This is a genomic window from Allosphingosinicella sp., assembly GCF_036403745.1.
GTDB lineage: Bacteria > Pseudomonadota > Alphaproteobacteria > Sphingomonadales > Sphingomonadaceae > Allosphingosinicella.
In genome coordinates this window covers 1-52231 of the sequence record NZ_DASWQI010000059.1, presented here as the reverse complement: position 1 = coordinate 52231, position 52231 = coordinate 1, and the positions used below count along the sequence as shown (strand labels likewise).

The following is a 52231-nucleotide window of genomic DNA, read 5'->3' as shown; positions in this document are numbered from 1 at the left end:
AAGGTCGGTGAGGCGCTGCACGAGGCGCTCAAGGCGCGTCCGAAGATCCTCGCCGACAGCGGCTTCGCGATCGAGCTGGGCCGCTGGCTGGTGGGGGAGGCGGGCGTCTACCTCACCCGCATCGTCGACCGGAAGGTCAGCCACGGCAAGACCTTCCTCGTCACCGACGGTGGGATGCACCACCAGCTCGCCGCCTCGGGCAATTTCGGCCAGGTCGTCCGCCGCAACTACCCGGTCGCCATCGCGTCGCGCTTCGCCGCGCCGGCCGAGGAGGAAGCGAGCATCGTCGGCTGCCTGTGCACCCCGCTCGACCGCCTCGCCGACGACGTCATGCTGCCCCGCGCCGAAGTCGGCGACCTCGTCGCGGTGTTCCTCGCCGGCGCCTATGGCCTCTCGGCGAGCCCGCAGGCCTTTCTCGGGCACGAGCCGGCGCGCGAAATCGCCGTCGGCGAAGGGGCTTAACGCCCCGCCCGAGGGGCGTCCCGCAGCGGGACGCGCCGCCAAAGCGCGTTGTTCCTAACGGTAATTTTACCTCTTGGGCCCAAGAGCAGACCCAAAGCTGTGCCCGGTTTCTCCGGCATGGCCCGCAAGGTTCGAGCCCAAGAGGATATTTTCCGATGCGTGCACTGAGGCAAACCCGGATCACCCTTCTCCTCGGCGCCGGCGCCGTCGCGCTCAGCGGCTGCGCCTCCGGCGGCCGCTCCGGCAACCTGCTCCCCGCCGCGACCTTCGTCGGCAGCGACGACGTCAAGGCGGAGAAGTACATCATCGGCCCGCTCGACCAGCTGTCGATCTTCGTGTGGCGCAACCCGGAGCTCGGCGCGAAGGTGCAGGTCCGCCCCGACGGCATGATCACCACGCCGCTGATCACGGACTTGAATGCCGCCGGCAAGACGCCGGCCCAGCTCGCTGACGATATCCGCGTCTCGCTCGCTAAATATGTCGAGGACCCGCGGGTCTCGGTGATGGTGGACAGCTTCCAGGGCACCTACGCCCAGCAGATCCGCATCGTCGGCGCGACCGAGAAGCCGGCCGCGCTTCCCTACCGCGCCAACATGACCTTGCTGGACGCGATGATCCAGGTCGGCGGCCTCAGCCAGTACGCCGCCGGCAACCGCGCGCGCCTCATCCGCCACGACAAGGCGACGGGCGAGCAGAAGGAATATGACCTCCACATCGCGCGGCTGCTGAAGCGCGGCGACACCAGCGCCAACGTCCGGCTCGAGCCGGGCGACGTCATCATCATCCCCGAGAGCATGTTCTGACCGCCTGGCCGGATCGCCGCGACGAACCCTTTTAGCAGGACACGAGCCACCGCATGGACGGACTTTACGAACAGGCCCGGATCGCGCTCCACCAGGTGTGGCGCCGGCGCTGGCTCGCGCTCGGCGTCGCTTGGGGCCTGTGCCTCGTCGGCTGGCTGGTGGTCGCCCTCATCCCCAGCAAATATGAAAGCTCGGCGCGGGTCTTCGTGCAGATGCAGTCGGTGCTGCCCAACCAGGTCGGCATCACCGCGCAGGAGCGGGCGAGCGACCTCACCCGGCTGCGCCAGACCCTCACTTCGACCGGCAACCTCGAGAAGGTGGTGCGGCGGACCGAATTGAACGGCCTCGTCTCCACGGACCGCGATCTCGCCGCCCAGGTCGAGAAGCTGCGCGAGCAGATCAACGTCACCGCCCAGCAGGACAATCTGTTCGAGATCAGCGCCACCGGCAACGTCCGCGGCTTCTCCAACGCGCAGAATGCCCGCCTCGCCAACGCGATCGTCAAGAACCTCCTCGACCTATTCGTCGCCCCGCCGGGCGGCAACGGCACCGAATCGAACGAGGGCATCGCCTTCCTCGACCAGGAGCTGAAGCGCCGCGAGGGCCAGCTCCAGGCCGCCGAGCAGGCGCGGGTCCAGTTCGAGCAGCGCTATCTCGGGCTGCTGCCCGGCGAAGGCTCGGTCGAATCGCGGCTGGCCGGCGCCCGTGCCGAGCTCTCCAGCGTCGACAGCCAGCTCGTCCAGGCCCAGTCCTCGCTCGCAGCGCTGCGGGGTCAGCTCGGCAGCACGCCGCAGACCATTCCTGGCCTCGGCGGCTCGACCGGCGGGCCGGTTACCGCCCAGATCGAGGCTCTGCAGGCCCAGCTCTCGCAGGCTTCGGCACGCGGCTGGACCGATTCGCACCCGGACGTCATTGCTCTTCGCGCCCAGATCGCCCGCCTGAAGCCGCTTGCGGCGCGCGAGAGCCCCAATGCCGGCGGCATGACCAACCCGTCCTACGTGTCGCTGCGCACCACGATCGCGGAGAAAGAAGGGCAGGTCCAGGCAGCGAGCCAGCGCAAGGCGCAGCTCCAGGCCGACATGGCCCAGCTCGCCTCCAAGCAGGCGTCGGAGCCCGGCGTCGCCGCCGAGCAGGCCAAGCTCAACCGCGACTATGACGTCCTAAAGCGCCAATATGACAAGCTCGTCGAGGACCGCGAGCAGCTCCGCCTCCGCAGCGACGTGCAGTCCAAGACGGCGTCGATGACCTTCCGCGTCATCGATCCGCCGAGCCTGCCGACCGTACCGGTGTCGCCCAAGCGGCCGCTGCTCCTCACCCTCATCCTGTTGGCGGCGCTTGCCGCGGGCATCGGCGCGGCCTTCGTCAAGGGCCAGCTCCAGGCGACCTTCCCGACCCAGAACAAGCTAGCAGCCGCCACCGGACTGCCGGTGCTCGGCACCGTCACCGAAGTGTGGACCGAGGCGCGGCGCGCGCAGGCGCGGCAGCGGCTGGTCTGGCTGGTCGGCGGGGCAGGGGCGCTGGGCGCCGCTTATGCGGTGCTGATGGTCGTCGAATTCTGGCAGCGCAGCACGGTCGCGTGAGGGGCAAGAGATGAACCAGCATAGCCCTCTCGCGCGCCGCGGCTCCCTCCTCGAACGGGCCGCCGAGCTGTACGGCTTCGGCCTCGCCCCGCCGCCGCCGGTGGCGCAGGCTGAGCCTGCACCCTTCCGGCAGGCTGAGCCTGCACCCGTCCGGCAGGCTGAGCCTGCACCCGTCTATGAGCCGGCGCCTGCGCCCGTTGCCGAGGCGCCAAAGCCTGCGCCGAAGCGCGCGGCGCTGCCGGTGCCGGTCGGCCCCGTCCACCCGATCGACCGCCGCCGCTTGAAGCAGGGCGCGCTGATCGAGCCGGAGGCGCCGGTCGGCGCGCTCGCCGAGGAGTTCCGCATCGTCAAGCGCCAGCTGCTCCTCAATGCCCGAGCCATGACCGGCGTCGCCGAGGAGAAGAAGCGCACCATTCTCCTCTGCTCGGCCCAGCCAGGGGAGGGGAAGACCTTCTGCGCCCTCAATCTCGCCCTCTCCATCTCCGGCGAACCCGACACCGAAGTTCTGCTGGTCGACGGCGATTTCCCCAACCCGCAGGTCATGAAGACCCTGGGTCTCGAGGCGGACACCGGCCTCGTCGACGCCATTGCCGACCCGCGGCTCGATCCGGAGAGCCTGGTGCTGCGCACGGACCTTCCCGGCCTCTCGATCCTGCCGGGCGGGCGCCAGGTCGCCAACGTCACCGAATTGCTCGCCTCGGAGCGGGCGAAGGACGTTTTCGCCCGGTTGGCGGAGCGGCCCAACCGCATCATTTTGTTCGATTCCCCGCCCGCCCTCATGGCATCCCCCGCCACCGTGCTTGCCGGCTATGCCGGGCAGCTGGTGATGGTGGTCGGCGCCGACCGGACGAGCGAGGCGGACCTCCGGGAGGCGATCGAGCTCCTCTCGGCCTGTGAGCGTGTCAGCCTGCTGCTGAACGGTGCCGGCTTCGCCGCCGGCGGACGCCGCTTCGGCGCCTATTATGGATATGGCCAATGAACCGCGCCTCCTCCTTCAAGCGGGGAGCCCTCGCGCTCGCCGCGCTTGCCGCCTCGGGGCTGCTCGCCACCGCGCCCGGCGACAGCCAGACGCATTCGAGCATCCATCCGTACCTGGAGATCCAGCAGGTGCTGACCGCCGATTTCAACGGCGGCGACGTCCTCACCTATACCGGTGTCGGCGGCGGCATCGACGCGACCATCCAGAGCCGGCGCGTCACCGCGACGATCAGCTACGATTACCAGCGCCGCATCGCCTGGAACCGCGACATCAAGGACCATGACGTCCACACCGGCCTCGCCGCCGCGCATATCGAGCTGGTGCCCGGCACCCTGTCGTTCGACGCCGGTGCCATCGCGACCCGCGGCCAGAGCGACATCTCGGCCCCCGTCGCGGCGCTCCGCACCAGCACCGACGCCCATCTCGCCAACGTCTATTCGGCTTATGCCGGCCCGACCTTCAACTCCCATGTCGGCCCGGTGAAGGTCGGCGCCGCCTATCGGCTGGGCTACGTCTATGTCGACGACAACGACGTCACCGGCGGCACACTTCCGGCGGGCGCCACCCGTGTCGAGCGCTACAAGGGCAGCCTCGTCCAGAACGCCACGGTCTCGGCGGGCATGGCCCCTGGCGTCCTCCCCTTCGGCTGGACCGTCGGCGCCGGCTACGTCCGCGAGGACCAGCAGCGCTTCAAGTCCAAGTTCGAAGGCAAGTACGTCCGCGGCGACGTCGTCGTCCCCTTGGGCCCGACCTTCGCCGTCACCGGCGGCATCGGCTACGAGAAGGACAATTCGAGCCAGCAGGACATATTGCGCGATGCCGCCGGCCTGCCGGTGGTGGGCCCCAACGGCCAGGTCTATGCCGATCCGACCAAGCCCCGCCTCCTGACCTATGACGAGAGCGGTCTCATCTGGGACGCCGGCGTGATCTGGCGCCCGAATCCGCGCACCGAGCTGCAGGCGCGGTTCGGACATCGTTATGGTGGAACGACTTACACGGGGTCGCTCCAGCACCGTATCAACGACAGCTACGTCATCACCGCCGCCGTCTTCGACGATGTCAGCAGCTTCGGCCGCCTGATGATCGCCGACCTGTCCGGCGTGCCGAGCACCTTCCAGGTGCCGCGCACCGGCCTCGGCGGCATCGGCGGCTTGGGCGGCTGCGTGTTCGGCGACAAGGGCAAGGGCCAGTGCTTCGACGACGCGCTGCAGTCCGTCGCCAATTTCAACTTCCGCAACCGCGGCGCGACCCTCCGCTTCACCGGCGATCGCGGCGTGTGGAATTTCGGCCTCGGCGCCACCTACGCCAACCGCCGTTATTACGCCCCGCCGGGCGCCGACTTCCTGCTCTACGGCGTCACCGACCAGAGCTTCACCGTCGACGGCCGCATCGGCCGCCGCCTGACCCGCCGCTCGGGCATCGATTTCGACGCCTTCGCCGGCTGGTACGACAGCGGCCGCCCCGGCATCGGCTCGGGCAACAGCGAGGGCGTGACGGCGAGCTACTACCGCACCGTGTTCGGAGACCGCGTCCAGGCCAACATCCAGGCGGGCGTCTATTCGAGCCACGGCAGTGATTACGACCGCACCTACGGCACGATCCTGTTCGGCCTCCGCTACGGCTTCTGAGCGGAGAGGGAGACAAGAATGTACACCGACGAATACGGCCTCTCCGCCCCGCCGTTCCAGCTGACGCCGGACGCGCGCTTCTGGTTCGACAGCCGCACCCATAAAAAGGCGATGGCCTATCTGGGCTACGGCCTCGCCCAGGGCGAAGGCTTCATCGTCGTCACCGGCGAGATCGGCGCGGGCAAGTCGACCCTCGTCGCCCACCTCCTCGCCACCATCGACCGGGAGCGGCTGAACGCCGTCAGCCTCGTCTCCACCCAGGTCGAGGGCGACGACATGCTCCGCCTTGTCGCCCAGGGCCTCGGCCTCGCCGGCGAGGGCCCGAAGGCGCGGGTTCTTGACGAGGTCGAGCGCAGGCTCTCCGACGAAGCCCGCCGCGGCCGCCGCACGCTCCTTGTGGTCGACGAGGTACAGAGCCTGTCGGTCTCGGCGCTCGAAGAGCTTCGCATGCTTTCGAACTTCACCAGCCAGGGCCGTGCCCTGGTCCAGATCTTCCTGCTCGGCCAGCCCGAGTTCCGCGCCAAGCTCGGCGAGGGCGGGCTCGAGCAATTGCGCCAGCGCGTCATCGCCACCCACCATCTCGAGCCGATGGAGGCGAACGAGGTCGAGCCCTACCTCATCCACCGCCTGACCGTCGCCGGCTGGGCGGGCCGCCCCGGCTTCACCGCCGACGCTTATGCGGCGCTCTACCGCCATTCGGGCGGCATCCCGCGCCGCCTCAACCAGTTCGCCAGCCGCCTCCTCCTTCACGCCGGCATGGAGCGGCTGGAGACGGTCGGCGGCGACGCGGTCGAAGCGGTGGTCGCGGACCTCGCCGAGGACACGCCCCAGCGCGCGGCGGCCCCCGCGCCGATCCGCTCCGGGCCGACCGCGGTCCCCACCTCCGAGCCGCAGCGCGATTTCGCCCTCGAGCGCCGCCTCGCGACGCTGGAGGCGCGGGTCGACGAGCAGGAGAAAGCCGTCCGCCGCGTGTTGACCCTGCTCGTCGAATGGGTCGAGAACGGCCAGCAGGCGCCGGGCTACACGAACGCGGCCTGAGGCCGTGCACCGCATGCCGGCAACAGGGATTCAGGGGGCGCAATCGCAATGCTGAACGCCCTTTCCTGCGACGTCGAGGACTGGTTCCAGGTCGGCGCCTTCGAGAAGGTCATCGCCAAGAGCGACTGGGACAGCCTGCCCCAGCGCGTCGAGCGCAACGCCGACGCCGTCCTCGCTCTCTTCGAGGAGGCGGGGGTGAAGGGCACCTTCTTCACCCTCGGCTGGGTGGCGGAGCGCTATCCCGCCCTCATCCGCCGCATCGCCGCGGCGGGGCACGAGGTCGCCAGCCACGGCTGGGACCATGACCGGGTCTTCACCCTCGCGCCGGAAGCCTTCCGCGCCGACCTGCGCCGCGCCCACGCCGCCATCGCCGAAGCCGCAGGAGCCGAGCCCAAGGGCTACCGCGCCCCGAGCTTCTCCATCGACGCCCGCACCCCCTGGGCCCACCAGATCCTCGCCGAGGAGGGCTATGCCTATTCCTCCAGCGTCGCGCCGCTCGCCCACGACCATTATGGCTGGCCCGAGGCCCCGAGGTTCGCCTTCCGCCCGCTCGCGAACTCGACGCTGATCGAGCTCCCGGTCACCACCGTGAACGTCGCCGGCCGCCGCCTGGCCGCGGGGGGCGGTGGCTTTTTCCGCCTGCTCCCCTACGCCTTTTCGAGCTGGGCGATCCGCCGCGTCAATCGCGACGAGGGCCGGCCCGCCATCTTCTATTTCCACCCCTGGGAGATCGACCCCGGCCAGCCGCGGGTCGCGCAGGCGCCGCTCAAATCCCGCCTGCGCCACTACAGTCGCCTGTCAGCGATGCGCGGGAAGCTCCTGAAATTGCTCGGCAGCTACGAATGGACGCGCACAGACGCCGTGGCGGCATCGGAAGCGGCGAGGCTGTCATGAACGCCTTCGCGCCCGTCGAGGCGCTCACCGTCCGCGTCGCTGGACCGGGGGACCGGGCGGCGATCCGCGCCTTCGTCGAAGCGCAGCCCGACGCCACGCCCTTCCACCTCCCGGAATGGAGCGAGGCGATAGGGCGCGGCTGCGGCCAGCACAGCCTCACCCTCGTCGCCGAGCGGGGAGGGCGGATCGCCGGCCTCCTGCCGCTGACCCACGTTCGCTCGCCGTTGTTCGGCTCCGCCCTCGTCTCGACCGGCTTCGGCGTCGAAGGCGGCGTGCTGGGCCAGGAGGCGGACGCGCTCGCTGAAGCCGCCTGGCGCCTCGCTGAGGACCGCGCCTGCTCCTCGGTCGAATTGCGCGGCGGCCCCATCCCCACCGGCTGGGCACGCAAGGAGGGCCTCTACCATGGCTTCGCCCGCGATCTGCCGCAGGACGACGAGGCGATCCTCAAGACCATCCCCCGCAAGCAGCGCGCCGAAGTCCGCCGCGCCCTGAGCTTCGGCCTCGACGTGACCGTCAACCGCGACACGGCCGCCCATTACCGCGTCTATTCGGAGAGCGTCCGCAACCTCGGCACCCCCGTTTTCCCGCGCGCGCTGTTCGAGGCGGTGCTCGACGGCCTCGACACCGACGTCCTCACCGTGAGCCGCGACGGCACCCCGCTCGCCTCGGTGCTGACCCTCTATTTCCGCGGCACCGTATATCCTTATTGGGGCGGGGGCACGCGTGACGCCCGTTCCGCACGGGCCAACGAGCTCATGTATTTCGAACTGATGCGCCACGCCGCCCGCCGCGGCTGCACCCGCTTCGACTTCGGCCGCTCAAAGGCCGGCACCGGCGCGTTCGCCTACAAGAAGAATTGGGGCTTCGAGCCTCGGCCGCTCGTCTACGCGATCAAGGGCGAGGCGCGCGAGACCAACCCGCTGTCGCCCAAATACCGCCTCCAGGTCGCCGCCTGGAAGAAGCTCCCTTTGTGGCTTGCCAACCGCCTCGGCCCGCCGATCGCAAGGGGCCTCGGCTGATGGAGACGTTGTTCCTCGCCCACCGTATCCCGTTCCCGCCCGACCGCGGCGACAAGATCCGCTCGTGGCACATCCTCAAGCACCTCGCGATGCTCGGCCGCGTCCACCTCGCCTGCTTCGCCGACGATGAAGCCGACGCCGCCCACTTGCCCGCCCTCCGCGATGCGCTGGGCGGCGCGCTGGGCGAGGCCCATGTCCAAATCCGCCGCACCGGCAAGGCCACCGCCGCCGGGCGGGCGCTGCTCGAGGGCAAGCCGGTGTCGCTCACGATGTTCGACAGCGCCGAGCTGCGCAGGTTTGTCACAAGTATGCTCGGCGGAGCAGTCGACACCGTCTTCGCTTTCTCCGGACAGATGGCGCAGTTCGTGCCGGAGCGGCTCCGTCAGCGCTTCGTGATGGACTTCGTCGACATGGATTCAGCCAAGTTCGCCGCTTATGCCGACGCCGGCGGCCCGCTCGCCGTCATCCACCGCCGCGAGGCGAAGCGGCTGTTCGCCTTCGAGCGCGCCGTCGCCGTCCGCGCCGACGCCAGCCTGTTCGTCAGCGAGGCGGAAGCGGCGCTGTTCCGCGCCCGCGCCGGGCTGCCGCATGCCGACATCCGCGCGCTGGCCAACGGCGTAGACCTCGATTTCTACCGGCCCGGTATCGTCCCAGCGGCCGAGGCGCCGCGCCCGCTCGTCGTCTTCACCGGGCAGATGGACTACGCCCCCAACATCGACGCCGTCACTTGGTTCGCCGCCGAGGTGATGCCGAGGCTCTCCGCCACCTTCGCCATCGTTGGGCGCAACCCGACCGACGCGGTGCGCCGGCTGGCCTCCGACCGCGTGACCGTCACCGGCGCGGTGCCGGACGTGCGCTGCTGGCTCGAAGCCGCTGACGTCGTCGTCGCGCCGCTGCGCATCGCCCGCGGCATCCAGAACAAGGTGCTGGAGGCAATGGCGATGGGCCGCCCCGTCGTCGCCACCCCCGCCGCGTTCGAGGGGATCGAGGCGGAACCCAGGCGCGACGTCCTCGTCGCCGAGGGTGCCGACGCGCAGGCGGAGGCAGTCGCTGCCCTCCTCGCCGACCCCGCCCGCGCCGCCGCCTTGGGCGCTGCCGGGCGCAGGCGGATGGAGGAAGGCTATCGCTGGGACGTCCGCCTCGCGCCCCTCGCCGCCTTGTGCCTCCCTGCCCGCGAAGCGGGTGGGGAGGGGGACCACCCGAAGGGTGGTGGAGGGGTATTCGCAACGCGCCTCGGCAAAGACCCCTCCACCAGCGTCGCTGGTCCCCCTCCCCATCTGGCGATGGGGAGGCACGGACAGGCAGCATGACGGCAGTCCTTCCCATCGTCCGGGCCGAGCCCACCACCGCTTCGGGCTGGCGTCTCCACACCGCCGTGCTCGCGGCCCTGTGGGCGGCTTTGCTCCTGCTGTTCCGGCAGGACGCCGCCGATATCGCAAACCTCTGGTACAACAGCTCGACCTTCAACCATTGCCTGCTGATCGTGCCGCTGATCGGCTGGCTGGTCTGGCAGCGCTGGCCCGAGCTCCGCCGCCTTGCGCCCGCCGCCTGGACGCCCGGCCTCGCCCTCGTCGCCGCCGGCGCTGTGGCCTGGCTGCTTGGCGAGGCGGGGGGCCTCTCGCTCGCCCGCCACATCGGCCTCGTTCTGATGCTGCAGGGCGCCGTAATCGCCTGCCTCGGCAAGGCGGTGGCGCGAGGGCTCGCCTTTCCGCTCTTCTACGCCTTGTTCCTGATCCCGGCCGGCGAGGAACTGGTCCCACCGATGCAGACGCTGACGGCGAAGATGAGCATGGCGCTGCTCGCCTTGACCCACGTTCCCGCCCGCATCGAAGGCATCTTCATCACCACCCCCACCGGCCTGTTCCAGGTCGCCGAGGCCTGCTCGGGCGTGAAGTTCCTCGTTGCCATGGCCGCCTACGGGGCGCTCGCCGCGAACCTGTGCTTCCGCTCCTGGCGGCGCCGCGTGGCGTTCGTCGCCGCGGCGCTCATCGTCCCGATCCTCGCCAACGGCGTCCGCGCCTGGGGGACGATCTACGTCGCCTACCGCGCCCACAGCATGGATTTCGCGGCGAGCTTCGACCATGTCTTTTATGGCTGGATCTTCTTCGCGATCGTCATCGCCATCGTGATGGGCGCCGCCTGGCCCTTCTTCGACCGCAAGGCGAGCGACCCGTGGTTCGATCCGGCCGACCTGCAGCCCGTGGGCACGCCGGCCGGGGCGCGCAACCGCCTCGTGCTCGCCGCCGCCGCCGCGTTCGGGCTCGCCGCGGCCGCGCCTTTGTGGTCCGCCGCAATTGCCGCGACCGGAGCGGCGCCGGTTCCCGCCGGCATTCGCATGCCTCCCGTCGCGGGTTGGACGCAGGTCCCGGACCGGGGCGGGCGCGCCTGGGCCCCGCATTTCGCCGGTGCCGATCGGATCGCCTCCGGCCGCTACCGGGACCGCTCCGGACGGGAAGTCGACCTCTGGCTCGTCGTCTACGCCCGGCAGGAGCCGGCGCGGAAACTGGTCGGCTTCGGCCAGGGCGCGGCGGAGCCGGGCGGCGACTGGGCCTGGACCACCGATGCCCCACCCCCTTCCGGCGGCAAGTCCGAACGGATCTTCTCCAACGGCAGCGTCCGCGAGGTCGCAAGCTTCTACCGCGTCGGCTCGATCCTCACCGGCAGCCCGGCGCAGGTGAAGCTCGCGACGATGAAGGCGCACTTGCTTGGCGGGCCGCAGCGGGCCGTCGCCGTCCTCGTCTCGGCGGTGGAGCCGGCGGGGCAGGGGAGCGCCCGCCCTGCGATAGATGCATTCCTCAATGCGGCGGGCCCCGTCGCGGCGCTTGCCGACGCCGCCGCCGGCCTGCCAGGGACGCACTGACATGTGCGGCATTGCAGGCCTATTCCACCCCGACGTTCCCAAGCCGGTCGAACCCGCGCGGATCCGCGCCATGGCCGACACCCTCGCCCATCGCGGCCCCGACGGCAGCGGCGTCTGGACCGCGCCGGGCGTCGGCTTCGGCCACCGCCGCCTCTCGATCATCGATCTGGAGGGCGGCCTCCAGCCGATGGTGTCGGCCGACCGCGAGCTTGCCATCACCTACAATGGCGAAATCTACAATTTCCGTGAGATCAGGGGCGAACTGGAGAGGCTCGGCCACATCTTCGCTACCCAATCGGACACCGAGGTGATCCTGGCGTCATGGCGGCAATGGGGCCCGTCCTGCCTCGGCCGCTTCAACGGCATGTTCGCCTTCGCCCTCTACGACGCCGCCGAGGACGCGCTGTTCCTCGCCCGCGACCGGCTCGGCGTGAAGCCGCTCTTCCTCGCCACGCTGCCCGACGGGGCGCTCATCTTCGGCTCGGAACTGAAGGCCCTCCTCGCCCACCCGCGCCTGCGCCGCGAGCCGAACCCGCAGGCTGTCGAGGACTTCCTCGCCTTGGGCTATGTCCCCGACGACGCGTCGATCGTCGCCGGCGTCTCGAAGCTCCCCGCCGGCCATTATCTCCTCGTAAGGCGGGGGAGGGCTGTGCCGGCGCCGGTCAAATGGTGGGACGTCGATTTCTCCAGCCCCTCCACCGCCCCGGCCTCCGCGCTCGAAGAGGAGCTGGTCGAGCGCCTGCGCGAGGCGGTCACCTCGCGCATGGTCGCCGACGTGCCGCTGGGCGCGTTCCTGTCCGGCGGGGTCGACAGCTCGGCGGTCGTCGCCTTCATGGCCGAGGCGAGCCGCAGGGCGGTCGAGACCTGCGCCATCGGTTTCGACGTCGCCGACCATGACGAAACGCGCTTCGCCGCAATGGTCGCCGAGCGGTTCGCCACCGCGCACCGCACCCGCACCGTCGCCAGCGACGATTTCACCCTGATCGACACCCTGGCCGACTCTTTCGACGAACCCTTCGCCGACGCTTCCGCCATCGGCACCTACCGCGTGTCGGAACTGGCGCGGGAACGGGTCAAGGTCGCCCTCTCCGGCGACGGGGCCGACGAGGCTTTCGCCGGCTACCGCCGCTACCGGCTGTTCAGCGCCGAGGAGCGCGTCCGCCGCCTGCTGCCGCAAGGCGCGCGCGGGGCGATCGGCGCGGCCGGGGCGGTTTATCCGAAGCTCGACTGGGCGCCCCAGTTCCTGCGGGCCAAGACCACCCTCGTCGCCCTCGGCCGCTCCGCCGAGGAGGCCTATGCCGACGCGGTGACGGCCACTTCTCGGCCTGTCCGAACAATGCTTTACAGCTCGCACTTCAGGCAGCTTCTCCAGGGCCACCGCGCCGAACAGCGGTACGTCCAGACGATGCGCCAGGCGCCGGCAAACGACGCCCTCTCCCGCGCCCAATATGCCGACCTCAAAATCTGGCTCCCCGGCGACATCCTCACCAAGGTCGACCGCGCCTCGATGGCCGTCAGCCTCGAAGCGCGCGAGCCGCTCCTCGACCACCGCCTCGTCGAGTTCGCCGCCCGCCTGCCCGCCAAACTCCGCCTCCGCGGCGGCTCGGGCAAATGGCTGCTGAAGAAAGCGCTCGGCGGCCGTCTCCCGCCCGAAATCCTCCACCGGCGCAAGATGGGCTTCGTCACCCCCGTCTCCGCCTGGTTCCGCGGGCCCCTCGCCGCCGAAGCCGCGGCCATCGCCCACAGCCCCGCCTTCGCCGAACTGGGGTGGCTCGAGCCCGCCGCCATCGCCAGGATCGCCGCCGACCACCGTGCCGGCCGGGGCGAGCATGGCCGCCTGCTCTGGCAGCTGCTGATGCTCGACAAGTCCCTCCAGCGCCTGTTCGGCTACGGGACCTCGGCCTCGTCCCGATATTTCGCCGCGACGAAATAGAGGCCGTCCGGCGGCGCGTTCAGCCCCAGAGCGGCGCGGTCCGTCGCCTCCAGCGCCGCCCGCAAATCACCCGCCGACCACTTTCCCCGCCCGACCAGCTGCAGGCAGCCGACCATCGAGCGCACCTGGTGGTGGAGGAACGAGCGTGCGGCCGCGTGGACGGAGAGGGCGTCGCCGTCGCGCGCCACGTCTAGGCGGTCGAGCGTCTTGACCGGGCTCTCCGCCTGGCAATGGGCCGAGCGAAAGGTGGTGAAATCGTGCCGCCCGACCAGTGCCTGTGCCGCCGCGTGCATCGCATCTTCATCAAGCGGCACGGCCACCTGCCACGCCCGCCCCGCCTCCAGCGCCAGCGGCGCGCGCCGGTTGACGATCCGGTAGACGTAGCGGCGCCCGACGCAGCTGAACCGCGCGTGCCAGTCGTCGGCCACGGCTTCGGCCTTCAGCACTGCCACCGGCAGCGGCCTCAGCCGCGCGTTCAGCGCCTCGGAAAGGCGGAAGGCGGTGATCGGCTTTTCGACATCGACATGCGCCGCCATTGCGTAAGCATGCACACCGGCATCGGTGCGGCCGGCGGCGTGGAGCACCGCCGCCTCGCCGGTGACCGCCGCGACCGCCTCCTCGATCGCTTGCTGAACGGACGGCCCGTGCGCCTGCCGCTGCCAGCCCATGAACGGCCGGCCGTCATATTCGACCGTCAGCCGGAAGCGCGTCAAAGCATTGTGCCGGTCGGGATGGGGAATCCGCGCAGCAACTCCGCGGGGGCCATTGCTCCTCGCCCTGCCCGCTGCACCAGGGTCGGCCGCAGCGCTCCCTCTCCGCAGGCGATCGTGAGCGCATCGTCGAGCACAGTCCCGGGCGCACCCGCTCCCGCGACGGCCTCGGCGGAATGCATCTTTATGCGTTCGCCTGCATATTCGAAGAAGGCGCCCGGTACGGGATTGAACGCCCGCACCTGACGCTCCGCCTCCGCGGCGCTGCCCGAAAAGTCGAGCCGCGCCTCATGCTTCTCGATCTTCGAAGCGTAAGTGACGCCATGCTCGGGCTGTGGCCTCGCGCCGAGTTTGGGTAGGCGGGCCAGTACGGAGACGATCAGCTCGGCACCGATCCCCGCCAGTTCCGCCGTCAACTCCCCTGCCGTCTTCCCGTCCACCTCCGCCGGCCAGTTCGCCAGCATGGGGCCCGTATCGAGCCCCCGCTCCATCTGCATGATGGTGACGCCGGTGCGGGTGTCGCCGGCGAGGATCGCGCGCTGGATCGGCGCGGCGCCACGCCACCGCGGCAGCAGCGAGGCGTGCACGTTGAGGCAGCCGAGCCGCGGCGCATCGAGGATCGGCTGCGGGAGGATGAGGCCGTAGGCGGCCACCAATGCGACATCGAGCGCGAGGGCGCGAAACGCCGCCTGCTCGTCCTCGGACCGGAGCGAGATCGGCGTCCGCACCTCGATCCCCGCCGCCTCCGCCCGCGCCTGCACCGGCGACGGCCTCAGCGCCTTGCCGCGCCCCGCCGGCCGCGGCGGCTGCGCGTAGACGGCGGCGACGTCGTGTCCGGCGCCGATGAGCGCGTCGAGCGTCGGCACCGCAAAGTCCGGCGTTCCCATGAAAGCGATCCGCATGGCGTTGCTCTTAGCCAATCCTCCCCAGGACGGGGAGGGGGACCGTGCGAAGCATGGTGGAGGGGGTCTTGAGCCCAGGCAGTGCCGGCGACGAACCCCCTCCACCACGCGCTGGCGCGCGCGGTTCCCCTCCCCGTACCGGGGAGGAGCTTTACCGCCGCCCATCTCCCCCCTACCTCTGCGCCATGGCCTCCCCCGAGATCGATGCGCTGACGCAGGCGCTGGCGCGCCTTCCGGGGCTTGGCCCGCGCTCGGCGCGGCGCGCGGTGCTTCATCTCCTCAAGAAGCGCGAGACGGCGCTGACGCCCTTGCTCCGGGCGCTAGAGCGGGTCAGCGAGGCGCTGGCGATCTGCTCGACCTGCGGCAATGTCGACACCGTCGATCCGTGCAGCGTCTGCGCCGACCCGCGCCGCGACCCGCGCCTGCTCTGCGTCGTCGAGGAGGTGTCGGACCTGTGGGCGCTCGACCGCTCGCGCCTCTTCCCCGGCCGCTTCCACGTCCTCGGCGGCCGCCTCTCGGCCCTGGAAGGCGTACGCCCCGAGGACCTTACCATCGACCGGCTGGTTGCCCGCGTCGCCGCCGGGGGGATCGACGAGGTCGTCCTGGCCATGAACGCGACGCTGGAGGGCCAGACCACCGCCCATTATCTTGCCGAGCGGCTGGAGACCTACCCCGTCCGCCTCACACAGCTCGCCCACGGCCTGCCGGTCGGCGGCGAGCTCGACTATCTCGACGAGGGGACGCTGGCCCAGGCGCTGAGGGCGCGGAGGCCGGTGGCCTAGCGTTTGCCTCCCCATCGGAAACCGATGGGGAGGGGGACCACCCGCAGGGTGGTGGAGGGGTGTTTCCACGCACCGCGTCCTTGAAACACCCCTCCACCAGCTTCGCTGATCCCCCTCCCCAAGCGTGCCGCTCGGGAGGCACAATTCTTGATTTTCGGCCTGCACAATCCTAACTCCAGCCCATGGCGATCCTTCCCATCCTCGAGACTCCGGACCCGCTCCTGCGGCGCGTCTCCACGCCCGTCGAGACGATCACGCCCGAGCTCCAGACGCTCATCGACGACATGTTCGAGACGATGTACGCGGCGCCGGGCATCGGCCTAGCCGCGATCCAGGTCGGCGTGCCGAAGCGAATCCTCGTCATCGATCTGCAGGAGCCGGAGGAGGAAGGCGGCGAGCCGGTGCGCAACCCGCTGGTATTCATCAATCCCGAGATCCTTGCGGAATCGGACACGCTACAGACCTACAATGAGGGCTGCCTGTCCGTCCCGGAGCTTTACGCCGAGGTCGAGCGGCCGGACCATATCCGCGCGCGCTGGCTCAACCGCGACGGCAAGGTTCATGAGGAGGAGCTGGACGGCCTGCTCGGCATCTGCCTGCAGCACGAGATGGACCATCTGGAAGGCGTGCTGTTCATCGACCACCTCTCGCGTTTGAAGCGCGACATGATCCTGAGGAAGCTCGCCAAGGCCCGCAAGGAGCGGCTGGCGGCGTAGGAGCGCGAGGAGCGGCTGGCGGCCCCGTTGCCGTCATCCCGGCGAAAGCCCGGATCTCTCTCCGGAGACGCTCTGGAACCACCGCCGCGCCTTCTCCTCGTTGAGATCCCGGCTTTCGCCGGGATGACGGCTGTGCTGGACGGGCCGCACGCACCACACACCCAGCACCCTTTTCCTCCCCCGCACCCGCCCCTAAGAGGGGGCGATGCTTTCCATCACGCCCACTGCCGCCGCGCTGATCGCGCTCGTCTGCGGCGGATGGCTGGCGGTCGCCGTGTGGGCGACGTTGCGGGGCCTGCGCCGCAGCCGCGAGGCGGTGGGGCAGGTGGCGGAGGTGGCCGGCTCCGGCGCGCTCCTGGCCGCTGCGCCGGCGATACCGCTCATCATTCGCCGCGATGGCCGCCTCGAAGGACCCGAGCGCGGCGCCTTCGCCTTGGGACTCTCCCGCCTTCCTTCGGACCTGCCGGCTGATCTTGGCCTCACCGACGCCGACGCCGAAGCCATGCGTGCCGCGGTTGCCGACGCGCAGGCTACCGGCGCCGGCTTCGCGCTCACCGTGCGCCCCGAGGGGGGCGCCCGCGTCCTGGAGCTGCGCGGCGGGCCTGCGCCCCCGTCACTGGGCGAGGGCGTCTTAGTCTGGATCCTCGACGTCACCGCCATCGCCGAGGAGCGCAGTGCCGCGGAAGCCCGCGCCGGACGCCTCGCCGCCGCGCTCGACGCACTCTCGGGCCTGATCGAGGCGGCGCCCTTCCCGATGTGGCACCGCGGGCCGGACCTGAAGCTCGCCCTGGTCAACAGCGCCTATGTCGACGCAGTCGAAGCCGACGATGCCGCCTCGGTCGTCGCGGGCGGAGTCGAGCTGATCGACGAGCCCGGCGACGGCGCCTCCGCCCACGCCGCCTCGGCGCGCGAGAGCGGCGCCCCCCATGTCCGCACCGTCCCCGCCACCATTGCCGGCGAGCGGCGCACCATGCAGGTGGTCGAAGTGCCCATCGGCGAGGCGGGGGTGGCAGGCTACGCGCTCGACGTCGAGGATCGGGAGCAGGCGCGAGCCGAGCTCGCCCGCTTCGTCCGCGCCCAGAGGGACATGCTCGACCGGCTCTCGGCGGGCGTGGCGCAGTTCGGCCGGGACCGCAGCCTCATCTTCTTCAACCAGCCGTTCGCGCGGCTGTTCGGCCTCAAGGGCGATTTCCTCGCTGACCGGCCCGAGTTCAATCGCCTGCTCGACGCGATGCGCGACGCCGGCTGCATTCCCGAGGTCCGCGACTATCCCGACTGGAAGAAGGAGCATGGCCGCTGGTTCACCGGCGGGCTCGCCGCCGAGGAGGAGGAATGGAACCTCCCCAAGGGGCAGCATCTGCGCGTCGTCGCCCAGCCGCTCCCCGACGGCGGCTTGCTCCTGATCTTCGAGGATCGGACCGAGCAGCTCCGCCTCGCCTCGGCGCGCGACACCTTGCTGCGCGTGCGCACCGCCACCTTCGACAATCTGTTCGAGGCGATCGGCGTCTTCGCCTCGGACGGCCGGCTTCACCTCTGGAACAACCGCTTCCGCATCTTGTGGGGCTTCGACGAGGAGCAGCTCGCCGCCCATCCGCGCATCGACACGCTGGCGCCGCTCATCGCCCGGAGCCTCAAGAACCCGCAGCATTCGGGGCTGGTCCGCGAGCTGGTGCGCAGCGCCACGATCGAGCGCAAGCAGCGCACCGGCCGGGTCTCGTTCCTCGACGGACGCGAATTCGAGTTCGCCGCCGTGCCGCTTCCGGACGGCAACGCGCTCTTCACGATGCTCGACGTCACCGCCAGCCGTACCGTCGAGGCGGCGCTGCGCGAGCGCACTACGGCTCTGGAGGCCGCTGACCGGCTGAAGACCGCCTTCGTCTCGAACATGAGCTATGAGCTGCGCACCCCGCTCACCTCGATCGCCGGCTTCGCGGAGATGCTCGAAGGGGGGTATGCGGGCGAGCTGCCGAGCGCGGCCGTCGATTACGTCGCCGCGATCCTCCAGTCGGTGGCGCGCCTCGGGACCCTCATCGACAACGTCCTCGATTTGACCCAGAGCGACAGCGGCAGCCTCGTCCTCGCCGACGAGGAGGTCGACCTCGGCGCGATGTGCGCGGAAGCCGGCGAGAGCGTCCGCGGCCAGGCGGAGGCGAAGGGCATCGACTTCGCCACCAAGCTGGAGCGCGGCCTCGGGGCCGTCACCGGCGACAGGAAGCGCCTGCGCCAGTCGCTCGACAACGTCCTCGCCAACGCCGTCGCGTATACGGAAAGTGGCGGCCGCATCCTCCTCCACGGCGCCGGCACCAGGAAGGAAGCCTTCCTCACCGTCTCCGACAATGGCCGCGGCATTCCGCCCGCCGAGCAGGCGCGGGTGTTCGACCGCTTCCACCGCACCGCCGAGGGCGGAGAAGCGGCGCTCGGCCTCGGCCTCCCGCTCGCCCGCCAGTTCATCGAAGCCCACGGCGGCCGGGTCGAACTGCTCTCCGAGCCGGGGGAGGGCACCACCGTCACCTTCCGCCTGCCGAGGACGAAGGCGTGAGGCTCGAAGGAGAGGGCGAGACGGAGGCCCTTGGACACCTGCTAGCCGCAGCGCTGCGCCCCGGTGACGTCGTCGCCCTCTACGGCGATCTCGGCGCCGGCAAGACGACGCTGGCCCGCGGCATCCTGCGCGGCCTCGGCTTCGAGGACGACGTCGCCAGCCCGACCTTTCCGATCGTCGTGCCTTATGACGGGCTCACACCCCCGCTCTGGCACGTCGACCTCTATCGCATTGAGGATTCGGCCGAAATCGAGGAGCTCGCGCTGGACGAGGCGCTCGAGGACGGGGTGCTCGTCATCGAATGGCCCGAGCGGCTTGGGGGGCAGCTGTGGCCCCATGCGCTTCGGCTCACCCTCTCCCGCGACGGGGAGGGCGCGCGCGCCTTGACAGCGAAGGTGCCCCCGGCTTGGGGGGACAGATGGCCGCCCCGATGATTCCGCCCGCGACGGCGCCCGCTTTCCTTGCCGCAAATGGATGGGAAGGCGCGCAAATCGTGCCGCTGGCGGGCGATGCGAGCTTCCGGCGCTACTTCCGGGTGGTGAAGGACGGCGGCACTGCGGTGCTGATGGACGCGCCGCCCGAGCATGAGGATGTGGGGCCGTTCCTCGCCGTCGCCGGTCACCTGCTCGAGCGCGGCTTCCTGCCGCCCCGCCCGCTCGCAGTGGACCGGGAGAAGGGACTGCTCCTGCTCGAGGATTTCGGCGACCGCCGGGTGGCGCCTTTGCTCGCCAAGGAGCCGGAGCGCGAGCGCGGCATCTACGAGGCGGCGGTCGACACCCTCGCCCGCCTCGCCAGCCACCCGGCGCCCGCCGACCTAGGGCCCTATGACGACGCCGCCCAAGCGCGCGAGGTCTCGCTGTTCACCGAATGGTACGTGCCGGCGCTCGGGCTGGAGGTCGACGAGGCCGCCTACCTTCTGGCTTGGCGGGAGGCGTGGCGCGAGGCGGTGGAGGAGGGGTTGCGCGCCCCAGTCCTCGTGCTGCGCGACTATCATGCCGACAACCTCATGGTGCTGCCCGGCACGCGCGAATTGGGCCTGCTCGACTTCCAGGACGCGCTCGCCGGCCACGCCGCCTACGACCTCGTCTCGCTGCTGCAGGACGCCCGCCGCGACGTCTCGCCGGAGCTCGAGGAGGCGATGCTGGCGCGCTACATCGCGGCGGCGTCGGTGGCGGATCCGGCCCGTTTTCGCGACCATTACGATGCACTCGGGGCGCAGCGGAACACCAAGATCCTCGGCATCTTCACGCGCCTGTGGAAGCGCGACGGCAAGCATTTCTATACGACGCTCCAGCCGCGCGTCTGGGCCTATCTGGAGCGCAACCTCGCCCGCCCGGCGCTGGCGCCGGTGCGGGACTGGTTCGACGCCAACGTACCGCCCGAGAAGCGCGCCGCGGCGTGGCCGGCGTGAGCCGCTACCGCCGCCCGCTGGCGCTCCGGCCCGAACCGCAAGGCGAGGTGCCGCCGGTGGCGATGGTCATGGCCGCCGGCCTCGGCAAGCGCATGCGCCCGCTGACGGCAACCCGGCCCAAGCCGCTGGTCGAAGTGGCGGGCAAGACCTTGCTCGACCACACGCTCGACAAGTTGAAGGCGGCGGGGGTGACGAAGGCGGTGGTCAACGTCCACTACCTTGCCGATGCCCTGGAAGCCCATCTCAAAAACCGCGTGCAGGGCATTGAAATCGCTGTGTCGGATGAACGAACTCTGCTTCTCGAAACCGGCGGAGGGCTCGCCCATGCGCTGCCGCTGATCGACGCGGACCCGTTCCTGGTGGTCAATTCCGACAACCTCTGGGTCGACGGGCCGGTCGACACGATCCGCCTCCTCGCCTCGGCCTGGGACGATGATCGGATGGACGCGCTGCTCCTCCTCGTCCCGCATGCGCGGGCGAACTGCCACAAGGGCCAGGGCGATTTCCACATGGACGCCGCCGGACGCCTGCGCCGCCGCCGCCCCGGCGCCGTCGCGCCGTTCGTCTTCACGGGGGTCCAGATCGTCTCGAAGCGGCTCCTGGCGGGCGAGATTCCCGAAGGCGCCTTCTCGACCAACCTCCTATGGGACCGCGCGATCGAGGCGGGGCGGCTCTACGGCGTCGTCCACGAGGGGCTGTGGTTCGACATCGGCGCGCCGCCCAACATCAAGAAAGCCGAGGAAATCCTTGGGCTCGGCTGACCCTGCCGCTACGCTTGCGTAAGTGAGCCCGGCCCGCCCCAACGTCTACACCATCCCCGCGCACCGCGCCTTCGCAGACGCCCTCGCGGCGGGGCTTGTCGCGCGCTACGGCAAGGAGAAGACCGGGCTCGCCCAAGGGTTGATCCTCGTCCCCAATAACCGCGCCGGCCGCGCCATTGCGGACGCCTTCGTGCGCCGGTCGGCTGGCGGCCTGCTGCTGCCGCGGCTGGTGCCTATCGGCGAGCCGGAGCTGGACGAGCGCGTCGGGGGAGCGCTGGAGCCGCTCGGCGGCGCCGATGCCGTGCCCCCTGCGATAGAACCGGTCGAGCGCCTCTTCCTCCTCGCCGGCCTGATTGAGCGGCATATGCCGGACACCGATCCCGCCGAGGCGCTGCGCCTCGCCGAGGACCTCGCCCGCACCCTCGACCAGCTGCTCGTCGAGGAGATTCCCCCGGAGCGCCTGCGCGCCTTCGCGGCCGAGCTTCCCGACCTGTCGCTGCACTGGCAGGCATCGCTCGAGCGGCTGACGATCATCCTCGATCAATGGCCGCGGCTCCTCGCGGCGCGCGGCCGCATCGACCTGGCCGATCGCCGCAACCGCCTGCTTACCGCCCTTGCCGAACGGTGGGGGGAGGCGCCGCCCCGCGGCTTCGTCGTCGCCGCCGGCGTCACCACCACCGCCCCCGCCGTGGCGCGGCTGCTCCGCACGATCGCGCGGCTGCCGGAGGGGCGGGTGATCCTCCCCGGCCTCGACGGCGACATGCCGCGGGTGGAATGGGATGCGCTCGGCCCCCACGATGCGGATCCGGAAACCGGTTTCCGCCGCCGTTCGATCGAGACCCACCCGCAATTCCAGCTGAAGCTGCTCCTCGATCGGATGGGCGTCGGCCGCGACGAGGTGCGGCGCTGGCGCTGGGGCGGCGGGAGAGATGCGCCGGCGGTGCGCAGCCGCGCCATCTCCAACGCGATGGCGCCCGCCGCCTTCACGTCGAAATGGCAGGACCTGCCGCCCGCGGAGAGGCGCCTCACCGGCGTCCGCGCCCTCGAGATCGGCGACCCGGCCCAGGAAGCCCAGGCGATCGCCATCGCGATGCGGGAGGCGCTGGAGACGCCGGAGCGGACCGTTGCGCTCGTCACCCCGGACCGCGGCCTCGCCCGCCGGGTCGCGGCGCATCTGCGGCGCTGGGCCGTCGAGGCGGACGACAGCGCCGGACGGCCGCTTTCGGAGATGGCCCCGGGTACTTTGCTCCTGGCGCTGACCTCAGCTGCAGCTGAACAGTTCGCGCCGGTGCCGCTCCTTTCGCTCCTCAAGCACCCCCTGGTCCGCAAGGGGGAGGGGCGGCTGGCGTGGCTCGAAGGCGCCCGCGCGCTCGACCTTGCCCTTCGCGGCCCGCGCCCGCCCGCGGGGCTGGACGGCATCGGCGACCATCTCGCGGACTGGAGCGGGCGGGACCGCGACCGGCGGCGCACCGCCCTCGCCTGGTGGAAGCAGATTGTGCCGCTGCTGCGGCCCCTGGAACGCGCCTTTGCCGCCGCCGGCGTCGCCCCGGCCGCCTTGCTCGGGACCGTGCGCGAGGCGGCATCGGCGCTCACCGGAGACGAAGCCTGGTCCGGCCTCGCCGGCCGCGCCGCGGCCGAGCTGTTTGCCGCTGTCGAGCCGGCCGCTGAGGCGAGCGGGCGGATCGCGCCGGCCACGCTCGTGCCGATGCTCGAGCAATTGCTCTCCGGCGTCGCGGTGCGGCCGCCCTACGGGCAGCATCCGCGCATCTTCATCTGGGGCCTGATCGAGGCGCGGCTGCAGCAGGCGGATCTCACCATCCTCGGCGGTCTCAACGAAGGAATCTGGCCGCCGCTGCCGACGCCCGACCCGTGGCTCGCGCCCCGCCTGCGCCGTGAGCTCGGACTCCCCAGCCTGGAGCGCCGTATCGGCCTCGCCGCGCACGACTTCGCCGGCGCGCTGGGCGGGCGCGACGTGCTGGTGACGCGCGCCCGCCGCGATGCCCGCGCGCCGGCGGTGGCGTCGCGCTTCTGGCTGCGATTGGAAGCGATGACCGGCGGGCTCACCCGCGCCCGCGCCCACAAATGGTGGGCGGAGGCCATCGACCGGCCCGACGCCTACGCGCCGGCGGAGCGGCCGGCGCCGTCACCCGAACCGAAGCTGCGCCCCAGGACGATCTCGGTGACCGAGGTCGACCGTCTCAAGGCCGATCCCTTCGCTTTCTACGCCCGCAAGATGCTGGCCTTGCCCTCCCTCGACGAGGTCGATGCCGAGCCCTCGGCCGCCTTCCGGGGCAGCGCCGTCCACAAGGTGCTCGAAGAGTGGATGAAGGAGGACGATTGCGACCCTGGTCTGCTGCGTGTGCGCGCCGAGGCGCTGCTGGCGGCGACCTCGTCACACCCGCTGCTGCGCGCGCTGTGGCAGCCGCGGCTGCTCGAGGCGATCGACTGGATCGCCGGGGAGGTGGCGCGCAAGGTCGCGGAAGGGCGCCGGCCGCTTCGCGCCGAGGCCAAAGGCAAGTGCAAGATCGGCGAGGTCAGCCTGTACGGAGAGGCGGATCGGATCGACCGGCTTGCCGACGGATCGTTGGCCATCATCGACTACAAGACCGGCATGCCGCCCGGACCCAAGGCGGTCGCGGAGGGCTATTCGCTGCAGCTGGGCCTCCTCGGCCTCATTGCCGAGCGCGGCGGCTTCGAGGGGATCGAGGGTATCCCCGCCTGCTTCGAATATTGGTCGCTCGCCAAAAAGGCAGGGAAGCTCGGCTATGTCGCCAGCCCCGTCGGCGGCCGCACCGGCCTCGATGCCGCGGATTTTACGGCGCGGGCCGAGAGAAACTTCATCGCCGCGGCCGAGAAATGGCTGACCGGGAGCGAACCCTTCACCGCCAAGCTCCACCCCGAGCACGCGCCCTACGGCGAATACGACCAGCTGATGCGGCTGGACGAATGGTACGGCCGCGACGGCTGAGCCGTTAGCTCCCGGCGACCGACTGGTTCACGGCAACGAAGGTGTTGTTCATATTCTGGCCGAGCGACTGCATCGCGACGATCGCCGCGACAGCGATGAGGCTGGCCACAAGCGCATATTCGATCGCGGTCGCGCCGCGGCGGTTGCGCAATATCGGGCGAAGGTAACGCATCGCCGGGACTCCTGTCGTGGAGCGCCGGAAATGCGCCCGCGGCCGTTACCGAAGCTTTAAGGCGGCGTTCAATTTCCGCCGGAGCGGCGGCTGCGGTTGGCGTAGAGCAAGGCCGCGACGATTGCCGCGGAGCCGATGCCGATCGCGGCGCCGGTCATGATCTGCTTGCGGCGGCGCGAGTCGCCGCTCTTCTCGCCGGCGCCGCTTTCCGCACCTGCGGCCGTCTCGGCGGCGACGGCGGGGGGCGGAGCGACGGCCGCGTCCTTCGGGTAAGCAGGTTCACGCGACATGGGGATCTCCGTTGAGCGCTCGATTCGCACCGGTTCCTAATCCTCCCGCCGCCGCCCCGCCAGCGTCGAGACGCGCCCGCACTGGGGGCCACCCAAAGAAAAAGCCCCGGCCTTTCGGCCGGGGCTGTGCGGGGTCAGCGGGAGGGGGGAGGGGGAGCCGACCGCCGCGTGGGGTACAGGCAAAACGGCCTTCCCGAAAAAGGGTTCCGCGGAAAAATCGCACGGCATCGAATTTTTTTGAGGAGGGCGGGGCCCCTCATAAACGAAGCGCCCCGGTTGAGCGGGGCGCTTCGCCGACAGCTGCCATCGAAGGCGACTATCTCCCGTCCCCGTCACGGACTCTACCGCATTTCGGCAGTCCGGAAAAGCGGCCGCGGCGCGGCTGTGCAACCGCTGGGCGCATTTCGTTGCAGCCCCAATCGTCTTTAAGAGTGGGCTAACTACGGGAAAGTCTGGACAGGCTCGCTGCGCACGATCAGTCTACGCTTTCCAGCACGCGCTTGTCCCGAGTCGCGTCCTCTCCCAGTCGAGCGGACTCCGGCTTATCGTTAGACTGGCCGTGAGGGGGGGAATTTTCAAAGGAAGCCCGGTCGGGGCCTACCGATCGGCTGTTCGAACGAACCTGTTCATCGCTATTCAATGGTGATCGGCTTCGTGTCATCGAAAATCGAGGGGGAGCGAGACATGGCGACGATCACCGGAAGCAACGGCAACGACACCATCACCGGCACCGGCGGCAACGACAATCTCATCGGCGGCGCCGGCGACGACACGCTGATCGGCGGCGGCGGCAACGACCTGCTGAACGGCGGGTCCGGCACCGATACGGCCGTGTTTTCGGGATCGATCCTCAACTACACGTTCGTCCACGATGGCAGCGGCCAGAGCTGGTACGTCACGGACCATGTCGGCACCGACGGCACCGACCATCTGATCAGCATCCAGAAGCTGAAGTTCAGCGATGCGTTGATCGACCTCACCCAGAACAACGCGCCGATCGCCTTCGACGATAGCGCCACCGTCGGTGAGGACCAGGGGACCTATGTCAGCGCAACCAGCGTCCTCGCCAACGACTTCGATTTCGAGCACGACCATCTCAGCGCGACGCCGGGCACCTTCGTCGGCACCTATGGCACGCTGACGCTCAACGCCGACGGCACCTACACCTACACCCTGTCGGCCTCCGCCCAGGCGCTGGCGCAGGGCGAGAATGTCGTCGACGTCTTCACCTACACCGTCTCCGACGGCAGCCTCTCCGACACCGGCACGCTCAGCATCACCGTCGCCGGCGCGAACGACGCGCCGGTCGCCAATCCGGATACCGCATCGGGGACCGAGAACCAGGTTCTGAGCGTCGACGTCCTCGCCAACGACACCGACGTCGACCACGGCGCGACGCTCACCTTGCTGTCGGCTTCCGCGCCTAGCGGCAAGGGCAGTGCGTCGGTGGTCGGCGGCCAGGTGCAGTTCAATCCGGGCACCGACTTCGACCACCTCGCCCAGGGCGCGACGGAGACCGTCACCGTCAGCTACACGATCAGCGACGAGCACGGCGCCCATTCCAGCTCGACCCTGACGATCACGGTCACCGGCACCAACGACGCACCCGTCGCCCATGCCGACACAGCGGCGACGACCCAGAACCAGACGGTCTCGATCGCGGTGCTGGCCAATGACACCGACGTCGACGACGGCGCCGTCTTGAGCCTCGTCTCCGCCTCCGCTCCGGCCGGGCAGGGCTCGGTGAGCCTCGCGGGCAACAACGTCGTGTTCAACCCGGGCACGGATTTCGACCATCTCGCCGCCGGCGCGACGCAGAACGTCACGCTTACCTATGTAATGAAGGACGAGTTCGGCGCGACGTCGAGCTCGACGGTGACCGTGACGGTGACCGGCACCAACGATGCCCCCGTCGCGCATGCCGACACCGCCGCCGGCACGGAGAACCAGATCCTCTCCATCGCCGTCCTCGCCAACGACGCGGATGTCGACGACGGCGCCGTGCTGAGCCTCGTCTCGGCTTCGGCGCCTTCCGGCCAGGGAACCGCGAGTGTCGCCGGCACCAACGTCCAGTTCGATCCCGGCACCGACTTCGACCACCTCGCGGCGGGCGCGACTCAGACGGTGACGCTCACCTACACGATGCAGGACGAGCATGGTGCCCAATCCTCCTCGACGGTGACGGTCACCGTCACGGGCACCAACGACGCGCCGGTCGCGCATGCCGACACGGCGGCAGGAACCGAGAATCAGATCCTGTCGATCGCCGTGCTCGCCAATGACACGGACGTCGACGACGCCGCGGTGCTCAGCCTCGTCTCCGCCTCGGCGCCGTCCGGCCAGGGATCGGCGAGCGTCGCCGGCAACAACGTGCAGTTCAACCCGGGCACCGATTTCGACCATCTCGCCGCCGGCGCCACGCAGGTGGTGACCCTCACCTACACCATGCAGGACGAGCATGGCGCCCAGTCCAGCTCGACTGTGACGGTGACCGTCACAGGCACGAACGACGCGCCGGTAGCGCATGCCGACACCGCCGCCGGCACGGAGAACCAGATCCTCTCCATCGCCGTCCTCGCCAACGACACGGATGTCGACGACGGCGCGGTGCTGAGCCTCGTCTCCGCCTCCGGCCCCGCCGGCAAAGGCAGCGTCTCGCTCGCCGGCAACAATGTCGTCTTCGCGCCGGGCGCTGATTTCGACCATCTCGCCGCCGGCGCCACCGAGACTGTGACGCTCGCCTACACGATGCAGGACGAGCACGGCGCCCAGTCCTCCTCAACCGTCACCGTCACCGTCACCGGCACCAACGACGCGCCGGTCGCCCATGCCGACACCGCGACGACAAGCGAAAACGCGCCGGCCAATATCGACGTGCTGGCCAACGACACCGACGTCGACGACGGCCACAGCTTCAGCCTCGTCGCCGTTTCGGCGCCGTCCGGGCAGGGCAGCGCCTCCATCTCCGCCAACCAGCTCGCCTTCAACCCGGGCAGCGATTTCGACCATCTCGCCGTCGGCGAAAGCCAGGTGGTGACCCTCTCGTACACGATGCAGGACGAGCATGGCGCCCAGTCCTCCTCGACCGTCACCCTGACTGTCACCGGGACCAACGATGCGCCGGTGATCGACGCCGCCCACACCGTCGCGAGCGGCTCGGTGACCGAGCTTCCGAACAACGACCCGCAGGAGAATATCGCGATCCACCATGCCGACGGCTCGGTCGCTTTCACCGATGCCGACACCAGCGACACCCACGCCGCCACCGTCACCCCCGACGGCGCCGGCTATCTCGGCAGCTTCACCCTCGATCCGGTCGACAACGGCACCGACAGCGTCGGCTGGCATTTCAGCGTCTCCGACGCCGCGCTCGACAGCCTCAACGCCGGTCAGGTCGTTACCCAGACCTACACGATCGAGGTCGCCGACGGCCATGGCGGCTTCGCCGATCAGGACGTCACCATCACGCTCAACGGCGCCGCCGACAATCTGCCGCCGGTCGCCAACGACGACAGCTACAACGCCATCGGCAATGTCACCCTGACGGTGCCCGCCGGCACGGGCGTGCTCGCGAACGACACCGACGACCAGCCGCTCGGCGGCGGGGCGGGCCAGACGCATGTCAGCGCCTTCGACGCGACCGGCGCCAATGGCGGCCATATCGCGATGAACCCCGACGGCTCCTTCACCTACACCTCAGCCGCGGGCTTCAACGGCGTCGACAGCTTCACCTACACGCTAACCGATGCGGACGGCGCCAGCGACACCGCCACCGTCCATGTCAGCGTCAGCCAGCATGTCTGGTTCATCGACAACAGCGCGGTCACCAGCGCCAACGTCGGCACCGAGGCCAATCCCTATACCAGCATCGCCTCGTTCAACGCGGCGCAGGGCACGGCGGCGGGCCCCCACGCCGGCGACACGGTCTACCTGCGCGGCGGCACCGGCACCTATACGGAGGCGGACGGCATCCACCTCCTCAACGGCCAGACCCTGGTCGGCGGCGGCGAGGACCTCGTCGTTGGCGCGACGACGATCGAGCATGCCGGCACCCGGCCGACCATCGTCGTCACCGGCGCAGGGCATGACGGCGTCGACCTCGCCCAGAACAACCACGTCTCCGGCTTCGACATCGGCAGCGTCACCCGCGCCGGCATCTCGGATTCGAACGGCAGTGTCGGCACCGCGACCGTCACCGACGTCGGCAAGTCCGGCACCGGCCAGATCGCCGACATCGACCAGGGCGGCACTGTCCACGTCACGCTGAACAGCGCCGCCTCGACCGCGTCCACGGGCGGGGCGATCGACCTGCACGGCGTCAACGGCGACTTCAGCGTCACCGGTGCGACGACCATCGCCGGGGCGACCGGCGGCGGCCTCGACGCCGGCTCCAACACCAACCTCGCCGTCGCCTTTCAGGGCGGCCTCACCGCCGACACCGGCGCCTCGATCGGCGTCAACTTCTTCAACAATGCCGGCGCCAGCACGCTGGCGATCAACGGCCTCCACCTCACCACTACCGTGGCGACGGCGCTCAACGTCGGCAGCGGCGGCACCGTCACCGTCACCGGCAGCGGCAATACGATCGACACGGCGGGCGGCACCGGCGTCGCCATCTCCTTCGCCACCATCGGCGCGGGCGGGGTGACGCTGCAGAGCGTGACCTCCGTGGGCGGCAGCGCCGACGGCATCATCCTCCAGTCGGCGGGCTCGGGCGGCTTCCACGTCACCGGCATCGGCTCGGTCGACGGGTCGGGCGGCCTCATCGCCAACAAGACCGGCACGGACGGCCAGACGCTGCAGGGCGTCGGCGTCTTCATCGACTCGACGTCGAACGTGTCGCTCGCCAACATGGAGATCAGCGCCAACCAGAATGACGGCATCCTCGGCAACAATGTCGCGAATTTCTCGCTGACCGACTCGACCGTCCATTTCGGCAACGGCACGTCGACGAGCGAGGGATCGGTCGTCTTCCACGGCCTGACCGGGACGAGCTCCTTCCTCGGCAACGTCATCGGCGGCGGCAGCGGCGACAATCTTCTTGTCGTCAACAGCTCCGGCTCGTCCAACATCACCATCGCGGACAGCGCCAGCGACCAGGCGATCTTCGGCAGCACCAACAACGTCACCGGCAACGACAGCGTCCATCTCGAGACGAGCGGCACCGCCAGCCTAACCGCGACGGTGAACGGCGTCGATTTCCAGGGCGGCCGCGAGGATATGCTCGAAATCAAGGCGCTCGGCAGCTCGACCCAGAATTTGACGATCGAGAACAACCATTTCGCCAACACCCAGAACAGCGAACCGGGCTCGGGCGGGGTGCTGCTCGACGGCGGCGGCGCCGGGACCAACATCCACGTCGACTTCGCCGTTACCAACAACACGTTCACCGGCGCCGACGGCAGCGCGCTCGCTGCCTTCTACACGCAGCAGGCGGGCGATATCCGCGGCTACATCGCCGACAACACAATCGGGAACGGCGCCGACAATGTATCGGGCAGCGAAGGCTCGTCCGGCGGCGGCGCCGGCATCTTCGCTGGGCTCGAGAAGAGTGCGGGGGCGGGCAATGCCAGCTTCAGCGTCAACATCGTCCACAACAGCATCTACGACATTGCTGCGGGCGCGGGCGCGATCGTGCTGCTCTCGAACGGCGGCGAGGCGGCCAATTCCGCGGTGCTGGAGGCGACTGTCGACAACAACATTGTCTCGCAGCTCGGCGACGGTTCCTCGTTCGGGCTCTACTCGGTAGTCGGCGGCACCGCCTTGTCGGGCGATTTCGCCAAGCTCGGCCTGTCGCTCACCAACAACCATATCGACGCCAGCGGGGCGACGTTCGGAGGCAACGCCATCTTCCTCGAGCAGGTGTCGAGCGACGCCCATTATTATTTCCCGGGCTATGCGGGGTCGCCGGACGGCGAGAATTACGGCGGCAATGCCAGCCCCGAGCTCGACACCTTCTTCGTCGCCCACGGCAACGTGCTGACCAACGGCGGCTTCCCGAACTTTGCGGGCGGAGTCGACGCCGAGGATGTGCTGGGCGCCAACGGCGATCCGCTGGTCCATCCCCCTTACTTCCCCTGACGCTTCGGGGGCGGGCGCCGCGGCGGGACTTGCCGCGGCGCCCCAACGCGGCTAGCGAGCCGCCGCCCCGGGTCGGACGCGGAACGAACCGTCCCGAGCGGCTTTCCTGTCGGTGAGCCTTTCGCTTGCCGGAACACGCAAGGGACGAAGATGAGCGAAGCAGCGGCCAATGCGGCCGTGCCCGATGTTCGCGATCCCGCCCCGGGCCATCACGGCCACGGCGGCATCGTCAAGCTCACCTTGGGCGCCATCGGCATCGTCTTCGGCGACATCGGCACCTCGCCGCTCTACGCCTTTCGAGAGACCTTCCACGGCCACCACCGGCTGCCGGTCGACAAGCTCCACGTCCTCGGCGTGTTGAGCCTCATCTTCTGGTCGATGATGATCGTGGTGACCCTGAAATACGTCACCATCCTGATGCGCGCCGACAATAAGGGGGAGGGGGGCAGCCTCGCGCTCCTCGCGCTCATCGCCCGCAAGACCGAGTCGGCGAGCTGGGGGAAGAGCATCGTCCTGCTCGGCGTCTTCGCCTGCGCGCTTTTCTACGGCGATTCGATGATCACGCCGGCGGTGTCCGTGCTCTCGGCGGTCGAGGGCCTCGTCATCGTTCAATCGGGCCTGCAGCCGTTCGTGCTGCCGATCGCGGTCGGCATCCTCCTCGGCCTGTTCATGATCCAGCGTCACGGCACCGCCGCGGTCGGGACCCTGTTCGGGCCGGTCATGGCGGTCTATTTCGCCGCCATCGCCATCCTGGGCGCGATCAGCATCGCCTCGGCGCCGGGCGTCATCTGGGCGCTGAACCCGCTCCACGCGGTCTGGTTCTTCACCACCGAGCGTGTGCACGCCTTCGTCGCGCTCGGCTCCGTCGTTCTCGCCGTCACGGGGGCCGAAGCGCTCTACGCAGACATGGGCCATTTCGGCCGCCGCCCGATCAAGGCGGGGTGGCTGTTCGTCGTGCTGCCGTGCCTGATGATCAACTATCTCGGCCAGGGCGCCCTGCTCATCCGCACCCCGGGCGCGATCGAGAGCCCGTTCTTCATGCTGGCGCCCGACTGGTTCCGGCTCCCCCTCGTCCTCATCGCCACCGCCGCCACCGTCATCGCGAGCCAGGCGGTGATCTCGGGCGCTTTCTCGGTGACGCAGCAGGCGATCCACCTCGGCTTCGTGCCGCGCCTCAGGATCGAGCATACCAGCGAGTCGGTGGCGAGCCAGATCTACATCCCGGCGATCAACTACGCTTTGATGGTGATGGTGATCGCCCTCGTCCTCGCTTTCCGCACCTCGTCCAATCTCACCGCCGCCTACGGCATCGCCGTGACCGGCGCGATGTTCATCGACACCTGCCTGCTGGCCGTCGTCCTGTTCACGCTGTGGAACTGGAACCGCCTGCTCGCCGGGGCGGTGCTCGCCCTCTTCTTCATCGTCGACACCAGCTATTTCGCGGCGAACCTCCTGAAGGTCCCGAGCGGCGGCTGGTTTCCTTTGCTGATCGGCTTCATCGCCTTCACCTTCCTCACCACCTGGGCGAAGGGCCGCCAGCTGCTTCGCAACCAGCTCAAGCATGGCGAGATCCCGATCGAATTGTTCATCAAGTCGGCGACCGGCTCCGCCTCCCGCGTGCCGGGCACCGCCGTGTTCATGACCAGCCAGGCCGACGGCGTGCCGCATGCGCTGCTTCACAATTTGAAGCACAACCAGGTGCTCCACGAGCGCTCGATCTTCCTCAAGGTGGCGATCGAGGACGTGCCGTTCGTGGAGGAAGGCAAGCGCTTCGACGTCGAGGATCTCGGCCAGGGCTTCTTCCGCATCACCCTCCATTTCGGCTTCATGCAGGAAATGAACGTGCCCGAGGCGCTGGCCGGCATCCGCTGCTGCGGCCTGCCGTTCAAGATGATGGACACGAGCTTCTTCCTCTCCCGCCAGACGCCGCTCGCCACCAAGGACATTCGCGGCATGGCGCTGTGGCGCGAGAAGCTGTTCGCCTGGATGATGCGCAACGCGGAAAGCCCGATGGAATTCTTCAGCCTGCCCGCCAACCGGGTGGTCGAGATGGGCAGCCAGGTCAAAATCTGAACCGCTCCCAAGGCCCGGCGTTGAGGAGGCGAAGGAGAGCGAGCATGACCAAGAACAGCGGCGGCGCGACCATCAACCAGGGCGGCGCCTCAAAGCCCATGGCCGACCAGGCCGTGGCTGAGTTCGACGTCACCGGCAACGTCGCCGAGAAGGGCGAGGAGCCGTCGCCCGGCAAGCGCGAGCGCGGCGAGACGACCAGTGCCGACACCGGCAGCCCCATCGACCTCGACAGCGCTCACGACCGCGCCAGCTAGGCCTTTCCTTCCCCCCTCCCGCCGTAGGAGGGCCGGCAGAAGGAGACACGCATGCCGTTCGTCGTCATCGGAAAGGACAAAGCCTGCGGCGAGCTCCGCCGCCGCCACCGCGCCGCCCACCTGGAATTCATCGCCGCCCGCCAGGCGCCAATCATCTACGCCGGCCCGCTCCTGGAAGACGGCGCGATGATCGGCAGCCTCTTCGTCTTCGACCTCCCCGACCGCGCCGCCTTGGACGCGCACCTCTCCGAGGATCCTTATTTCCGCGAGGCGATCTTCAAAACGGTGGAAATCTACGAAAGCAAGTGGATGGTCCCCGAACGGGAACCGGGCTTCCTCGCCGCGGAGGCGGAGAAAGCGCGGGCCGCGGGAGGCTGAACCCTCACTCCGCCAGCGACGCCATGTCGATGACGAAGCGGTACTTCACGTCGGAGCGGAGCATTCGCTCGTAGGCCTCGTCGATCTGCTGGATGCGGATCGTCTCGGTGTCGGCGACGATGCCGTGCTCGGCGCAGAAATCGAGCATCTCCTGCGTTTCGGCGATGCCGCCGATCAGCGAGCCGGCGAGGCTACGGCGGCGGAAGATGAGGGCGCCGACGGACGGGGAGGGGTGGGGCTCGGCGGGGACGCCGACCAGCACCATCGTGCCGTTCCGCTTCAGGCAGAGGAGGAACGGGTCGAGATTGTGCGGCGCGGCGACGGTGTTCAGGATGAAGTCGAAGCTTTCGGCGTGCGCCTTCATCTCCGCCTTGTCGCGCGAGATCACCACCTCGTCCGCGCCGAGCGCCAGCGCGTCCTCGCGCTTCGACGGGGACGTTGTGAAGGCGACGACATGGGCGCCCAAGGCCTTGGCGAGTTTCAGGCCCATATGGCCGAGGCCGCCGATGCCGACGACGCCGACCTTCTGGCCCGGCCCGACCTTCCAGTGCCGCAGCGGCGACCAGGTGGTGATGCCGGCGCACAGCAAAGGCGCGACGCCGGGCAGGTGCTCCGCCGCGTGGCCGACACGCAGCACGAATTCCTCGCGCACTACGACTCGGTCCGAATAGCCGCCATAGGTGTTGCCGCCGGTGCCTTGCTCGGGGCCATTGTAGGTGCCGGTGAAGCCGGGCTCGCAATATTGCTCCAGCCCTTCCTGGCAGGCGCTGCAGGTGAGGCACGAATCGACCATGCAGCCGACACCGACGATGTCGCCTTCCTTGAACTTCGTGACCGCCGAACCGACGGCGGTGACTTCGCCGACGATCTCGTGGCCCGGCACGCACGGATATTTCGTCCCGCCCCACTCGCCGCGGGCGGTGTGGAGGTCGGAATGGCAGACGCCGCACCAGCGGATGGCGATGGCGACGTCGTTCGGCGCGGGGTCGCGGCGCTCGAAGGAGAAGGGGGCGAAGCGGTCCTCTGGACCTTGGACGGCGTAGGCGCGGGCGGGGATCATGAAGGGGGTCCTCCCTGGAGCTGAGCTGTGGGGGCGGTAGGGACTGGCGGGGGGCACGGCAAGCACGGGCGCTTGCATCGTGCGGCCAAAGGCCGGAGGGCGGCGGCGAATGGGACAGGAAGCGGCCTCCTACGACGCGATCGTTCTCGGCGCCGGCGGCGCGGGGCTGATGTGCGCGGCCGTCGCCGGCCAGCGCGGGCGGCGGGTGCTGCTCCTCGACCATGCCGAAGCGCCGGGGAAGAAGATCCTGATCTCGGGCGGCGGCCGCTGCAATTTCACGAATCTGGGCGCGGTGCCGGAGCGCTACCTCTCCGCCAACCCGCATTTCGCCCGCTCGGCCCTTGCCCGCTACACGGCGGCCGATTTCCTCGCTTTGGTCGAGAAGCATGGCATCGCGTGGCACGAGAAGACGCTCGGCCAGCTCTTCTGTGACGGCTCGGCGCGGCAGGTGGTCGAGATGCTGCTCGCCGAATGCGCGGCGGGCCGAGTCGACCTCCGCCTCGGCCAGCCGGTGGAGGTCGAGCATGGCGACGGCCGCTTCCGCGTCCGCCACGGTGCGCGCTCGTACGACGCGCCCGCTTTGGTGATTGCGACCGGCGGGCCGTCCATCCCCAAGCTCGGCGCTACCGGCTTTGCCTACGATCTCGCTCGTCGCTTCGATCTCAAGGTCGTTGAGCCGCGTCCGGCGCTGGTGCCGCTGACCCTGAGCGGGGAGGAGGCGCTGTTCACATCGCTTTCCGGAGTCTCCGCAGAAGTGGTTGCGTCCGCTGGCAAAACGGCTTTTCGAGAGGCGGCCTTGTTCACCCACCGCGGCCTCTCCGGCCCCGCCATCCTGCAGGTCTCCTCCTACTGGCGTCATGGCGAGCCGATCGCCATCGACTTCCTCCCCGACGCGGCTCCCGGCTGGCTGCGCACCACCAAGCGGGCGGAGCCGCGCTCGGGGTTGAGGACACAGCTGGCGCGGCGGTTGCCCGAGCGGCTCGCCGAGGCGCTGGCGGCGCGGCTCGAGTTGGCGGGGGAGCTCGCCAACCTTCCAGACCGGAAGCTGGAGGAAGCGGAGCGGCGCCTCTCCGGATGGCGCTTCGTCCCGAGCGGGACCGAGGGCTTCGCCAAGGCGGAGGTGACGGTGGGCGGCATCGCCACCGCCGGTCTCTCGTCGCAGACGATGGAAGCGCGGGCGATGCCCGGTCTTTACGCCATCGGCGAGGCGGTGGACGTCACCGGCTGGCTGGGCGGTTACAATTTCCAATGGGCATGGGCGAGTGGCTGGGCGGCCGGCCAGGCGCTCTGAGCCGTCAGAAGCGCGTGGCGATCCCGGCGTAGAGCTCCCAGTCCGGCGCCCCGCCCGACACGCCCTTGTTGGCGCCGACGTCGAGCTGGAGCGACGGCTTGGCCAGCCACGCTAGCGAAAAGGCGCCGATCACGGGGGTCGAATGGCCGGAAGGGTCGAGCGAGCGCTGGACCGACATCTCGAACGTGCCTGTGAGCGTCTTCGTCACCGGCAGGTCGACGCCGAACACGCCGCCATAAGCGAGGTGCCGCCCGTGCCGGCTCTGGTTCGGCTCCGCCTCCACGCGGCCGGTGAAGTCGAACTGGACCTTGCTCGGAAGCTGGTAGGTGAGCGGCAGCAACATGCCTGCCCCCCACGTGCCGGCGCCGATCGTCTGGCCGCCGGTCGGCAGGCGCGCGTAGGGCATGACCGCCACCGACAGGTCGCTGCCGTCCGGGTGGAGGAGGTTGCGCCGCAGGGCCACGCGCATGTCGCCGGTGCCGGTCGAGCGGTCGACAGTGCCGAACGGATCGCGCTGCCGCTGGGTGCCGAGCGCGGTCCAGCCGAGCTGCAGCTCCATGTTCGAGGTGAGGCCGTAGCGGACGAGGGTGTCGCCGAACACGAACGTGTCGCTGCGGCTCCCGCCTTGCCGATCGAGGGTCCAGTCGATGAGGCCCACCTCGATATCGCCATGCCCCGGATCGAACGTGCAGGGCGGGGTGCCGAGCCCCGGCCGGTCCGGGCAGAAATCGCGCTGCTTGTCCTGCGCCACAGCGGGCGAGGCGGCGAGAAGGGCGAGCGGGAAGGCCAGGGCGATACGCATCCTGCCCCGTTAGGCCTCCCCGCCGGCGGTGCAAGAGCGCTGGCACCGCGGCGGCGCGGTTCCTATAGTTCGGACCGTGGCCCCCGAACGCGCATGACGAGCCGATTGAAGCCCCTGAAGACGCTGGAGGGCGAGCAGGAGCGCGCGTCGCGTCCGCGCGACCATGCCGCCCTCTCCGCCTCGGCGGGGACGGGGAAGACCCACGTCCTCACCGCCCGCGTGCTGCGCCTGCTGCTCGCCGGCGTTGACCCGTCGTCCATCCTCTGCCTCACCTTCACCAAGGCCGGCGCCGCCGAGATGGCGCACCGCATCCACGAGCGGCTCGCTTACTGGGTGCGTCTCAAAGACAGCCTGCTGTTCGAGGAGCTGGAGGCGCTCGGCGAGCCGTCCGGCCCGGAGGCACGCCGGAAGGCCCGCACCCTCTTCGCCCGCGTCCTCGACGCCACTGGGGGCGGCCTGCGCATCCAGACCATCCACGCCTTCGCCCAGGGCCTGCTCGCCGCCTTTCCGGCCGAGGCGGGGCTGGTGCCCGGCTTCAGGCCTCTGGAGGGCCGCGAGGAGCAGCTCCTCGCCCGCCAGACCCTCGCCGATTTGCTGGTCCGCGCCGAGGAGGCGGGCGACGAGGCGCTGATCGCCAACGTCCAGGCACTCAGCCACCGTTTGGGGGAGGGCGGCGCCGAATCCTTCCTCAAGGCCTGCGCCCGCGCGCCCGACGCCATGGCGTCGCTCGGGGCACCGGAGCTGATCGAGGACCGCCTCCGCGTCGCCTTCGGCCTTCCCGCGGGCGACACCGACGCCGCGATCGCCGGAGAATGCTGCGACGAGGTGTTCGACGTCGCGAGCCTCCGCCGCATCGGCCTCCTGAACGGGCAATGGGGCACCAAGAACGGCCTCGAACGCGCCTCGCTGTGCGAACAATGGGCCGCGGCGGGGACGGCGGAACGCGCGCGCCTCCTCGACAAGCTCCACGCCGTCTGGGCAAAGGCCGACGGCGAGATCCGCAGCTTCGCCAAGGGCCAGGCGCCGCAGGACGACGATTATCTCCGCCTCGCCACTGCCGCGTTCCAATGCTGCTCCCGCCTCCTCACCATGCGGAAGGTGGCGAGCCTTGTCGCCTGCCTCGCCTGCGGCCTGCGCGCCGGGCAGCGTTTCGCCGAAGCCTATGCCGCTGGCAAGCGCGCCGCCGGCGCCGTCGATTTCGACGACCTCATCCGCTGGACGGAGCGGCTCCTCGCCACCCCCGGCATGGGCGACTGGGTCCGCTACAAGCTCGACCAGGCGACCGATCACATCCTCGTCGACGAGGCGCAGGACACCAATGCCGGCCAGTGGAGCATCGTCGGCGCGCTCACCGAGGAATTCTTCGCCGGGGCAGGCGCCACCGCCCGCCACCGAACCTTGTTCACCGTCGGCGACTACAAGCAGGCGATCTTCGGCTTCCAGGGCACCGACCCTTCCGAGTTCGAGCGCGCCCGCGCCTATTTCGAAGCCAAGGCCCGCACCGTCCGCGCCGCGGCGGAGGAGATGGACATCCCCGCCCGCGAGCTGCCGCCCGAATTCCTGGATCTCTCCATGGACCGCAGCTTCCGCTCGTCCCCGCCGGTGCTCCAGGCGGTCGACGCCGTCATCGCCGGCCTCGGCCATGAAGCGTTCGGCCTGCCGCGCCCGCCCCGCCCGCACCTCGCCCACCACCGCACCCGTGACGGCTCGGTCACCCTCTGGCAGCCCTATAGCGACGACCTCGTCCCGGACGAGGAGGCCGGCGAGGAGGGCTGGGTCAGCGACGCGGTGCGCGCCTATGCCGGGAAGCTCGCCCGCCGCATCCGCCGCTGGCTCGACCACCCCTTCCACCTCGACGGCAAGAAACGGCCGGTGCGCCCCGAGGACATCCTCATCCTCGTCCGCCGCCGCGGCGACGTCGCCGCGCTCATCGTCGCCCGCCTCCACGCCGAGGGGGTGCCGGTGGCCGGCGTCGACCGGCTGCTGCTCACCGCCCCGCTGGGCGTGCGCGACCTCCTCGCCGCGGTGCGTTTCGCCGTGCAGCCGCTCGACGACCTCAACCTCGCCAGCCTGCTCGTCTCGCCCCTGTTCGGCTGGAGCCAGGACCATCTTTTCGCCGCCGCTTATGGGCGGGACGGTGGCGCGCTGTGGCCGCGGGTGCGCGACAGCGGCGATCTCCCCGCCGCGGGACTCGGGACCCTCCTCGCCATGGCGGATTATGCGACCCCGCACCAATTCCTAGAGACGATCCTGTCGGGCCCCCTCGATGGCCGCCGCCGCCTGATCGAGCGGCTGGGGCCGGAGGCGCGCGACCCGATCGAGGAGCTGCTCGCCGCCGCGCTCGATTTCGAGACTCGCTCGGGCCCCTCGCTGCAGCGCTTCCTCGACTGGTTCGCCCGCGGCGACGTCGAGATCGTCCGCGATCCCTCCGCCCCGCTCGACGCGGTGCGGGTGATGACGGTCCATGGCTCGAAGGGCCTGCAGGCGCCGGTCGTCATCCTCGCCGACGCCTGCGCCGACCCCGACCGCAAGGGCGGCGGCTTCGGCGGCCGCATGGCCCGCCTGAAGCTCGGCGAGGACGGCTCCTCGGTGCCGGTCTTCCGCCCGAAGAAGGACGAGCTTGCCGAACCCCTGAAGGCGCAGGTCGAGGCGCAGGACCGGCTCGACCGGGAGGAGCATTGGCGCCTCCTCTACGTCGCCATGACCCGCGCCGAGGAGCGGCTCTACATCGGCGGCGCCCTCGGCCCCGCCGACCGCAAGGGCCCGCCCGCTTCGAGCTGGTACACCGCCGTGCGGGGCGCGCTCGGCGCCCTGGGCGCCGCGGAGATCGAGGATGCCGAGTTCGCGAAGGGTGTCCGCTGGGGGCAGGGGGAGGTGTTCACCAAGGCGGCCGCCCGCGCGCCCGATCCCCTCCGCACGCCGCCGGCATGGCTTCGCCAGCCCGCGCCTGTCGAATCGCACCCGCCGCGCCCGCTGGCGCCGTCCGCTCTGGGCGACGAAGGGTTTGCCGACCCGCCGCCCTCGCCGGCGCTCCGCGCCGCCGCCGAACGCGGCAAGCTCCTCCACCGCCTGTTCGAGCGGCTGCCCGACGTGCCGCCCGCGGAGCGCCGCGCCCGCGCCGATGCCTGGCTCCAGCATAGCGCCGGCGTCGCGGACGCGCGTCTACGTCGCGAGCTGATCGACCATGCCTGCGCAATCATCGACGATCCTGCGCACGCCGCGCTGTTCGGCCCCGACGCCCTCGCCGAAGCGCCGATCGCCGCGGTGGTAGGGGAGGGGGTCGTGGTGTCAGGTACGGTCGACCGGCTGCTGGTCGCCCCCGACCGAATCCTCATCGCGGACTTCAAGACAGCCCGCAAAGCACCTGCCAGCCTTGAAGAAATTCCCGCCGCCCACCTCCGCCAGATGGCCGCTTATACCGAGGCGTTGAGGGTCATCTTCCCCGATCGTCGGGTCGAGGCGGCCCTGCTCTACACCGCGACGCCGATCCTGTTCGACCTGCCGCGCGCGCTGCTCGATCGTTACGCGCCCGCCATTCGGGTGGTTGAGACGGCGCCCGCCAATCCCTAGATCGGGTACAACCCCGTGAGGAGATTTCCCGATGAGCACCAAGACCGTCACCGACGACAGCTTCAACACCGACGTGATCGGATCCGACAAGCCGGTCCTGGTCGATTTCTGGGCGGAATGGTGCGGCCCGTGCCGGATGATCGCCCCCGCGCTCGAGGAGATCGGCCGCGAGCTCGGCGACCGGGTCACCATCGCCAAGCTCAACATCGACGACAATCCCGATGCGCCGGCCAAATATGGCGTCCGCGGCATCCCGACGATGATCCTGTTCAAGAACGGCGCCCCCGCCGCCACTAAGGTCGGCGCCGCGCCCAAGGGCCAGATCCAGGGCTGGCTCGAGCAGGTCCTCGCCGACGATTCCGGCGAGCGCCGGACGGCGTAAGGCATCTTCTGCCTCCCCATCCGACAGGATGAGGGAGGCATGATTTCTACGGCGCCTCCGTCCCCTCCAACCCCCGCGTGTCGGGCCTGAACTTCTCGTACTTCGGTAAATCGTCCCCGGGGTCGAACCACGCCACCCGGCTCCCCCAGAAGATGTGGAAGCCCGGCGCCACCGCGTTCGCTGCGTCGAGGGTAGCGACGGAGAAGTCGACCGTCTCGGCCTGGTGGTCGACCTTCATCAGGAAGGGCGTGCCGCACACGCCGCAAAAGGCGCGGTGGCCGAAGCTCGAGGACGCGAACCACCGCACCCCGTCGGCGCCCTGGGTCCAGACCAGATCCCCCTCGGGAACGCTGGCGAACACCATCGCAGGGGCGCCCGAGGTCCTTTGGCAGGTGCGGCAATGGCACCAGCCGGCGTCGAACGGCGCGCTCTTCAGCGCGTAGCGGACGGCGCCGCAGGTGCAGCCGCCGGTGAGGGGCTCGCTCATGCCCCCGGGCTAAGCCCCGGCGAATGCACGCGTCAATCCTTGCGCCGCCCATGGACGCGCAGGCGCTGAGACACTATGTCCGCCGCAGGCGCCCGCTTCGGCGCGCCCGCCCAGGGATGCAAGCGCGTGCAATTTCTGCTCGTCCTCTCCGCGATGCTGGCCGGCCTCACCGGATTCATGTCCGGCGACCGGGCCGTCGAGCCGCGCCAGGTCGAGCAGGCGGTCGCCGCGGCGGCTGCCGTCGCGCAGATCGCGCCCGCCGCCACCGAGGCCGCGGCCGTTGCCGCCGCTCCGGCCGCCGCAATCCCCGTCCGTCGTCGCAAGGCCTGGTCTCCGGCCTCCTTCGCCGCCCCGCGCGGCCTCGCTCCGGTTGACGAGCGCCGGCTCGAATGAGCCCGCAGCCCGCCTGACGCGGCCTGCCCCATCGCCTGATCCCTTCATGCGCGCCGCGGCGTGCATCCCCCGCATATCACGAACAGGAATTCCCACATGCTCGGCGGCTTTGCCAAGTCCATCTTCGGGTCGTCCAACGACCGCTACGTCCGCTCGCTCAGGAAGATCGTCGAGCGCGTCAACGGCTTCGAATCGACCGTATCGGCAATGACCGATGAGGAACTGCGCGACCAGACGGCCCTGTTCCGCCGCCGCCTGGCGGGCGGCGAGACGATCGACGACCTCCTCCCCGACGCCTTTGCGACCGTCCGCGAGGCCGCCCAGCGCACGCTCGGCCAGCGCCATTACGACGTCCAGCTGGTCGGCGGCATCGTCCTTCACAGGGGAGAGATTGCCGAGATGCGCACCGGCGAGGGCAAGACCCTGGTCGCGACCCTCGCCACCTACCTGAACGCATTGGACGGCAAGGGCGTCCACGTCGTCACCGTGAACGACTATCTCGCCAGCCGCGATTCGGAATGGATGGGCCAGATCTACCGCTTCCTCGGCATGACCGTCGGCGTCATCGTCCCCAATCTTACCGACCAGCAGCGCCGCGACGCCTATCACTCGGACATCACCTACGGCACGAACAACGAGTTCGGCTTCGACTATCTGCGCGACAACATGAAGTACGACCGCGAATCGATGGTCCAGCGGCCGTTCAATTTCGCCATCGTCGACGAGGTCGATTCGATCCTGATCGACGAGGCCCGCACGCCGCTGATCATCTCGGGCCCGACGGACGACAAGTCCGAGCTCTACATGTCGGTCGACGCGATCGTGAAGGGCCTCGTGCCCGTCGATTACGAGCTCGACGAGAAGCAGCGCTCGGTCGTCCTCACCGAGGACGGCACCGAGAAGATGGAGCGGCTGCTCGAGGATGCGGGCCTGCTCCACGGCTCCAACCTCTACGATTTCGAGAACACGCTCGTCGTCCACCACCTGAACCAGGCGCTGCGGGCGAACGTCATGTTCAAGCGCGACACCGATTATATCGTCAAGAACGGCAAGGTGATCATCATCGACGAGTTCACCGGCCGGATGATGGATGGGCGGCGCTGGTCGGACGGCCTCCACCAGGCCGTCGAGGCCAAGGAGGGCGTCGAGATCGAGCCCGAGAACCAGACCCTCGCGTCGATCACCTTCCAGAATTATTTCCGCATGTATCCCAAGCTCTCCGGCATGACCGGCACCGCCGCCACCGAGGCGTCGGAATTCTGGGACATCTACAAGATGAACGTGGTGTCGATCCCGACCCACGTCGCGGTGAAGCGCATCGACGAGGACGACGAATTCTACAAGAACGTCACCGACAAGTTCGCCGCCATCGCGAAGTCGATCAAGGAGAAGCAGGAGCTCGGCCAACCGGTGCTGGTCGGCACCGTCTCGATCGAGAAGTCCGAGCTGCTCTCCGAGTTCCTCGAGCGCGAGGGGGTGAAGCACGAGGTGCTGAACGCCCGCTTCCACGAGCATGAGGCGCATATCGTCGCCCAGGCCGGCCGCATCGGCGCCGTCACCATCGCCACGAACATGGCCGGCCGCGGCACCGACATCCAGCTTGGCGGCAACGTCGAGTTCCGCGTCGGCGACGAGCTGTCCGAGATGGAGGACGGCCCTGACAAGGAGGCCGCCATCGCCCGCATCAGGCGCGAGGTCGAGGAGGAGCGTGAGCGCGTCCGCATTGCCGGCGGCCTGTTCGTGCTCGGCACCGAGCGGCACGAGAGCCGGCGCATCGACAATCAGCTGCGCGGCCGCTCGGGCCGCCAGGGCGATCCTGGGCTGTCGCGCTTCTACTTGAGCCTCGACGACGATCTGCTGCGCATCTTCGGCCCGCAGACCATGTTCTCGCGCCTCATGAACAAGAATCTCGAGGACGGCGAGGCGATCATCTCGCCGTGGATCTCGAAGGCCATCGAGACCGCGCAGAAGAAGGTCGAGGCGCGTAACTACGACATCCGCAAGCAGGTTGTCGAATATGACGACGTGATGAACGACCAGCGAAAGGTCATCTACGAGCAGCGCGCCGATATCATGGACGCCGACGCGGTCGGCGACGTCGTCACCGACATGCGCTCGGAGACGGTCAACACGATCGTCGGCGAATCCTGCCCGCCCAACACCTATCCCGAGCAGTGGGACATTGCCGGGCTGAAGGCTCGGGTAATGGAGATTTTCGGCTTCGAGCCGCCGGTCGACGACTGGCTGAAGGAAGAATCGGTCGATCCCGAAATGCTGGTCGAGCGCCTGGAGGCGCTCACCGCCCAGCAGCTCGAGGACAAGGCGCGGGACATCCCGCCCGAAAGCTACATCCAGGTCGAGAAGTCGATCCTCCTCCAGTCATTGGACCAGCACTGGAAGGAGCATCTCCAGATGCTCGACGCGCTGCGGCAGGTCATCCACCTTCGCGCCTACGCCCAGAAGAAGCCGATCGACGAATATAAGCATGAGGCGTTCGGGCTGTTCGAACGGATGCTGGTCTCGATTCGCGAGGACGTTACCCGCACCCTCGGCCTCGCCACCTTCACCATGCCCGAGCAGCCCGATTTCCAGCTGCCCGCCGAATTCCAGAACATGCCCGAATTCAACATGCAGGTGCTCCCGGACTTCATCACCACCCACATCGATCCGTTCAGCGGCGACGACGACACGGCCGACGTGGATGCGGGAAGCGGCAACATCCTCTCGCGCCTGCCGCCGCTGCAGATCGAGCAGCCGGCGATGCCGGACGGCGTCAACGTCGCCGAGCTCGCCACCGTCAGCCGCAACGCGCCGTGCCCCTGCGGCTCCGGCCTCAAGTACAAGCACTGCCACGGGCAACTGGCCTGATCAGATCCTCCCCGCGGACGGGGAGGGGGACCGCCGCCGAAGGCGGGGTGGAGGGGGTTCGGAGACGGCTGCGGCGTTGATAGCCCCCTCCACCAGCCTGCGGCTGGTCCCCCTCCCGGTCCCGGGGAGGATCTGAGGCTCAGTACAGGAGGGACTCCCTCCGCTCTTCCTCCCACGCCTGCTCGTCGGGCAGGGTGATGGCGTCGAGATCTCCCGCCTCGGCGCCCATATCGTCGACCCACTCCCGCAAGGCGGGGCCGCCGTTGATCACGTCGATCGCCAGCTTGCCGAACTCATATTCGTATGGGAAATCTCGCCACAAAGAATAATCGGGGTAGAGCCGCCGGATCGCCTTGAACGCCAGCGCCTGCAGCCGCCACGGCCGGAAGGCGTGATGGTCGTAGGCCGGGCCCTCTGCATGAATATGCACACCATTGCATAATTGCCCGACATGCTTGTGGAAGGTCGGCTCGAACCAGATTTCCCGCAGTGCGCAGCCCCGCATCCAATCCGGTGCATATTTATGCATCTCCTGAAGCACCGCCCGCGCATCGATGTCCGGCGCGCCGAAAATCTCCAGCGGCCGGGTCGTTCCCCGGCCTTCGGACAAGGTGGTGCCCTCGAGCATCACGGTTCCGGCATAATCCCGCGCCATCGACATGTTGGGGGCGTTCGGGCTGGGGTTGATCCACACTCTTTCAGGGGGCCACCCATAGCCGGGCCCAGCATCGGGCGCATATCCCTCCATTTCGATGACCCGGTACCCAACATCCAGCTTGCCCGCCGCGACGAACCACCGCCCCAGCTCACCGAGCGTCATTCCATGCCGCATCGGCATCGGCCCCGCGCCGACGAAGCTCTCCCACCCCGGCCGCAGCGTCAGCCCCTCCACCGGCCGCCCCGCCGGGTTGGGCCGGTCGAGCACCCACACCTCCTTGCCGTGCTGCGCGGCACTTTCCAGAACATAGAGGAGGGTCGTGATGAACGTGTAGATCCGGCACCCGAGATCCTGGAGGTCGACGAGGATGACGTCGAACGTCCCCATCGACTGCCCCGTCGGCCGCCGCACCTCGCCGTAGAGGCTGAAGATCGGGACGCCGTGCACCGGATCGGTGAAGTCCGGCGACTCGACCATATTGTCCTGCTTGTCGCCCCGGAGGCCATGCTGCGGTCCGAACGCCGCGGTGACGTTCAGCCCCGCCGCGACCAACGCGTCGAGCGAATGGGTGAGGTCCGCCGTTACCGACGCGGGATGGGCTAGGAGCGCGACCCGCTTGCCTTCGAGCGGCTTGCGCAGGGCTGGGTCGGCGAGGAGGCGGTCGAGGCCGGTTTTCATGGCCGCGTTGGTGGCGGCAGTTCCAAGGCAAAGCAACTGCGGTGATGAAAGTCGGGCGACGAACCACCGTGGGAGAGCGCCCAATAGGATTTGCCGAACGCCTGCTCCTCGACGATGGCGCAGAGGCCGACGTCATAGAGATCTTCCGGGAGGTCGAGCCACAGCTCGACATCGGCGACAATCGTGCGAGCGTCGCGGCGCACCGCGATTATGGGCGGGGCAGCGACTGGAGTGTCCGTCATTCCGTCGCGATAATCTGCAAATTCGTAAGCCGCCCATTGGCACGAGGGGGAGAAATTGAACTCGCGGTATCCCGTTTTCCCCCGCGCGCGCACGAACATCTCGAAGCAGGTGGTCTCCCACAGGTGCCCTGATCGTAGGGGCGGGGCAGGGGGCGGTAGAATCACGGCGCCGGCCGGCGCCACTATCTCGAAACGCAGGGCGAGATGGTCCCGCCTCAGCCGTTCGAGGCTTACCCGGACGGTCTCGACATGCAGCGCCTCCTCCGCGGGGTGGGCCCACAATTCGGTGTCGATCCGATCCATCATCGATCCGGCCTTAGCAATCTTGCGCCCTCATGCTAACCGCGCGCCATGTCCTACCAGTCCGATCTCCTCCGCATCCTCGACGAGCGGGGCTATGTCCACCAGATGACCGACCCCGACGGGCTCGACGCTCTCGCGGCGAAGGAAGTCGTACCCGGCTACATAGGCTTCGACGCAACGGCCCCGTCGCTCCATGTCGGCAGCCTGGTGCAGATCATGATGCTGCGCCGGCTCCAGCAGGCCGGACACAAGCCGATCGTCGTCATGGGCGGCGGGACCACCAAGATCGGCGATCCGTCCGGCAAGGACGAGAGCCGCAAGATGCTGACCGACGAGACGATCGCCGGAAACATCGCCTCGATCCGCAAGACCTTCGAGCAGTTCCTGACCTTCGCGCCTGAAGGAGGTGAGGGGGGGGCAACCGACGCCACCCTCGTCAACAACGACGATTGGCTCGCCACCCTCGACTACATCCCGTTCCTGCGAGACGTCGGGCCGCATTTCACGATCAACCGAATGCTGACCTTCGACAGCGTTCGGCTTCGGCTGGAGCGCGAGCAGCCGCTGACTTTCCTCGAATTCAACTACATGATCCTCCAGGCCTATGATTTCCTGGAGCTTTCGAAACGGGTCGGCTGCCGTCTGCAGCTCGGCGGCTCCGACCAATGGGGCAACATCGTGAACGGCGTCGAGCTCACCCGCCGCATCGCCGGCACCCGGGTCTACGGCGTCACTACGCCGCTCATCACCACCGCGGACGGCGGCAAGATGGGCAAGACTGCCGCGGGCGCCGTGTGGCTCAATGCCGAGCAGCTCAGCCCCTACGATTACTGGCAATTCTGGCGCGATGCCCGCGACAAGGACGTCGGCCGTTTCCTGCGCCTGTTCACCGATTTGCCGCTGGACGAGATCGCGCGGCTGGAGGCGCTCGAAGGGAGCGAGATCAACACCGCCAAGAAGATCCTGGCGGATGAAGCGACGTCCCTGGCCCACGGCGGCGCGGCGGCGCAGGCGGCGGCGGAGACGGCGCGGATGACCTTCGAGGAAGGAAGCTCCGGCGAATCGCTGCCGACGATGAAGATCGAGGCCCCGTTGCTCCTCACGGAGGCGCTGCTCGGGCTAGGTCTCGTCGCGTCGAAGAACGAGGCGCGCCGGCTGATCCAGCAGGGCGGTGCGAAGGTGAACGGCGAGAAGGCGGACAGCGACGTCACCCTCCGCCCCGGCGCCGAGGTGCGGATTAGCGCCGGCAAGAAGAAGCACGGATTGCTGGTGTCGTAAGATCCTCCCCGGGACGGGGAGGGGGACCGCGCGAAGCGCGGTGGAGAGGGGGTCCTGCCACGCTCAGCCCCCCTCCACCACCGCTTTCGGCGGCGGTCCCCTCCCCGTCCTGGGGGGAGGAGCTACCCGCCCCGTAGCAGCTCCACCGCCGCATCCCGCTCCATCAGATAGAGCAGCACCCGGGCCGCCTGGCCGCGCGGCGCCTGCAGGCCGCCGTCGCGGTCGACCAGCAGGCGGGCGTCATCGGTAGCGACCGGCACCAGCGCCTGGATCTGCTCCGGGCCCGCAAGCCGGAACTGGGCCTCGCCGGATTGCTTCGTCCCCAAAATCTCGCCGGCGCCGCGCAGCCGCAGATCCTCCTCGGCGATGCGGAAGCCGTCGTTGGTCTCCCGCATCAACGCCAGCCGCGCCCGCGCCGTCTCGCTCAGCGCCTGGCCGCGCAGGAGGAGGCAGACGGAGCGGCCCTCTCCGCGGCCGACGCGCCCGCGCAGCTGGTGGAGTTGGGCGAGGCCGAACCGCTCCGCGCCCTCCACCACCATCAATGTGGCGTTGGGCACGTCCACGCCCACCTCAATGACCGTGGTCGCGACCAGTACCGCCACCGTGCCCTGCTGGAAGGCGGCCATCGCCGCGTCTTTTTCCGGCCCCTTCATCCGACCGTGGACGAGGCCGACCTTGTCGCCGAAGCGCAGCTGCAGCACTCGCGCCCGCTCCTCGGCGGCGGCCATGTCGCTCGCCTCATTCTCCTCGACCAGCGGGCACACCCAATAAGCCTGGCCGCCGCGGGCGACGTGGCGGGAGAGGCCGTCCACCACTTCCGGCAAGCGCTCGACGTTGAGCACACGCGTCTCGATCGGCTGGCGGCCCGGCGGCATCTCGTCCAGCCGCGACACGTCCATCTCCCCGAACTGGGTGAGGGTAAGGGTGCGCGGGATCGGCGTGGCCGTCATGACGAGGAGGTGGGGCGGGCGCTCGGCTTTTTCCGCCAGCATCAGTCGCTGGGCGACTCCGAAGCGGTGCTGCTCGTCGACGACGGCAAGGCCGAGGCGCTTGTAGACGACCGCCTGCTGGAAGATGGCGTGTGTGCCGACGAGGATGTCGATTGAGCCGTCGGCGAGGCCCATCAGCGTCGCCTCGCGCACCCGGCCTTTTTCGCGTCCGGTGAGGATGGCGACATTGGCCTGGACACCGCCGAGCTGGCGCCTCAGCGTCTCGTAATGCTGGCGCGCGAGGATCTCGGTCGGCGCGAGCATCGCCGCCTGCGCACCCGCCTCGACCGCGACCAGCATCGCCTCCAGCGCCACCAAAGTCTTGCCGGAGCCGACATCGCCCTGGAGCAGGCGGAGCATTGGCTGCGCTTGCGCCAAATCGCCCTCGATCTCGCCCATCGCGCGGCGCTGGGCGCCGGTGGGAGCGTAGGGCAGGTCGAGCTGGGCCCGCAGGCGCCCGTCCCCTACCAAGGGCACGCCGCGGCGGCGGCGGTTGCTGGCCCGGACCAGCATCAGCGCCAGCTGGTTGGCGAACACCTCGTCATAAGCGAGCCGCTCCCGCGCCGCCGGCCCGGCGCGCCCGCCATGCGCGTCTGCCAGGGCTTCCTGCCAGCCGGGCCAGCCGCGGGCGGCGAGCAGGCTCGGCTCGATCCATTCGCCAAGCTCCGGCATCCGCGCCAGCGCTTGCTTGGCGAGGTCGCCGAGCCGCCGGCTAGTGATCCCCTCGGAGAGTGGGTAGACCGCTTCCCGCTCAGGCAGGTCGAGCGCGTCGGCGGGGCCGAGCACGTAGTCGGGGTGCACGATCTGGAGATCCTGCCCGTATTGCTCCATCCGCCCCGACACGACTTTAGGGACGCCCAAAGGCAGCTGCTTCTTCGCCCAGCCTGGATTGTTGAAGTAAGTGAGGGTGATGTAATTCCCCGCCCGGTCGGTCGCGAACACCCGGAACGGGCCGCGGCCGCCCGCCTGGCGGTAGTCGACCGGCGTTACCACCACCGTTATCACGGAACCCGCGTCCGCCGCGTCAAGCAGGTCCACCCTCTTGCGCTCGATCCACCCGGTGGGAAGATGGAAGAGCAGATCGACCACCCGCTGCAGCCCCAATCGCTTCAGGGGCTTGGCGAGCGCCGGCCCGATGCCCTTCAGCACCTCCACTTCGGCGAACAACGGGTTGAGGATGTCGGGCCGCATAACTAGATCGCGTTCGTACCCAATGCCGGCAGGGCGTCAAAGCCCCGCCGGCCTTTTCCGCATGGAGCTTCCTCTGGACCGTGAAGCCCGCCTCAAGCGCCTGCGCTTCCGCGCCTGGCATCGCGGCACCAAGGAGGCCGATCTGCTCATCGGCGGCTTCCTCGACGCGCATGCGGCAGGGTGGGACGCCGAAGAGATCGCCTGGTTCGAACGGCTGCTCGAGGAGCAGGATGTCGACATCATGGCCTGGGCGATCGGCACCGAGGCGCCGCCTGCCGCGTTCGAAGGGCCGCTGATGCGCCGGCTCCAGCATCTCAACTATATAAAGCACCGCGAATAAGTGACTGATATCCAGAAGATCCTGACGGCGAAGAAGCCGATGACTCTGGCCGGCGCCCCGGCCGGCTTCCTGCCGTGGCTCGCCGCCGACCTCGCCCGCGCCGCCAAGGGGAGGGCCGTGTTCATCGCCCCCGACGAAGCGGCGATGCGCGCGCTCGCCGACGCCGCCGGCTATTTCGCGCCCGAGCTCGAAGTGCTGAGCTTTCCCGCCTGGGACTGCCTGCCCTACGACCGCAGCTCGCCGTCGCTGCGCGCCACATCGGAGCGGCTCGGCACCCTCCATGCCCTGCAGCGCAAGACGGAGAGGCCGCAGCTCCTCGTCACCACCGTCAACGCCGCCACCCAGCGCACGCTGACGCCGTTCCGGGTCCGCCAGCTCGTCGCCCGCCTGGCGCCCGGCGAGCGGATCGACCGGGACCGGCTCGCCAGCCTTCTGCAGGCGAACGGCTATGTCCGCACCGACACCGTCGCCGATGCGGGCGAGTTCGCGGTGCGGGGCGGCCTCGTCGACCTGTTTCCCGCCGGGCGGAGCGAGGCGCTGCGGCTCGATTTCTTCGGCGACGAGATCGAAAGCGTCCGCCGCTTCGACCCCACCACCCAACGCACCATCGCCAGCGCGGAGGGCGGCTTCACGCTGCTCCCGGCGTCCGAGACCCTGCTCGACGAGGAGAGCATCAAGCGTTTTCGCGCCCGCTACCGCGAGAAGTTCGGCGCCACCGCGACCGGCGATCCGGTGTATCAGGCGGTGTCGGAAGGCCGCCGCCTCGCCGGCGTCGACCATTGGCTGCCCTTGTTCGAGGAGCGGCTCGACACGCTCTTCGCCCACCTTTCGGACGACGACATCGTGGTGCGCGACACCCACGACGCCGGCGCGGCGGACGCGCGCTTCGAAGCGATCGCCGATTATTACGAGAACCGGACGCGCGCCCAGACCGCCGGCCCGGGCAGCTACCGCCCGCTCGAGCCCGACACGCTCTATCTTCCCCGCGAGGAGTGGCGCGACCTGATCGAGGCGCGCCCGCTCCACCTGATCACCCAGTTTCACGAGCCCGAAAGCGCCACCGTCCTCGATTTCGAAGTCGATGCCGCGCGCGACTTCGCGCCGGAGCGCTCGCAGAACGCCAACGTCTACGAAGCGGTGGTCGCCCATGTCGCGACGCTGCGGCGGGCGAAGAAGAAGGTCGTGCTCGCCAGCTATTCGCGCGGCGCCCGCGAGCGCCTGAAGGGCCTGCTCGCCGACCATGGCCTCAAGAAGGCCGTCGAGGCCGAAAGCTGGCAGGAGGCGCAGGGCAGCGCCGCCACCGGGGCGGTGGCCCTTGCCGTCGTGCCGCTCGACCACGGCTTCACCGCCGGGGACGTCGCCGTGCTCACCGAGCAGGACATGCTCGGCGACCGGCTCGTGCGCCGCCGCCGACGCAAGAAGTCGACCGACGCCTTCCTGTCCGAGCTCGCCACCCTCTCGCCCGGCGACCTCGTCGTCCACGCGGATCACGGCATCGGCCGCTACGAAGGGCTGATGCAGATCCCGGTGGGCACCAGCCCCCACGATTGCGTCGCGCTCGAATATGCCGGCGGCGACAAGCTCTACGTGCCGGTCGAGAATATCGACATCCTCTCCCGCTACGGCTCCGACAGCGAGGGCGTGACCCTTGATAGCCTTGGCGGCGAGGCGTGGCAGCGGCGCAAGTCGCGGATGAAGGAGCGCATCCGCGAGATTGCCGGCGAGCTGATCAAGACGGCGGCGGAGCGCGCCGTCCGCCCGGGCAAGGTGATCGAGCCCGACACCAGCTACGCCGCCTTCGCCGACCGCTTCCCCTATGAGGAGACCGAGGACCAGGACCGCGCCATCGCCGACGTCTTCGCCGATCTCGAGGCCGGCAAGCCGATGGACCGGCTGGTCTGCGGCGACGTCGGCTTCGGCAAGACCGAGGTCGCGCTGCGCGCCGCCTTCGTCGCCGCCCTTTCGGGCATGCAGGTTGCCGTCGTCGTGCCGACGACGCTGCTGGCGCGCCAGCATGCGAGCACCTTCACCCAGCGCTTCGCCGGCCTGCCGGTGCGGATCGGTCAGCTCTCGCGCCTCGTTTCGGCGAAGGACGCCGCCGATATCAAGCGCGACGTGGCCGAGGGCCGCATCGATATCGTCGTCGGGACTCACGCGATCCTCGGCAAGGGCGTCCAGTTCAAGCACCTCGGCCTGCTGGTGATCGACGAGGAGCAGCATTTCGGCGTCAAGCAGAAGGAGAAGCTGAAGCAGCTCAAGAACAACGTCCATGTGCTGACGTTGACCGCGACGCCGATTCCGCGAACGCTGCAGCTTGCCCTCTCGGGCGTGCGCGAATTGTCGATCATCGCCACCCCGCCGGTCGACCGCCTCGCCGTGCGCACCTTCGTCTCGCCGTTCGATCCCCTGGTGATCCGCGAGGCGCTGCTGCGCGAGCATTTCCGCGGCGGCCAGAGCTTCTATGTG

Annotated in this window: 40 protein-coding genes; 30 read left to right on the top strand and 10 right to left on the bottom strand. The window is 69.5% G+C overall.

Annotated features, from left to right (window positions below):
* The 11 genes from VGC56_RS11670 to VGC56_RS11620 form a co-directional block, all read left to right on the top strand.
* A partial coding sequence (locus tag VGC56_RS11670; RefSeq protein ID WP_464125077.1) for a type III PLP-dependent enzyme domain-containing protein occupies positions 1 to 462 on the top strand: 462 nt, incomplete at its 5' end.
* Positions 463 to 617: 155 nt separating this feature from the next.
* Positions 618 to 1265 (top strand): XrtA/PEP-CTERM system exopolysaccharide export protein, encoded by a 648-nt coding sequence (locus VGC56_RS11665; RefSeq protein ID WP_464125076.1) that lies wholly within the window; start codon positions 618 to 620, stop codon positions 1263 to 1265.
* A 53-nt stretch (positions 1266 to 1318) separates the two neighbouring features.
* Positions 1319 to 2845, top strand: coding sequence for an XrtA system polysaccharide chain length determinant (locus VGC56_RS11660; protein WP_464125075.1), 1527 nt, complete (start codon positions 1319 to 1321; stop codon positions 2843 to 2845).
* Positions 2846 to 2855: 10 nt separating this feature from the next.
* Positions 2856 to 3824, top strand: a complete 969-nt coding sequence (locus VGC56_RS11655) for a P-loop NTPase family protein (RefSeq protein WP_464125074.1) — start codon at positions 2856 to 2858, stop codon at positions 3822 to 3824.
* Positions 3821 to 5452: a hypothetical protein gene (locus VGC56_RS11650; RefSeq protein ID WP_464125073.1), complete on the top strand. Its 1632-nt coding sequence runs from the start codon at positions 3821 to 3823 to the stop codon at positions 5450 to 5452. The genes VGC56_RS11655 and VGC56_RS11650 overlap by 4 nt, the downstream gene beginning before the upstream one ends.
* A gap of 18 nt (positions 5453 to 5470) precedes the next feature.
* Entirely contained in the window at positions 5471 to 6490 is a 1020-nt protein-coding gene (locus VGC56_RS11645; protein WP_464125072.1) for an AAA family ATPase, read from the top strand.
* Between the two features lie 48 nt (positions 6491 to 6538).
* On the top strand, positions 6539 to 7384 hold the full coding sequence (locus VGC56_RS11640) for an XrtA system polysaccharide deacetylase (protein WP_464125071.1): 846 nt from the start codon (positions 6539 to 6541) through the stop codon (positions 7382 to 7384).
* Positions 7381 to 8403, top strand: a complete 1023-nt coding sequence (locus VGC56_RS11635) for a FemAB family XrtA/PEP-CTERM system-associated protein (protein WP_464125070.1) — start codon at positions 7381 to 7383, stop codon at positions 8401 to 8403. The genes VGC56_RS11640 and VGC56_RS11635 overlap by 4 nt, the downstream gene beginning before the upstream one ends.
* On the top strand, positions 8403 to 9713 hold the full coding sequence (locus VGC56_RS11630) for a TIGR03087 family PEP-CTERM/XrtA system glycosyltransferase (RefSeq protein WP_464125069.1): 1311 nt from the start codon (positions 8403 to 8405) through the stop codon (positions 9711 to 9713). The genes VGC56_RS11635 and VGC56_RS11630 overlap by 1 nt, the downstream gene beginning before the upstream one ends.
* On the top strand, positions 9710 to 11263 hold the full coding sequence (gene xrtA / locus VGC56_RS11625; protein WP_464125068.1) for an exosortase A: 1554 nt from the start codon (positions 9710 to 9712) through the stop codon (positions 11261 to 11263). The genes VGC56_RS11630 and xrtA overlap by 4 nt, the downstream gene beginning before the upstream one ends.
* 1 nt (position 11264) lies before the next feature.
* A complete protein-coding gene (locus tag VGC56_RS11620) occupies positions 11265 to 13196 on the top strand; it encodes an XrtA/PEP-CTERM system amidotransferase (protein ID WP_464125067.1) in 1932 nt (643 codons plus the stop codon).
* On the opposite strand, the gene truA is transcribed toward VGC56_RS11620, so the two are convergent.
* On the bottom strand, positions 13151 to 13909 hold the full coding sequence (truA, locus tag VGC56_RS11615; protein WP_464125066.1) for a tRNA pseudouridine(38-40) synthase TruA: 759 nt from the start codon (positions 13907 to 13909) through the stop codon (positions 13151 to 13153). The two genes, VGC56_RS11620 and truA, sit on opposite strands and share 46 nt — an antisense overlap.
* Positions 13906 to 14808 (bottom strand): methionyl-tRNA formyltransferase, encoded by a 903-nt coding sequence (gene fmt, locus VGC56_RS11610; protein WP_464125065.1) that lies wholly within the window; start codon positions 14806 to 14808, stop codon positions 13906 to 13908. The genes truA and fmt overlap by 4 nt, the downstream gene beginning before the upstream one ends.
* A 185-nt stretch (positions 14809 to 14993) precedes the next feature.
* Here fmt and recR point away from each other — a divergent pair, with 185 nt between their 5' ends.
* The 7 genes from recR to addB all read left to right on the top strand — a co-directional run bounded on the left by recR (position 14994) and on the right by addB (position 23985).
* Positions 14994 to 15590 (top strand): recombination mediator RecR, encoded by a 597-nt coding sequence (recR, locus tag VGC56_RS11605; protein WP_464125064.1) that lies wholly within the window; start codon positions 14994 to 14996, stop codon positions 15588 to 15590.
* A 182-nt stretch (positions 15591 to 15772) separates the two neighbouring features.
* A complete protein-coding gene (def, locus tag VGC56_RS11600) occupies positions 15773 to 16306 on the top strand; it encodes a peptide deformylase (protein ID WP_464125063.1) in 534 nt (177 codons plus the stop codon).
* Between the two features lie 205 nt (positions 16307 to 16511).
* Positions 16512 to 18845 carry a sensor histidine kinase gene (locus VGC56_RS11595; RefSeq protein ID WP_464125062.1) on the top strand — a complete coding sequence of 778 codons (2334 nt, stop codon included), beginning with the start codon at positions 16512 to 16514 and terminating at the stop codon, positions 18843 to 18845.
* Complete coding sequence (gene tsaE / locus VGC56_RS11590) at positions 18842 to 19279, top strand: tRNA (adenosine(37)-N6)-threonylcarbamoyltransferase complex ATPase subunit type 1 TsaE (RefSeq protein ID WP_464125061.1); 438 nt, start codon at positions 18842 to 18844, stop codon at positions 19277 to 19279. Before VGC56_RS11595 ends, tsaE begins: the two co-directional genes overlap by 4 nt.
* Complete coding sequence (locus tag VGC56_RS11585; protein WP_464125080.1) at positions 19276 to 20256, top strand: aminoglycoside phosphotransferase family protein; 981 nt, start codon at positions 19276 to 19278, stop codon at positions 20254 to 20256. The genes tsaE and VGC56_RS11585 overlap by 4 nt, the downstream gene beginning before the upstream one ends.
* 62 nt (positions 20257 to 20318) lie before the next feature.
* Positions 20319 to 21017: a nucleotidyltransferase family protein gene (locus VGC56_RS11580; RefSeq protein WP_464125079.1), complete on the top strand. Its 699-nt coding sequence runs from the start codon at positions 20319 to 20321 to the stop codon at positions 21015 to 21017.
* Positions 21018 to 21039: 22 nt separating this feature from the next.
* Entirely contained in the window at positions 21040 to 23985 is a 2946-nt protein-coding gene (gene addB, locus VGC56_RS11575) for a double-strand break repair protein AddB (protein ID WP_464125060.1), read from the top strand.
* 4 nt (positions 23986 to 23989) lie between these two features.
* Here the strand turns inward: addB and VGC56_RS11570 are convergent, their stop codons facing one another.
* Together VGC56_RS11570 and VGC56_RS11565 are read right to left on the bottom strand one after the other, a co-directional pair.
* A complete protein-coding gene (locus VGC56_RS11570; RefSeq protein ID WP_464125059.1) occupies positions 23990 to 24157 on the bottom strand; it encodes a Flp family type IVb pilin in 168 nt (55 codons plus the stop codon).
* A 68-nt stretch (positions 24158 to 24225) separates the two neighbouring features.
* The gene (locus VGC56_RS11565; RefSeq protein WP_464125058.1) at positions 24226 to 24447 is read right to left on the bottom strand and encodes a hypothetical protein; all 222 of its coding nucleotides are present in this window, start codon (positions 24445 to 24447) and stop codon (positions 24226 to 24228) included.
* A 684-nt stretch (positions 24448 to 25131) separates the two neighbouring features.
* Here VGC56_RS11565 and VGC56_RS11560 point away from each other — a divergent pair.
* The 4 genes from VGC56_RS11560 (at position 25132) to VGC56_RS11545 (ending at position 33233) form a co-directional block, all read left to right on the top strand.
* On the top strand, positions 25132 to 30528 hold the full coding sequence (locus VGC56_RS11560) for a beta strand repeat-containing protein (RefSeq protein WP_464125057.1): 5397 nt from the start codon (positions 25132 to 25134) through the stop codon (positions 30526 to 30528).
* Between the two features lie 150 nt (positions 30529 to 30678).
* Positions 30679 to 32601 carry a potassium transporter Kup gene (locus VGC56_RS11555; protein ID WP_464125056.1) on the top strand — a complete coding sequence of 641 codons (1923 nt, stop codon included), beginning with the start codon at positions 30679 to 30681 and terminating at the stop codon, positions 32599 to 32601.
* Between the two features lie 44 nt (positions 32602 to 32645).
* Positions 32646 to 32855 (top strand): hypothetical protein, encoded by a 210-nt coding sequence (locus tag VGC56_RS11550; RefSeq protein WP_464125055.1) that lies wholly within the window; start codon positions 32646 to 32648, stop codon positions 32853 to 32855.
* Between the two features lie 51 nt (positions 32856 to 32906).
* Positions 32907 to 33233 carry a YciI family protein gene (locus tag VGC56_RS11545; RefSeq protein WP_464125054.1) on the top strand — a complete coding sequence of 109 codons (327 nt, stop codon included), beginning with the start codon at positions 32907 to 32909 and terminating at the stop codon, positions 33231 to 33233.
* 4 nt (positions 33234 to 33237) lie between these two features.
* Here VGC56_RS11545 and VGC56_RS11540 read toward each other — a convergent pair whose 3' ends face one another.
* Positions 33238 to 34293, bottom strand: coding sequence for an NAD(P)-dependent alcohol dehydrogenase (locus VGC56_RS11540; protein WP_464125053.1), 1056 nt, complete (start codon positions 34291 to 34293; stop codon positions 33238 to 33240).
* Positions 34294 to 34402: 109 nt separating this feature from the next.
* On the opposite strand from VGC56_RS11540, the gene VGC56_RS11535 reads away from it, so the two are divergent.
* On the top strand, positions 34403 to 35584 hold the full coding sequence (locus tag VGC56_RS11535) for a BaiN/RdsA family NAD(P)/FAD-dependent oxidoreductase (protein WP_464125052.1): 1182 nt from the start codon (positions 34403 to 34405) through the stop codon (positions 35582 to 35584).
* 4 nt (positions 35585 to 35588) lie between these two features.
* Here the strand turns inward: VGC56_RS11535 and VGC56_RS11530 are convergent, their stop codons facing one another.
* Positions 35589 to 36386 (bottom strand): transporter, encoded by a 798-nt coding sequence (locus VGC56_RS11530; RefSeq protein ID WP_464125051.1) that lies wholly within the window; start codon positions 36384 to 36386, stop codon positions 35589 to 35591.
* A gap of 105 nt (positions 36387 to 36491) precedes the next feature.
* Here VGC56_RS11530 and addA point away from each other — a divergent pair, with 105 nt between their 5' ends.
* Positions 36492 to 39956 (top strand): double-strand break repair helicase AddA, encoded by a 3465-nt coding sequence (addA, locus tag VGC56_RS11525; protein ID WP_464125050.1) that lies wholly within the window; start codon positions 36492 to 36494, stop codon positions 39954 to 39956.
* A 31-nt stretch (positions 39957 to 39987) separates the two neighbouring features.
* Entirely contained in the window at positions 39988 to 40338 is a 351-nt protein-coding gene (gene trxA, locus VGC56_RS11520; protein WP_464125049.1) for a thioredoxin TrxA, read from the top strand.
* A gap of 46 nt (positions 40339 to 40384) precedes the next feature.
* On the opposite strand, the gene VGC56_RS11515 is transcribed toward trxA, so the two are convergent.
* Positions 40385 to 40825 (bottom strand): GFA family protein, encoded by a 441-nt coding sequence (locus tag VGC56_RS11515; protein WP_464125048.1) that lies wholly within the window; start codon positions 40823 to 40825, stop codon positions 40385 to 40387.
* A 126-nt stretch (positions 40826 to 40951) separates the two neighbouring features.
* Between VGC56_RS11515 and VGC56_RS11510 the strand changes: the two genes are divergently transcribed.
* Together VGC56_RS11510 and secA are read left to right on the top strand one after the other, a co-directional pair.
* Positions 40952 to 41218 carry a hypothetical protein gene (locus VGC56_RS11510; protein WP_464125047.1) on the top strand — a complete coding sequence of 89 codons (267 nt, stop codon included), beginning with the start codon at positions 40952 to 40954 and terminating at the stop codon, positions 41216 to 41218.
* A gap of 96 nt (positions 41219 to 41314) precedes the next feature.
* Complete coding sequence (gene secA, locus VGC56_RS11505; protein ID WP_464125046.1) at positions 41315 to 44086, top strand: preprotein translocase subunit SecA; 2772 nt, start codon at positions 41315 to 41317, stop codon at positions 44084 to 44086.
* A gap of 139 nt (positions 44087 to 44225) precedes the next feature.
* Here secA and VGC56_RS11500 read toward each other — a convergent pair whose 3' ends face one another.
* Positions 44226 to 45422 carry an exo-beta-N-acetylmuramidase NamZ family protein gene (locus tag VGC56_RS11500; protein ID WP_464125045.1) on the bottom strand — a complete coding sequence of 399 codons (1197 nt, stop codon included), beginning with the start codon at positions 45420 to 45422 and terminating at the stop codon, positions 44226 to 44228.
* Positions 45419 to 45970 (bottom strand): DOMON-like domain-containing protein, encoded by a 552-nt coding sequence (locus tag VGC56_RS11495; protein WP_464125044.1) that lies wholly within the window; start codon positions 45968 to 45970, stop codon positions 45419 to 45421. The genes VGC56_RS11500 and VGC56_RS11495 overlap by 4 nt, the downstream gene beginning before the upstream one ends.
* 45 nt (positions 45971 to 46015) lie before the next feature.
* Here VGC56_RS11495 and tyrS point away from each other — a divergent pair, with 45 nt between their 5' ends.
* Positions 46016 to 47245 (top strand): tyrosine--tRNA ligase, encoded by a 1230-nt coding sequence (gene tyrS / locus VGC56_RS11490; RefSeq protein ID WP_464125043.1) that lies wholly within the window; start codon positions 46016 to 46018, stop codon positions 47243 to 47245.
* A 122-nt stretch (positions 47246 to 47367) separates the two neighbouring features.
* On the opposite strand, the gene recG is transcribed toward tyrS, so the two are convergent.
* Complete coding sequence (recG, locus tag VGC56_RS11485; RefSeq protein WP_464125042.1) at positions 47368 to 49425, bottom strand: ATP-dependent DNA helicase RecG; 2058 nt, start codon at positions 49423 to 49425, stop codon at positions 47368 to 47370.
* 73 nt (positions 49426 to 49498) lie between these two features.
* Between recG and VGC56_RS11480 the strand changes: the two genes are divergently transcribed.
* Together VGC56_RS11480 and VGC56_RS11475 are read left to right on the top strand one after the other, a co-directional pair.
* Complete coding sequence (locus VGC56_RS11480) at positions 49499 to 49765, top strand: FAD assembly factor SdhE (protein WP_464125078.1); 267 nt, start codon at positions 49499 to 49501, stop codon at positions 49763 to 49765.
* A partial coding sequence (locus tag VGC56_RS11475) for a transcription-repair coupling factor (RefSeq protein WP_464125041.1) occupies positions 49766 to 52231 on the top strand: 2466 nt, incomplete at its 3' end.

Bases quoted from the DNA above. Each gene is read 5' to 3' on its own strand.
- VGC56_RS11665 (WP_464125076.1), top strand. From the start codon at position 618: ATGCGTGCACTGAGGCAAACCCGGATCACCCTTCTCCTCGGCGCCGGC.
- VGC56_RS11660 (WP_464125075.1), top strand. From the start codon at position 1,319: ATGGACGGACTTTACGAACAGGCCCGGATCGCGCTCCACCAGGTGTGG.
- VGC56_RS11655 (WP_464125074.1), top strand. From the start codon at position 2,856: ATGAACCAGCATAGCCCTCTCGCGCGCCGCGGCTCCCTCCTCGAACGG.
- VGC56_RS11650 (WP_464125073.1), top strand. From the start codon at position 3,821: ATGAACCGCGCCTCCTCCTTCAAGCGGGGAGCCCTCGCGCTCGCCGCG.
- VGC56_RS11645 (WP_464125072.1), top strand. From the start codon at position 5,471: ATGTACACCGACGAATACGGCCTCTCCGCCCCGCCGTTCCAGCTGACG.
- VGC56_RS11640 (WP_464125071.1), top strand. From the start codon at position 6,539: ATGCTGAACGCCCTTTCCTGCGACGTCGAGGACTGGTTCCAGGTCGGC.
- VGC56_RS11635 (WP_464125070.1), top strand. From the start codon at position 7,381: ATGAACGCCTTCGCGCCCGTCGAGGCGCTCACCGTCCGCGTCGCTGGA.
- VGC56_RS11630 (WP_464125069.1), top strand. From the start codon at position 8,403: ATGGAGACGTTGTTCCTCGCCCACCGTATCCCGTTCCCGCCCGACCGC.
- xrtA (WP_464125068.1), top strand. From the start codon at position 9,710: ATGACGGCAGTCCTTCCCATCGTCCGGGCCGAGCCCACCACCGCTTCG.
- VGC56_RS11620 (WP_464125067.1), top strand. From the start codon at position 11,265: ATGTGCGGCATTGCAGGCCTATTCCACCCCGACGTTCCCAAGCCGGTC.
- fmt (WP_464125065.1), bottom strand. From the start codon at position 14,808: ATGCGGATCGCTTTCATGGGAACGCCGGACTTTGCGGTGCCGACGCTC.
- recR (WP_464125064.1), top strand. From the start codon at position 14,994: ATGGCCTCCCCCGAGATCGATGCGCTGACGCAGGCGCTGGCGCGCCTT.
- def (WP_464125063.1), top strand. From the start codon at position 15,773: ATGGCGATCCTTCCCATCCTCGAGACTCCGGACCCGCTCCTGCGGCGC.
- VGC56_RS11595 (WP_464125062.1), top strand. From the start codon at position 16,512: ATGCTTTCCATCACGCCCACTGCCGCCGCGCTGATCGCGCTCGTCTGC.
- VGC56_RS11585 (WP_464125080.1), top strand. From the start codon at position 19,276: ATGATTCCGCCCGCGACGGCGCCCGCTTTCCTTGCCGCAAATGGATGG.
- VGC56_RS11580 (WP_464125079.1), top strand. From the start codon at position 20,319: ATGGTCATGGCCGCCGGCCTCGGCAAGCGCATGCGCCCGCTGACGGCA.
- VGC56_RS11570 (WP_464125059.1), bottom strand. From the start codon at position 24,157: ATGCGTTACCTTCGCCCGATATTGCGCAACCGCCGCGGCGCGACCGCG.
- VGC56_RS11565 (WP_464125058.1), bottom strand. From the start codon at position 24,447: ATGTCGCGTGAACCTGCTTACCCGAAGGACGCGGCCGTCGCTCCGCCC.
- VGC56_RS11560 (WP_464125057.1), top strand. From the start codon at position 25,132: ATGGCGACGATCACCGGAAGCAACGGCAACGACACCATCACCGGCACC.
- VGC56_RS11555 (WP_464125056.1), top strand. From the start codon at position 30,679: ATGAGCGAAGCAGCGGCCAATGCGGCCGTGCCCGATGTTCGCGATCCC.
- VGC56_RS11550 (WP_464125055.1), top strand. From the start codon at position 32,646: ATGACCAAGAACAGCGGCGGCGCGACCATCAACCAGGGCGGCGCCTCA.
- VGC56_RS11545 (WP_464125054.1), top strand. From the start codon at position 32,907: ATGCCGTTCGTCGTCATCGGAAAGGACAAAGCCTGCGGCGAGCTCCGC.
- VGC56_RS11540 (WP_464125053.1), bottom strand. From the start codon at position 34,293: ATGATCCCCGCCCGCGCCTACGCCGTCCAAGGTCCAGAGGACCGCTTC.
- VGC56_RS11535 (WP_464125052.1), top strand. From the start codon at position 34,403: ATGGGACAGGAAGCGGCCTCCTACGACGCGATCGTTCTCGGCGCCGGC.
- VGC56_RS11530 (WP_464125051.1), bottom strand. From the start codon at position 36,386: ATGCGTATCGCCCTGGCCTTCCCGCTCGCCCTTCTCGCCGCCTCGCCC.
- trxA (WP_464125049.1), top strand. From the start codon at position 39,988: ATGAGCACCAAGACCGTCACCGACGACAGCTTCAACACCGACGTGATC.
- VGC56_RS11515 (WP_464125048.1), bottom strand. From the start codon at position 40,825: ATGAGCGAGCCCCTCACCGGCGGCTGCACCTGCGGCGCCGTCCGCTAC.
- secA (WP_464125046.1), top strand. From the start codon at position 41,315: ATGCTCGGCGGCTTTGCCAAGTCCATCTTCGGGTCGTCCAACGACCGC.
- VGC56_RS11500 (WP_464125045.1), bottom strand. From the start codon at position 45,422: ATGAAAACCGGCCTCGACCGCCTCCTCGCCGACCCAGCCCTGCGCAAG.
- VGC56_RS11495 (WP_464125044.1), bottom strand. From the start codon at position 45,970: ATGATGGATCGGATCGACACCGAATTGTGGGCCCACCCCGCGGAGGAG.
- tyrS (WP_464125043.1), top strand. From the start codon at position 46,016: ATGTCCTACCAGTCCGATCTCCTCCGCATCCTCGACGAGCGGGGCTAT.
- recG (WP_464125042.1), bottom strand. From the start codon at position 49,425: ATGCGGCCCGACATCCTCAACCCGTTGTTCGCCGAAGTGGAGGTGCTG.